Below are 56,973 nucleotides of genomic sequence, written 5' to 3'. Positions count from 1 at the left end.
TCTGCCATGCGGCCACAGGATCGATACGCGCCAGTCGACGCGTTGCGATTGTCATGCCTGCCAACAGCGCAAGTAAGGCAGTCAAGCCGATGGCACCACCGTCCAGAGCGGCGTTGAGATATTGATTATGAACGTGTCCCAACTGGCGTACATCACTCAATTTGGCCAACTCTTCTTCGGAGCCTCCATCCCCTGCATGCTGGATGCGCCGCATACGTTCAACACTGCCTATGCCTATCCAAGGGGATTGCTTGATACCTGTCCAAGCCAGATCCCACAGATAAAGGCGTGCACCGCCGGAGGTATTGTAATTTTCAGTACTCTGAAATTCTTGAATGTTTTGTGCCGCTTGACGCATGCGGAGGACATCACCCGGTCCCCACCAGGCGCCAGCCAGCAACACAGCCACAGCACAGAAAAGTCCTAGCAAGGTGCGATGAAATCTCGTGTGGGAAGCGTGTGTTTTCTTATGCCAGAACCATGCGTATACCAGGCCACACCATGGGATTACCAAAAAAGCGCCGCGCGATTGCGACAGTAGTACCGCAGCTATGCCACATGCTGTGCCGAAAAACCAGATCCATCGTCGAGTGGCAGATTCTTTTTTTGACAAGGCCATTGGCAGCAGTAGGCAAGCATTGAAACTTACGGCTACTGCCCATGGAATGGCATTGCTGGCTAAAGATCCACGAACATCTACACCACGCATCCACCAGAATGCCGACCACAAGAAAGCCAGAATGCTTGCAGCCGCAACAGCGTGTGTCATGCCTATCCGTATTGGTATCGAGATGGCGTTGCGGCGAATCAGGAATAAGGCGGCCGCTGCGGGGAACAATAAACGGAATTGCGGATTGAGGATGTCACCATCCTCTGCCCAGATAAAGACACAAAGACTGGCAAGCAGCAACGCAACCCCGCAACCAATCAGCCACGCAGACGCGGCGGCAGATGTCATCTTGTTGGTATGGGTGTTGCGTAGATTGAATGGACCTTTGAATCCCCAGATGCATAGACCAAGCCAGGCTGCCCCCAGGGTTTTTGTGTGCAATGAACCCAGGGCCAATAGCGTCCCCAACAAGCAAAGGCCGGCGGTTCGTGTCATGTTTTTTCTACGTAGACGGGAAGCGCTGATTTCTACGGATTGAACTGGTTCAACGGGCGACATCGGAACTCAGGCTGTCGTAATCATATTTGAGCGCTACATAGCGGAAAAATCCTTCAAGCGCGACGAAAAAACAATGGAGAAATCCGGGGCCGCCGCAGAGAAATCCAAGTTGAACAATATACAACCGCAAGAATAATGAAAGCCCTGATGCCGCGCCGCGCAGTATGCCGCCACGCTTTCCTTTTTCGGCGCGCTTGGCTGCACCGAGCATGGAATATTGCAGGAGTTTTTCGAGACTGCCGCGCACGGTTTCCCGAGAGTAGTGCAATAACTTTCCATCCAATATGACGCGTGGTGTGGGCTCATTCGTCAATATGGCCTGTTCGTGCACAATGCCTACATACTCTAGCAACATGTCGCGGCGAAACAGGCGTTCCAGTGTGGCCTGAGATCGAAAATATTTTAATTCCCGGTTGAAAGCGACCTGTAGCCAACGAATTTTCCAGACGGCGCGGGCTCCCGAATGCACGGCTGCCTGCAATGCTGTCCGCAGCTCGGGGGTGATGACTTCGTCTGCGTCAAGAAAGAAAATATAGTCGCTCTTGGCGTGAGCAAGCAGGCGATTGCGTTGTACGCCGAAACCTTGCCAGTCGGGATAGTTAAAAACCTCTGCGCCCGCCGCTTGCGCAAGCTCGCGAGTGTTATCAGTGCTACCGCTATCGACGACGATCAATTGATCGGCAAATGCAGCACTCTGCAGGCAGCCACTGATGCGGCGCGCCTCATTTTTTGTCAATACAGCAATGGTCAGTGTGGGCAATGCTGGTGCGGTGCTGGACGTCGAGATTGCTTGCTGATTTTCAGCCAAGGTTAAGGGGGATGGTGCCGCTTTGTTTATCATTCTGTCCCTCTAAATCCGTTTTTTATTTCCGGTGTCGCATTTTAATGCGTTTGGCTACTAATTAACATTGCCTGAAGCAGGCGCGTTGTATCGGTTTGGTGTTGGGTACCTGAGCTTTAATTGCAATAATTGCACGTTGTATTTTAACTTCTGCTCGACTGCATGCCAATTTCCCTCGCGTGGAGGAGATATCAAACAATTGATGCGCATGGCGTCACAGTCAGTTTGACGGCGACGGGCGACTTGTTTATTCTTACGCCATGGCGCCGATTTGACATCAGCTTGCGGGCGCATAATAAATACGGCTAAAGCGTGCTCGCAATCGAGTTTCGAATTTAGCCCGCCAAGCTGACCGCTTTTCGGGCTTTTTGTTTTTTGGAATACCAGAGAAAACCAGCGCTGTACGGTGTCGTATTTCAGCGCCGCATTTAAGCAATTTCTCGTGAATAGATAACATGACCTCTCTCGGAATCGTTGCACCGCAATCCATGTTTTTCTCGACGCCGCTGCCTTTGCAGAGCGGCGCGAAACTTTGCGACTACACGCTGGTGTATGAAACCTATGGCACCTTGAATGCAGATCATTCGAATGCGGTGCTGGTTTGTCACGCGCTGAATGCATCGCATCACGTTGCTGGTCATTACAGCGAAGATGCCAGCACCAAGGGCTGGTGGGACAATATGGTCGGCCCCGGCAAGGCGCTGGATACCAATAAGTACTTCGTCATTGGCGTCAACAATCTTGGTTCCTGTTTTGGCTCGACCGGGCCTATGCACGTCAATCCGGCGACCGGCAAACCGTATGGTGCGCATTTCCCCGTCGTTACCGTTGAAGACTGGGTACAGTCGCAAGCGCGTCTGGCCGATGCTTTGGGCATTCAGCAATTCGCTGCGGTGATGGGTGGCTCGCTCGGTGGTATGCAGGCGCTGGCGTGGAGCATTTTGTTTCCTGAACGCTTGCGTCATTGCGTCGTAATTGCATCGACGCCAAAACTGACGGCGCAAAACATTGCATTCGACGATGTGGCGCGTCAGGCGATTTTGACTGACCCGGATTATCACGGCGGCGATTTTTACGAACATGGCGTGGTACCCAAGAATGGCTTGCGCGTAGCGCGCATGCTGGGCCACATCACGTATTTATCAGACGACGACATGGCGGTGAAGTTCGGGCGCGATTTGCGCTCGGGCGCGTATCAATTCGGCTTTGGCATCGACTTTGAAATCGAATCGTATCTGCGCTATCAGGGCGACAAGTTCTCTGAATACTTTGATGCGAATACATATTTGCTGATTACCAAGGCGCTCGATTATTTTGATCCGGCAAAAGACTTTGGCGGCGATCTAACCAAGACTTTGTCGAATACACGTGCAGAATTCTTGCTGGTGTCTTTCTCTACCGATTGGCGCTTTGCGCCTGAGCGCAGCCATGAAATGGTGCAGGCGCTGGTCAACAACAAACGTACGGTCACCTATGCAGAAATCGATGCGCCGCATGGACACGATGCTTTCCTGCTTGACGATCAGCGTTACATGAATGTGGTGCGTGCGTATTTTGCGCGCGCTTATAAGGAAATCGATGGCGGTAGTTTGAAGGCAGGAGCAAGCGCATGAACTTTGAACAATTAAGCGTGCTGCGTCCTGACCTCGCTTTCATCGCGCATTGGATAGGTAACGGTACGCAAGTACTCGATCTGGGTTGCGGCGACGGCGTCATGCTCGACTATCTGCAAACTGACAAGCAATGCAGTGGTTATGGCATTGAAATCGACGACGATAAAATTCCGGAATGTGTGCAACGCGGCGTATCTGTCATTCAGCGCGATCTGGAAGCGGGCTTGGCAATCTTTGCCGACAATGCATTCGATACGGTGCTGTGTTTATCTGCGCTGCAGATGATGAAAAATGTAGAAGGCGTGCTGCGCGATATTTCTCGCGTCGGTCACGATGCGATCGTGTCCTTCCCGAATTTTGCCTACTGGCCGCATCGTATTTCCTTGCTGCGCGGTCGCATGCCGGTATCGAAAAGTTTGCCGTATGAATGGTATGACACGCCGAACCTGCGTTGCGCGACGATCAAGGATTTTGAAGAGCTGGCGAATGAAGTCGGCCTGGAAGTGATCGAGTGTGTCGCTCTGCAGGATGGCCAGCCGGTATCCTTTTTGCCGAACTGGCGCGGCAGTCTGGCCGTATTCCGCCTGCGTAAAAAACAGGCAGTTTAATTTTCAGGTTGTACTGAAACTTGTTCTTTCTGAGCCGGCGTTTTATTCGCTCTGGCGGAAAACCAAAGCAATATGATCACCGGCACACCCAGCAGCGCAGTAGCAGTGAAAAAATTACTGTAGCCGTAAGCATCGACGTAGGTGCCGGAATATCCCGCCAAAAATTTTGGCAGCAGCAACATCATCGAACTCAACAACGCATACTGCGTCGCCGAATAATTGACGTTGGTCAGGCTGGATAAATAAGCGATAAACGCTGCGCTGGCGATGCCGCTTGCAAGGTTGTCTCCAGAAATCACCAAGACCAGCATCGTCACATCGTGACCATGCCCCGCCAGCCATGCAAACAGCAGATTGCTGGCCGAGCTCAAGATTGCCCCCAGAGTCAGGATGCGCATCATGCCGAAACGCATCGAGAGTGCGCCACCGATAAATGCGCCAACCAGGGTCATGATGACGCCAAAGATTTTGGTGATCGCCGCCACTTCATCCTTGCTGTAACCCATATCGACGTAGAACGGATTGGCCATGATGCCCATCACCACGTCGCTGATGCGGTAGGTCGCGATCAACGCCAGGATCAATACTGCCTGCCAGCGATAACGCAGGATGAAATCGCGGAATGGGCCAACCACGACATCATCCAGCCATGCAGCCACATTTTTGGCTGGAGGCAATTCACGTCGTATCGGCTCTTTGGAAATAAGTACCGTCAATACGCCCAGCAGCATCGAGGCGGCCATCACCAGATAGGCAGCGTGCCAGGCACCGGCCTGGTAAGTGCCGCCATCCACTACTTCGGCGCGCGCGGCTATCCACAAGACGCCCGCACCGGCCCAGATCATTGCCAGCCGATAGCCGGTTTGATAACCGGCAGCGAGCGCAGCCTGCCGATCGATGTCGGCCGATTCGATACGGAAAGCATCCAGTGCAATATCTTGCGTGGCTGAGCCGAAGGCGACCGCGAGCGCGCACCATACGACAGGTTGCAAGGCGATGTGAGGGTCGTTGAGTGCCATGCCGAGCAAGCCGGCGATGATCGCGCTTTGGGATAGCAATAGCCAGCTGCGGCGACGTCCCAGCCAACGTGTCAAAAATGGAATGGGCATGCGATCGACCAAGGGCGCCCATGCCCATTTGAAGGCATAAGCCAGACCGACCCAGCTCAAGTAACCGATCGTGCTGCGATCTATGCCCGCTTCGCGCAACCAGAAACTGAGCGTGCCCAGCACCAACATGAGTGGCAGACCAGCAGAGAATCCCAGAAACAGCATGCGTACGGTAGCGGGTTCACGGTAGACCTTGAGCGTATCTGACCATGAATGCCGTGGCACGTCGCTATTGCGGAAAATCATTCTGCTTACCTTGTTGAGTGGGCTGGCCGACGGATAGTCGGCAGGGACAGATGCTGACACAAGAGCGCGCATGCGGCAAGCCGCAGCATGGTGTCAAAGCAAGAAGTGGATTGAGATGAAGGTGATGCAAAGAATTACGGTGATGGACGACATCCATCAGCGTACAGCAGAAGTGAGTGAACTTACGCGCTTACTTGCGCGCCTTGGCCAAAACGTCGAGCAAGGTTGCTGCCAGTTCTTCCGCCTTGAATTTGGCGGTATACGCATCGGCCCCCACACTTTTGACATGCACTTCATTTGTTGCACCGGATAAGGAGGAGTGAATGACGACCGGAATTTTATTGAAACGGGTATCGCCCTTGATTTTCTTGGTCAGCGTAAAGCCATCCATCTCGGGCATTTCCAGATCGGTCAGAACCAACGCCACCTTGTCGACTGCGCTCTTGCCTTCCTTGCTGGCGGCATCGCTGAATGCATCCAGCATCTTCCAGGCTTCGAGGCCGGTTTTCGCCATGACGAAAGGCAGACCCATCGCATCCAGGCAGCCACTGATCAACATGCGTGCCGAAGCTGAATCATCCGCAGCTAAAATTACTGCACCCGGTGGCAGGGTGACCGAATTGTCTATCTTGTCAGTATCGATGTCCGCAATATTGGACGGCATGACGTTGCGCAGGATTTGCTCCACATCCAATACCTGCGCCAAACGCGTGTTGTTCAAATCAGCATCCAGTTGCGCGATGCTGGTGATGGTGCCACCGCCGGCAGCAGCGCCTTCTGCTGCGCGTACCTGACTCCAGTTCAGGCGGACGATTTCATCTACCTCTTCCACCGCAAACGCTTGTGTCGTGCGCGCAAATTCGGTCACCATCAGGATGTTCAAACCGGTAGCTGGCGTGCACCCAAGTGCAGCCGGCAAATTGATTACGGGGATGAGCTGGCCCCGAATATTCGCCATGCCCATAATGTGTGGAGGAGAGTTGGCAATCGAATTTACCGTCGGCATCGCCATCAATTCGCGCAGTTTGAATACATTGATACCATACACTTCGCTGGTTTCTGAATGAGGAGAAATGCCGAGACGAAAAAGCATTAATTCAAATTTATTGTTCGAGGTCAGACCGGAGCGTTCATCAATCTCCTTTTGTGTCGTATCCATCATGTCTCCAGTATTTTATGAGTCCACGATTTTTATCGTGGTGTCTTGTTCGTCAGTTTGACTGTCGAAAGGAAATCTTGGCACCAGTGTGAACGCATTCTGCGCCTAAATCGGTTAAATGAAGGTTAAATTTTCTTTCATATGCGTTGCGGTTTATGATGGACGCCTTCAAGCTGTATTTTTCATACACACTCTTAATCATTTCGCATTACCGTGAGCCGCTTTTATGTTGATCATTACCATTAAACAAGGCAAGGAAAAAAGCCTGCTCGAACGCCAGCCCTGGATTTATGCGTCGGCGGTCGAGCGCGTCGATGGCAAACCGGCGGAACGCATGAAGTCAGGCGCGACTGCACTGGTTCATTCATCGTCGGGAAAATTCCTGGCGCGCGCTGCGCATGCGCCCAAGTCGCAGATACGCGCCCGCGTCTGGAGTTTCGATCAAAACGAACCTATCGATCACGCCTTGATCAAGCGTCGCGTCAAAACTGCCGTGCACAAGCGCATTGATGCCGCTAAAGGTAAAAGAATAGGTGCCGCCAAACGCCTGCCTTTGATCATCGGCGATGAAGACGAACTATCGGGTTTGCTGGTGGATTGGTACGGCGATCAAAATGGTTTTTTGATTTGCGAATTCCAGTCGGCTGGTGTCGATGCGTGGAAAGTCGCGATTGTGCAATCGCTGATGGCAGAAACCGGTTGCCCGAATGTGTATGAACGCGCCGATGAATTGATACGCAAAGGCGAAGGCTTGCCAGTGAATTACGGTGTGCTCGCCGGCGACGAACCGCCGGATGAAATGATATTGACCGAAAACGGCGTGCGCTACGCGCTCGATCTGAAAACCGGCGACAAGAAATTTTTTAAATAAGATTTTCAAATAATGCCGACATCAAGCGATTTCTGGCCGCATTCCGGCTTCACTATGGCGCAACGCGATGCCGACGGTCGTCTTGTACTGACTGATGATTTGTTGCGCGCATGGTGGCACAGACCTGAAGTGGCACCGGTTGCCGAATCCTGTGCGCATGAATTGGCTTTGCATGCAGCGTTGCTGAGTGCGCCGCGTCGCGCCGTAAGCGAGGCAGAGCTTGCGAAATTTGAAGATGCTGATGCACGCGAGAACTATCGAGTGTTGCTGGCATGGCGAGATAGGCTGCTTGCGGCAACTTCGCTGGAAGCGGCCTATCTCGATATTTTCCGCGCCGGCACTGTGACTGTGCCGCCGGTTTTCATCGACCAGTTGGCGCAGATCATTGTGCACGGCATGTTGGAAGGCACGGAAGAAGCATTGCAGGTACGCGCCGCCGAATTGTTTTTCCGCCCGCAAAAAGTGGCGATAGAAGAAAGTGCCGTCATGCTGGCCGATGCTGCAACGGTGGATCTGCATGCCAGCGGCAGCAACTATGGCGATATCGGCAGATTGCTGATCGAAGCCAATACCAAACCGCGCCGTGTCGAACTCGATGTCATCGATCAGGAAAACGCCCAGACTTATTGGGCGCGCAATGAACGTCACGATACTGTCGTCAGTTTTGCTTACGGCCGCGCTGCCTTGACTGCATTTTGTCGCGTCATTGAAAAATGGATAACTCATTTCTACGGTGTCGCGGTAGTGGTGAGACCATTGCGTGCCATCGAAGCCAAGCACTGGGCGTGGCATATCGGTCTGGATGCAGAAGCGACTGGCATACTCAATGATCTATATGCCGGCGTCGAGCTGGACGAAGCGCGCAATCGTCGCATCCTCTCCCTCTTTCAACTTGATTTCGTCGATCCGTCGGTAGTGCGGCCCGATGTCGCCGGCCGTCCGGTTTATCTTGCGTGTGCGATGAACACATCAGATGTGCTGCGTATCAAACCGCAAAATCTATTATTGAATTTACCGTTGGCATCGATTTCCTGAATCCATTTTGGAAAACCGTGAACGTATCCATTACCCTCTTCCTGACGCAGTAGCGGCCAGCGGCAATCGCTATGACCGCATGGAATGGGCGGGCGCGTTTGGCGATCTGGGAACCTTGATCCCGTTCATTGCTGCCTACATCGGCGTGCTGAAGATGGACCCGTTCGGCGTACTGTTTGCTTTTGGGATGGCGATGCTGGTGGCGGGTTTGTATTACCAGACGCCGATTCCTGTGCAACCGATGAAAGCGATAGGCGCCGTCGCCGCATTGCAGGCGGTACAAACGGCCATCGTTACTCCCGCCGCAGTCTATAGCGCAGCGCTGGTGACTGGCTGTGCGTGGTTGTTTCTCGGCTTGACCGGACTGGCTTCGCGCCTGGCGAAGATGGTGCCGCCGACAGTGGTGATTGGTATTGTATTCGGGCTGGGTTTCGGCTTCATGCTGCAAGGCATAAAGATGATGCAAAGCGATTGGCTGATTGCCGTCATCGCCGGTATCGGCACCCTGCTGTTGATGGGGAATAAAAAAATCCCGGCCATGTTTGTGTTGCTGGCATTTGGCGTACTGGTCGGCGTGCTGCAAAATCCAGCACTGCTGGATGCCTTGTCAAAAACCGACATCGCTTTTCATGCGCCTACGTTTGCATTGGGCGCACTATCCTGGAATCAGTTTTTTGTAGGCGCAGTATTGCTGGCGCTGCCGCAATTGCCACTGACATTAGGCAATGCAGTGATCGCCATCAAGGAAGAAAACAATCGCCTGTTTCCGCAACGCGCAGTGACGGAAGGTGGCATATCGATTTCCACCGGCATCATGAATTTGTTCAGTGCTTCTGTGGGTGGCGTGCCTATGTGCCATGGTGCCGGCGGCATGGCTGGGCATATTGCCTTCGGCGCAAGAACCGGTGGCTCTGTGGTGATTCTCGGTGGCGTACTACTGGTGCTGGCTTTTTTCTTCAGCGATTCCGTCGACCTGCTGTTCAAGATTTTTCCGGCTGCCGTGCTTGGCGTGATTCTGTTTTTAAGCGGTGCGCAACTGGCGCTTGGTTGCAGCGCTTTCCCGACTGATCGTGGTGCGCGCGCAGTCGTGTTATTGACTGCCGCACTTTGCATGTGGAATGTAGGCGCAGGATTTGTCGCCGGCATCGTATTGCACCACGTGCATCAGCGCGGCTGGTTGAAAATGTAGTTTCTACTCCAGCCAGCGCGCGCGACTGGCTGCGATGGCAATGGCAATCGCCATCACGCCTATCAATCCGACCGCAACTTGCATGCCCCAACCTTGCGCCAGAAAACCTACCACTGGTGGCCCGATCAAGCCACCGCTGTAACTGAAGGTCGCGACTGCTGCCAATGCAGTTGAGCCATGTCGGCCGGCTGCGCTGAAAACAAATGGAAACACCGCGGCAAACCCGGCGCCGGCGAAAGCAAAACCGATAATCGTCAACGGAATATTCAACGCTGCAATGGCGACGAAGATGCCAAATGCGGCAAACAATGCGCCGCTTGCGACGACACGCCGTGCGCCGAATCTATCTTTCAAGCGATCGCACACCATGCGTGCCAACAACATCAATGCAGCAAAGCCGGCGTAGGCCAAAGGTGCGACACCATCGTGCGCGCCCATTTCATCTTTCATGAAGACACCGCTCCAGTCGGCAATCGACCCTTCCGCCACCGCACCGCAAAAACCGATGATGCCGAGTGCGACCAAAGGGCCGTGCGCGACAGCGAACATCGCCTTGCTTTCTGCATGCACGATCTGGTCCGGCGGCAGCGCTTGATAAGCGATATACAAAGGCAACAACAAGAGAAGCGACGCAATGCTGAAATGCATCAGTGGTGTAATGGCGAATCCCGCCATCGCACTGCCAAGCAGTGCGCCGCATACTGCGCCCAAGCTGAACCATGCGTGCAACAAAGACATGGTCGAGCGCCCCGCCGCTTTTTCATGGGCGGTGCCGATTGCATTGATGGCAACGTCAAAACAACCTGATGCAGCACCCAGGGCAATCGCAACGATGGCTAGCCACACCATGCTGGGCGCGAGCGCCAGACTCGGCAAGACAAGGATCAATCCCAATCCCGAATACCATGCTGCGCGGCGTCCGCCGAATTTGTTCACCATCCACGCTGCGAGTGGAAACGATCCGACTGCGCCAAAGCCGCCACCCAGCAATACGATGCCCAGTTGCGAAGGGCTCAATTGCAGCGCATCACGTATCGCCGGAATGCGCGCCGCCCACGATGCATAGATCACGCCGAGCAAAATGAAAAGAAACGGTGTGGCGATGGAGTGGAAGCGGGCTAAACGTGATGTGAGTGGCAACGGATATTCGGTAGACATGGAATTAGGTGCTTATGCGGCGAACTGGCTGAAGGCTGAATTGTAGAGGCTTAGCAGTCCCTGCGCCCGGTAGACTTTAGGCCGCAAGTAAAAATGAAACATGCGGCAGCCAATACAACAAAGCGGAGCTCAGGCTCCGCTTTGTTGTATTGGCTGGGCTACCCAAATGCTTTGCAAAAATTTGAGTAATCTAGATTGATTGTTTTTTAGTTAAAGTCATCTGCGTCGGTTCGGCGGTCAGGTAACCAACTGCTGCGCCGAATCTATCGTTGTAGTTGGCCTTGATCAATGGATCGAGTTGATCTTTCACCTTGCTGTGCAATTTTCCACTCCAGTCGCCCGCATGCTGGAAGTTGCTCATGATGTAAGTCCAGCCATTGATTTCGTCGACAGCATGCAAGCCGGTTGCTTCTGCGCCGGCTGGCATGGACATGATGCGCGACAGTTTTTTCGTGTCGACGTTGTACGCCCATAAAAAATTATTCACGTGCGTACTACTGTCTTCGCCTATGAATAGCGTGCGCATTTTTTCCGAGAATTTCAGGTTGTCGGGATTCGCAATTTTTTCCGGATTGGCGAGGTTGCCCAATGCATCCGCCGGCGTGTCTTCGCCTACCAGCAAGGCCTTGGTTTTGATCGGTACCCATTCGCTCTTGATCGTTATGCCGCTCGTATCTTTTTGATCGCCATCCAGATTGTGTGCGAATACGCCGCCAGCCACGATGGCCTTGTTGATCGTGATGCCGGTCGATGCGCGCCATGCGGGATCGTTTTTGACCATCGAGTTCTGGATATTCTGCAGCGCGGAGTATGCGATCTTATCCTTGATGTTGACGGTCGTGCCTTCCATCTTGGTGAAACCCATGCTGGCACCGACCAGGTTGGCGTAGCGATGTGTTTCGAGAAAGGCTGCGGCTTTTTCCATGCCCGGTTTCAGTTTGACCCAGTTGGCAACGCCATCGGCAAAAATCTTGGTATAGCTGGCATCGAGCGGATCGGTCTTCACGCTGCTCATGATGTCGGACGGCTTCAAGGTGTCGGCCAGTTTCTCGATTTCAGTGCTGGTGGCATGTCCCAGTTTGATCCAGCTTAGCGTTGCACCCAATGCGTATGGATCGACGGAAAAACCTGCGCCGACTTTGGCGACATACAAGGTACCTGCCGACAAATCTTTTTCTCTATCCGCGACAAACATGAAGAAGCCGCCATTGGTGTAATCGTCGCCCATCAACACGGTGCGATTGTCCGGCATCACTTGTATCAACTCGTGCGAGATGCGACCCAGACAATAGTGCTTCTTGATCGTGCCGCTACCATCCGGATTAACCGTTACTTCCGGCAGATGGCCGTAGTGATAGGGATTGGCTTTGTTTTCATCGCCGAACAGATTCTTGCTGTATTTTTTGAAGAGAGTGTTTTCAGCGATGAACTGCGCATCCGGTTCGTATTCTTCGCTGGACAGATGTGTGTTCCACGGCGACAGGCTGGCACCGCAGGTAATCCACAAGCCGTGAGCACTCGACGTATCGACGTTGTGATATTTAACCAGGCTGAGTTTGCCAGTCTGTTGATTCTGATCCAGCGTCAGCACGGCAATTGGGGATGGCAAAGTGCCGTAGGCATTGTTCTTGTCGCTTGCTGCACCCAGCTGATCGCGAGTCAGGTATTCAAACTGGACGACGGCGAACACGGCTTTGCCCTTGATGCCGGTCACGCTTGGATTTGGCAGCGACAATAGTGACGTGCCATCGGGTGCATCCGAAAAGAATTGACGTTCTTTGCCGGCGACCGATTTATCGATAATGGGTTTGTTGTGAATGTCGAAGTAGCCGCCACTCAGGATAGTGCCACCTTTGCCATCCGGTACTTGTTCGCCGGTAATGAAGAATGGTTGATACGCGAGTTTGTATCGTTGCGTGGAGTTGTCACCGTAATGAACATTGAGCGTTGCGCCGACTGCCGTGGTCGCCATCGCAGCGGCATTTGCCAGCGTAGGTGCTGCCATCGATGTGAAGCTGGTGGAAACGTATTCTGCCGATTGCGATTTGGTGGTGATGACGCCGCAAGCAGCAAGCAAGGCAGATGAGGCGCCCAGTGGCAGTAGCGGCGCGCTGGCAAGAAATTTCAGGGTTTGGCGACGAAAAAGCGAAGTTTGATCGGACATGTTTTTTCCAGGGTAAGGTGAGTTGCGAGGCGCGTGTGGCCGCAAGCCTGAAATGGAATTTGTCGTGCGATCCCCGCGTTGTAGGGAGTATAAAAACGCTTTGTGACAGCTTCGTGAAAAGGTCTTGAAGGGAACTGACCAAGCAGGACTCCCGCTCGGTCAGCCGCCTGATTTATTTCCAGTCGTAATCAACCGTCAGTGGCGCATGGTCGCTGAAGCGTTCGTCCTTGTAGATGGACGTAGTCTTCGCCGTGGCTGCCAGATTGCGCGTCGCGATTTGATAATCGATGCGCCAGCCTACGTTCTTGGCCCATGCCTGACCGCGATTGCTCCACCATGTATAGCATTCCTCCGTCGTCGTCGGATGCAGGTGGCGATAGGCATCAACCAGTTCCACCTCATCGAGCACACGCGTCAGCCACGCACGTTCTTCAGGCAGGAAGCCGGAATTTTTCTTGTTGCCTTTGTAGTTTTTCAGATCGATTTCATTGTGTGCAATATTCCAGTCGCCGCAGATGACGAACTCGCGACCGAGTGCCCTCAATGCCAGCAAGTGCGGCAGAAATACGTCCATGAAACGGAACTTCGCCAGTTGACGTTCTTCGCTGGATGAGCCGGACGGACAGTAGACGGAAATTACACTCAGATTGCCGAAGTCGCATTGCACATAGCGGCCTTCCGCATCGAATTCGCTGCAGCCAAAGCCGATCTGCACATTGTCCGGTTTGGTTTTGCAATATACGCCGGCGCCGGAATAACCTTTTTTCTCGGCGTAGTGGAAATAGCCGAAGTAACCTTCCGGCGTCAAAAACTCCGGCGTCATGTCCGCTTCCTGCGCTTTCAGTTCCTGCACGCAGATAAAATCCGCATCGTGTTTTGCGATCCACGGAAAGAAGCCTTTTTTTGCGGCTGAGCGTATGCCATTCAAATTGGCGGAGATAATTTTTAACATGGCAGTCGTTTAAAAAATGAGGCGCTCAGGATAACCGATTCAATGCACTTGGTCTTTAGGCGCCGGGCATGCCCTTTGCATTTACCGGCATGTGCATCCGATAACGATTTAAAATGTGGCCTTGGTCGCGCAAATAGCGACAATTTTCGTCACTTTTACCCGTTATGGAGTTGCTTTGAACAATTTACGGCAAGAATTCATCAAGTTTTCGGTTGATACCGGCGTATTGCGTTTCGGCGAATTCGTTACCAAGGCCGGTCGCACCTCGCCTTATTTTTTTAATGCCGGACTGTTTAATCAGGGTGGCACGCTGGCGCGTCTGGCAGAGTTTTATGCGCAGACCCTGATCGATTCGGGTGTCGAATTCGACATGCTGTTTGGCCCTGCGTACAAAGGCATCACGCTCGCTTCGGCGACCGCAGTGGCGCTGGCGAACAAGGGCCGCGATGTGTCGTTTGCGTTTAATCGCAAGGAAGCCAAGGATCACGGCGAAGGCGGCACCATGGTCGGTGCCAAGTTGCAAGGGCGTGTGGTGATTATCGATGACGTGATTTCTGCCGGTACCTCGGTGCGCGAATCGGTAGACATGATCCGTGCGGCAGGTGCAACGCCATGTGCAGTATTGATTGCGCTGGACCGGATGGAACGCTCGGGCGCAGACGATGCCTTGTCCGCCCATTCGGCGGTGCAGGAAGTCAGTAAGACCTACGACATGCCGGTGGTATCAATCGGTAATTTGTCGGATTTGTTTGAATACCTGTCGAATGCGGGAGCCGATTCCGAACAGGCGCAGTACAAGGATGCAGTCGCTGCTTATCGCAAAAGGTACGGCGTGACCTAACAGCCGTTGTTTTATTCTGGGGAGTGAAATGAAAGGTGCAGTCAAGACACTGGTTTTTCTCTCAATATTCATCGCGTCGGGTGCGCACGCAGCCATATACATGTGCAAGGACGCATCCGGCCGTACTCTCACTTCCGACAGACCTATTCCGGAGTGCGCAGATCGCGCAATCCGCGAATACGGCAATAACGGCGCAGTAAAAAGAGATATTTCCGCGCCGCTCACTGCAGAGCAAAAACGCGAAAAACAGCAGCAGGACGACAAGAAAAAAGCCGAACTGGTCGCTGCTGATGAACAGAAAAAATCAGACCGCGCCCTATCTGCACGCTATCGCAGCGAAGAAGACATCACGGCCGCACGCAAACGCGACACCAGCGTCATCAGCGATCAGATCGCCCAGCAAAAGAAAGCCTTGTCGAGCGCAGATAGAGACTGGAAAGAAGCGCAAGCAGCAGTCGAAGCGCAAAAGAAAAAAGGCGTGGTTCCAGCGGGTTTGCAATACAAACTGGATCGAGCCGACCAAAACGTGCGTGATCTGAAGGTCAGAATCAGCGATAGCGAAATCGAATTGGCGCAAGTCCATGCCAAATACGATTTGACGCTGCAACGTTATCGCGAAATTATAACGGCATCTGCTCGATAACCTTGGCTAGAAAGTACGCAGGAGATTTTTAGCGGTCGGGAACTGTCTAGGCGGTATATAAATGTTTCCATTTGAATGGCTTGGAAAATTTTAAAAACTGCTCTGTTCCCCCTTTTTTTCGTTGCATAAAAAAGCGCGCTCATTTTACGGAGCGCGCTTTTTGTTTTTGCCTTACTTAATCAAGCCGTCAGTTTTTTCTTCAGCAATTCAGTGAGCTGCGCAGGATTGGCCTTCCCTTTACTGGCCTTCATCGCCTGCCCCATCAGAGCATTAATGGCCTGTTCCTTGCCGGCGCGGAATTCTTCCACCGATTTGGCGTTCGCTGCCAATACGTCATCGACGATTTTCTCCAGTGCACCGCTATCGGAAATTTGCTTCAAGCCTTTCGATTCGATCACTTCGTCGGCTAAGGTTGCGCTGTCTGATTTGGCGTCCCACATCGCGCTGAATACTTCTTTCGCCAGTTTGTTGGAGATGGTGCCATCGGCGATGCGTTGCAATAGCAAGGCGAGTTGCGCTGCGCTGACTGGGGACGCGGTGATCTCGATGCCTTCGCGATTGAGTGTCGATGCGACGTCGCCCATCAACCAGTTTGCAGCCGGCTTGGCTTGTTCCTTGCCTGTGATTGCGGTGACGGCTTCAAAGTAATTTGCCATCGCTTTTGATTGCGTCAATATCGCTGCGTCATATTCCGACAAGCTGTAATCGCGCACAAAACGCTCGCGCATTGCACCTGGCAGTTCCGGCATCGCAGCTTGTACGCGTGCTATCCATGCTGCGCTGACGACGAGTGGCGGCAAATCCGGATCGGGGAAATAGCGGTAATCGTGCGCGTTTTCCTTGCTGCGCATTTCGCGCGTTTCTTTTTTATCCGGATCGTATAGACGAGTCGCTTGTACAACGCGGCCGCCGTCTTCTATCAATTCGATCTGGCGGCGCACTTCATAATTGATTGCGTCTTCCATGAAGCGGAAGGAGTTCAGATTCTTGATCTCGCAACGTGTGCCGTATTCTTTTTGTCCGACCGGACGTACCGAGACGTTGGCGTCGCAGCGGAATGAGCCTTCCTGCATATTGCCGTCGCAGATGCCTATCCAGGTCACCAGCGTGTGCAGCGCCTTGGCGTAGGCAACCGCTTCTGCGGCGCTACGCATATCCGGTTCGGTGACGATTTCCAGCAGGGGTGTGCCGGCGCGATTCAAGTCGATGCCGGTCATGCCGTGGTAATCCTCATGCAGCGATTTGCCGGCATCTTCTTCCAGATGCGCGCGCGTCAATTGCACGGAACGAATCTCGGTTTTGCCGTCGACTTCCATTGCGAAAGAGATGCGGCCGCCTTGCACGATTGGCAAATCCATCTGGCTGATCTGGTAACCCTTGGGCAGATCGGGATAGAAATAATTTTTACGTGCAAACACCGAGTGCGGCGCAATCGTTGCACCTATTGCGAGACCAAACTGGATGGCACGTTCGACCGCGCCACGATTCATTACCGGCAATGAGCCGGGCAAGGCCAGATCAACCGGCGAGGTTTGCGTGTTTGGCGCTGCGCCGAATTGCGTCGGTGAGCCGCTGAAAATTTTTGTCTGAGTCGTCAACTGCGTATGCGTTTCCAGACCGATTACGACTTCCCACTGCATGATATTTCCTTGTTCGCGTTGTGCGTGTTTGACTGATGTGACGATTGCTTACTCGGTCGGCTGGCGCAGATGCCAGTCGGTCGCTTGCTGATATTGATGCGCAACGTTCAGCAATTTTGCTTCGGCAAAATAATTGCCTATGATTTGCAGGCCAACCGGACGCTTCGCATTTTTTTCGCCTTGCCCGAAGCCGCAGGGAATCGACATGCCGGGCAAGCCTGCGAGGCTGGTCGACAGCGTAAAAATATCAGCCAGATAGTTTGCGATTGGATCATCGGCCTTGTCGCCCAGATCCCACGCGACGGTCGGCGCAACCGGCCCCATGATGACGTCGCATTGCGTGAATGCTTGCTGGAAATCCTGCGCAATCAAGCGGCGTATTTTTTGCGCCTGCAGGTAGTAAGCGTCGTAATAACCATGCGACAGCACATAGGCGCCAACCAGGATGCGGCGTTTGACTTCATCGCCAAAACCTTGCGCGCGCGTCTTGCAATACATGTCGGATAAGTCCGTGTAGTCCTTGGCGCGGAAACCGTAACGTACACCGTCGAAACGACTCAGATTGGACGATGCTTCAGCCGGTGCAATCACGTAATAAGTTGGAATCGACAGTTCGGTTTTCGGCAATGAAATATCGACCAAGGTGGCGCCCAGCTTTTCATATTCTTTCAGCGCAGTACGTACGGCTTGTTCTACATCGGCAGATAAACCAGCGCCGAAATATTCGCGCGGGATACCGATTTTCAAACCTTGCAAGCTGAGGTTCAAGTCGCGGGTGAAATCTTCCTTCTCGCGTTCTATGCTGGTCGAATCGCGTTCATCGAAACCGACCATTGCATTCAATAACAGGCCGCAATCTTCGGCGGTTTTTGCAATCGGGCCGCCTTGATCGAGGGAAGATGCAAATGCAATCATGCCGAAGCGCGACACGCGGCCATAAGTTGGTTTGATGCCGGTCACGCCACACAAGGCTGCCGGTTGGCGGATCGAGCCGCCGGTGTCTGTCGCGGTAGATGCGGGTGTCAGGCGTGCGGCGATTGCTGCAGCTGAGCCGCCGGACGAACCGCCTGGAATCGCGATCTTGTCCCATGGATTCTTGACTGCGCCGAAATAGGAATTTTCATTCGATGAACCCATCGCGAATTCATCGCAATTCAGTTTGCCCAGTGTGACCATGCCGGCTTGATTGAAGTTTTCCACCACGGTTGCGTCGAAGGGGCTGACGTAATTTTCCAGCATCTTCGAGCCGGCGGTCGAGCGCCAGCCGCGCGTAACGAAAATATCCTTGTGCGCAATCGGTACGCCTGTCAGTACAGTCGTGTCGCCGCTGGCAATACGTTGGTCTGCGGCCGCTGCCTGTTGTAGAGTCAGTGCTTCATCCACATGCAGAAATGAATTCAAATCGCTGGCCTTGATACGATCCAGGAATAGTTTCGACAATTCGGTCGCCGAGACTTTTTTAGTCTGCAGCAGGACGGATAATTCTTTGATGGTTTTGGTATGCATGATCAATGTCGGTATTCGGTTGCGGAATAAGGTCTGTTCCGATTGCGCGTTGCTGCCTTTGCTGCAAAAGCCGCGCTAAAACTTATTCGATGACTTGCGGCACCAGATACAAGCCGTCTTGCGTGGCTGGTGCAACTTGCTGGTAATCGTCGCGACGATTCGGCTCGCTGACTTTGTCTTCGCGCAGGCGCAGCGACAGATCCGGCAGCAACATGGCGATCGGATGATTCAGCGGTTCTACGCCTGTCGTATCCACGGCAGTCAATTGTTCAACCAGTGCGAAGATGCCATTTAACTTATCCAGCGTTTGTTCGGATTGCGCCTCGGTGAGGTCGATTTGCGCGAGCATTGATAGACGTTTGACATCGGAAAGAGCTAGAGACATGGTTGGGTCGCGGTCTGGCCGCTGTTTAATGTTAAAGGAATCAGAAAAGAATCGAGGCGTGCAAAAGGCTTCTTGTGCCAGCAAATGCTTGGCAAAATGTATCGTTCCGCTTACATTTTTGGCGTTTTGGACGACTAATTTAATGTAAATTATAAGGTAGAATATCGGGTTAATGCCTTGCTGGCGCCGATATTGGGCTGCCGCGGTAATAAATTTGGCTCTTTGCACACGTAATTACTCTCGTAGTTAATTTCTTATTTACCTTATTAGGCGCACCAGCGCTGCGCACCGGGACAATTCATGTTTGGATATTTACGTAGTTATTTTTCGAATGACCTGGCAATTGACTTGGGTACCGCCAATACTCTGATTTATGTTCGTGGCCTGGGCATAGTACTGGACGAACCTTCGGTGGTCGCAATTCGCCAGCAAGGCGGCCCGAACGGCAAGAAAACCATCATGGCCGTCGGTAAGGAAGCCAAGCAGATGCTGGGTAAAGTGCCGGGCAATATCGAGGCGATCCGTCCGATGAAAGACGGCGTGATCGCCGACTTCACCGTCACCGAGCAAATGCTCAAGCAGTTCATCCGCATGGTGCACGACACCAAACTCTTCAAGCCTTCCCCTCGCATTATCATTTGCGTTCCTTGCGGTTCTACCCAGGTTGAGCGTCGTGCGATTCGCGAATCGGCATTGGGCGCTGGTGCAGCGCAGGTTTATCTGATTGAAGAGCCGATGGCTGCGGCGATCGGTGCCGGCTTGCCGGTATCGGATGCAACGGGTTCGATGGTGGTCGATATCGGTGGCGGTACAACTGAAGTCGGCATCATCTCGCTGGGCGGTATGGTCTATAAAGGCTCGATCCGCGTTGGCGGCGACAAGTTCGACGAAGCGATCGTCAACTACATCCGCCGCAACTACGGCATGCTGATTGGCGAACAAACTGCTGAAGCGATCAAGAAGGAAATCGGTTCGGCTTTCCCTGGCTCCGAAGTGCGCGAAATGGAAGTCAAAGGCCGCAATTTGTCCGAAGGCATTCCACGTTCGTTCACGATTTCCAGCAACGAAATTCTCGAAGCGCTGACCGATCCGCTGAACAACATCGTTTCTGCAGTTAAAAACGCGCTGGAACAAACGCCGCCTGAACTCGGTGCCGACATTGCCGAAAAAGGCATGATGCTGACCGGTGGTGGCGCATTGCTGCGCGATCTGGATCGTCTGATGATGGAAGAAACCGGTTTGCCTGTGATCGTCGCCGAAGATCCACTGACCTGTGTGGTGCGCGGTTCCGGCATGGCGCTGGAGCGTATGGATAAATTGGGTTCGATTTTCTCTTACGAATAATTCGAGCACACGGTTTTATCTTTGGCGGGCTGACATGCACACTGTCATGAAAGCACAATTTTTTGTAACGCAAGCTGCGGCTGCAGGACGCAATGTCCTGACAGCGCAGCCTGTACAGATGGTCTTCGGCAGGTTCGCCAACAAGTATTAAATGGAATACAGCCCGCCACCACTCTTCAAACAAGGTGCCTCGGCACGCGCAAAGATGGTGTTCTTCGCCCTGATTGCATTGGTGCTATTGGGTGTCGATTCGCACATGCGCTCGCTTGCTGTAGTGCGCCAGGTGATTTCCACCGCCTTGTACCCGCTACAGGTCGTTGCGCTCGCGCCGCGCGATGTTCTTTATTCCATCGGCGATTATTTCACTTCACTTTCCGATATCAAATCGGAAAACGAAAAACTCAAACTGCAGCAAACCGCCAACGCGCGGACTTTGCAGCAAGGTCAGCAACTGCTGGCTGAAAATGCTCAATTGCGTCATTTGCTCGGGACCAGCGAACGTTTGCCGGTGAAGTCGGTGATGGGCGAAATTCTGTATGACACGCGTGATGCATTCACCCGCAAGATCGTGCTGGATCGCGGCCTTCAACACGGTGTGGCGCCGGGCCAGCCGGTGATTGATCACATCGGTGTGGTGGGTCAGGTCACACGCGTTTTTCCATTTACGTCCGAAGTCACTTTGTTGACGGACAAGAATCAGGCGATTCCGGTGCAAGTCGTGCGTAATGGCTTGCGCAGCGTGGCCTATGGCCGTGGTCAATCGAATGTACTCGATCTGCGCTTCATGCCGACCAATGCGGATATTCAAAAAGGCGATGTATTGGTGACGTCTGGTATTGATGGCATTTATCCGCCTGGCCTTGCCGTTGCGACGGTGTCGCTGGTAGAAAACAAATCGACAGATTCATTCGCGCGCATCGTGTGCCAGCCTTCCGCAGGGCTCGATCGCAATCGTCAATTGCTGATTCTATTGACCGCGAACAAAGCCGAACCACGTCCGGCAGACGATACAAAAGACAAGAACGCAAAAATGACCGGCATCTTGCGGCATGCTGCAAGCCGCACCAACGGTACGTCGGGCAAAGGTATTGTTGAATCTCCGCCCGCGCCTGCATCTGCCTCACAGCCAGCGACATCCACACGATGAATCATCAGCCACATTACATTCTGTTGCCGGCCAGTCCGCTTTTTATAGCGGTGAGTTTGATCGCGGCATTTTTGTTGAACCTGCTGCCATGGGGGCAATGGATAGGCATTCCCGATTTTGTTGCGTTGATTCTGGTGTTCTGGAGCATGCATCAGCCGCGCAAGGTAGGTATCGGCGTCGCGTTTTTCATGGGGCTGCTGATGGATGTGCATGATGCAGCGGTGCTCGGTGAGAACGCATTGGCGTACACGCTGCTGTCTTACTTCGCCATCATGATTCATAGGCGTGTACTGTGGTTCCCAGCCGGCACACAAGCATTGCATGTGTTCGTATTGTTGCTGGGGGCGCAGATCGTGGAGCTGATTGTCCGCTTGATTGTGGGTGGCAGATTTCCGGGTTGGTTGTATTTTGCAGAGAGCATAGTTTCTGCTTTACTCTGGCCTATTGTGGCGTGGATCTTACTCGCGCCGCAGCGCCGGGCGATCAATCGCGACGACACGCGGCCGCTTTGATGTGCCATCACCGACAGCCGGTATTGACGCCGAATGACTGAATTAAAAAATACCGAACGCGAATTACATCTCTTCCGCCTGCGCCTGTCTGTGGCGGGCGTGATGGTGTTTGTTTTGTTCGGCTGCCTGCTGGCGCGCTTCATCTGGTTGCAGGTATACAAACACAACGATTATGTAGCGCAGGCTGAAGAAAATCGGATTTCCGTCGTGCCTGTCGTGCCAAATCGCGGTCTGATCCTGGATAGAAACGGTGTGGTGCTGGCGCGTAATTACTCTGCCTATACGCTGGAAATCACTCCTTCAAAAATCGACGGCGATCTTGAAACGCTGATTGATGAATTGGCGACACTGGTCGATATTCAACCGAAAGATCGCAAGCGTTTCAAGAAGCTGCAGGAAGAATCACGCAATCTGGCCAGTTCACCGATACGCGTGCGCTTGACCGATGAAGAAGTCGCACGATTTTCTGCGCAACGTTATCGCTTCCCCGGCGTTGAGATTCAGGCGCGCCTGTTTCGCCAGTATCCACTCGGCTCGGTTGCCTCGCATGTAATCGGTTACATCGGCCGCATCAATACGCGTGAAGCGAAAGAAATCGACGCTAGTGACGACGCGACCAACTATCGTGGCACCGAACACATCGGCAAAGAAGGTCTGGAAAAAAACTACGAAGATAAATTGCACGGACGTACAGGTTACGAAGAAGTGGAAGTGTCCGCTGGTGGACGCCCAATCCGGACCTTGTCACGCACTGCAGCGACGCCCGGCGACAATCTGATTCTATCTATCGATATTGAATTGCAGAAAGTGGTCGAACAGGCTTTCGGCGATAGGCGCGGCGCCTTGATTGCAATCGAACCTTCGACCGGCGATGTGCTGGCGTATGTATCGATGCCGACCTTCGACCCAAATCTGTTTGTTGAAGGTATCGATCAGCAGAACTGGGACTTGTTGAATAATTCGCCGGATCATCCGCTGTTGAATCGTCCGTTGTCGGGGGCCTATCCGCCGGGTTCGACTTATAAACCATTCATGGCATTAGCCGCTTTGGAGTTGGGTAGGCGCAAACCGTCGGATGCGATTGCCGATCCGGGTTTCTTCTGGTTCGGTAATCACAAATTCCGCGACGATAAAGAAGGCGGGCATGGCATGGTCGATATGTACAAATCGATAGTGCAATCTTGCGATACTTATTACTACATGCTGGCCAACGATCTTGGCGTCGACACGATACATGATTTCATGAAGCCGTTCGGCTTCGGCCAGAAGACCGGTATCGATCTGAAGTTTGAACGCACCGGCGTGTTGCCATCCACCGCATGGAAGGCTGCTGCATACAAAAAACCGGAACAAAAAAGATGGTATGCCGGCGAAACCATTTCCATCGGTATTGGTCAAGGTTATAACTCGTTTACACCGTTACAGATGGCACATGCGACCGCAACACTGGCGAATAATGGCATTGTCATGAAGCCGCATCTGGTGCGGGAAATTGAAAACGGCGTGACACGTCAACGTACATTGACGGTGCCGAAAGAAAGTTATCGCATTCCCTTGAAGCAGGAAAACATCGATGTCATCAAGCGCGCACTGGTCGGTGTCAACAAGGAAGGTACCGGTGCACGTGTGTTTTCCAAAGCAGAGTATGTGTCTGCCGGCAAGACCGGTACTGCGCAAGTGATCGCGATCAAAAAAGGTGAGAAATACGATGCGAGCAAAATCTCGGACAGACACCACGATCACGCTTTGTACACGGCATTTGCACCGGCTGACAATCCACGTATAGCGATCGCCCTCATCGTCGAGAACGGCGGTTTCGGGGGCGCTGCTGCTGCGCCGATTGCCAAGGTGGCGATGGATTTTTATTTGCTGGGCAAGCGTCCTGACATGAAGGCACCAGTCAAAGTTGCGCCTATTCCAGAAGATGAACTCACAGATTAAATCCATGACGCCATCGATACGATTTCTACACATGTATGCATTGTTGCGATTGGAGCGTGCATGAACAAGCGTTCTCCATGGCAAATCTTGCAGCCTTACGTGCAGGTATTCGATGGCCCCTTGATCCTGATTGTCGGTTTGATTCTGGCGCTCGGAACGGTGACACTTTATTCTGCCGGCATCGATTTTCCTGGCCGGGTTGAAGATCATATTCGCAACATCATGATCGCCTTCATGGTGATGTGGATTGCTGCAATGATTCCGCCGCAGACGTTGATGCGCTTTGCGGTGCCGCTGTACATCGTTGGCGTGAGCTTGCTGGTCGGCGTGGCGATGTTTGGCTTGATCAGGAATGGCGCAAGACGCTGGATCAATGTCGGCATGATTATTCAGCCGTCCGAAATCATGAAGATCGCAATGCCGATGATGCTGGCGTGGTTTTTTCAAAAACGTGAAGGCATGACGCGCTGGCGTGAGTTTCTGGTTGCTGGCTTGTTGCTGGTTGCGCCTGTAGGTCTGATCATGCGTCAGCCGGATCTGGGTACTTCATTGCTGGTATTGGCGGCCGGGTTTTATGTGATCTTCTTTGCCGGCCTGTCATGGAAAGTCATTGTGGCGGCCGTGATAACCATGCTGGCCAGCCTGCCGGTTGTATGGTCGATGATGCATGACTATCAAAGAGGCAGGGTGTTGACCTTGATTGACCCAACCACAGATCCGCTAGGCAAGGGCTTCCATATTATCCAGTCGACGATTGCGATCGGTTCCGGTGGCATCACCGGCAAAGGATGGTTGAATGGCACCCAGGCACATCTGGAATTCATTCCCGAACGCACTACCGATTTTATCTTTGCGGTATTCTCGGAAGAATTTGGCTTGATCGGCAACAGCATTTTGTTATTGCTGTATTTGCTCCTGATCGGACGCAGCATGATCATCGCGGCCAATGCACCGACATTGTTCAGCCGTCTATTGGCCGGCGCGATCACGATGATTTTCTTCACATACGCATTCGTGAACATGGGAATGGTCAGCGGCATTCTGCCGGTGGTCGGCGTGCCTTTGCCATTCGTCAGTTATGGCGGCACTGCATTCGTCACGCTCGGTTTGGGCGTGGGTATTTTGATGAGCATACAGCGCCATAGAAAATTGATGCAAAGCTGATTTCGCCGCTTCACTGCTTGTGATGGGCAGGCAACCTTCATTAGGAGCAAGCAATGCAATGGAATTTTTCAACATCGCGCATTCTGGTCTTGCTGCCGATTCTGGCACTGGCCGCCTGCAGCAGCGTACCGCTCGACACTTCTTCATCCGGCAAGTCGCCTGCGGCACGTTCGGGCAGCGCAGCACATCCAAATCTGCCGCCTGCCGGTTCCGGTCGCGGCGGTTACTACAAGGATGATGGTCCGGGCGATGTGACGCCGGAAGGTTTGCTGGATACGCCGGATGCAGAGCCGCGCATCGAGCCGTATTCAAAAAGTGGCAATAAACCCTACGTTGTATTCGGCAAGCAGTATGTGCCGATTACCGATGCGCGACCCTTCAAACAGAAAGGACGCGGCAGCTGGTATGGCAAAAAATTCCACGGTCAGAAAACCTCATCCGGCGAACTCTACGATATGTACAAAATGTCGGCCGCGCATCCGACCTTGCCGATACCTTCGTACGCACGCGTGACTAATTTAAGCAACGGCAAACAAGTAATCGTGCGCGTCAATGATCGCGGGCCTTTCCATTCGAGTCGCGTGATCGATCTGTCGTACACCGCAGCGTTGAAACTGGGTTATATCGGGCATGGCAGTGCAGATCTGCAAGTTGAACGATTGTTGCCGGCTGATATAGAGCAGATCCTGGCGAACAAAGGGAATGCATCTACATCTACCGTGGCGATGGAGGTAGTTGCGATGCCGATGACCGAATCCACGCAGTTGGCGCCAGCGGCGATACAGCCGGTTACATTTGTTTCGAATGGGAGTACCTCGTCCAGCTCTGCTGCAACGCCAGTAGCGAGTGGTTTTTACCTGCAATTCGGTGCGTATTCGCAAGCCGTCAATGCGGAAAGTGTACGCACGCGTTTGGTACAAGATGCAGGCGGCGTCCTGCCGCAATTGACTGTCGAACCGTCGAATAATTTATTCCGTTTGTACAGCGGTCCGTTCGCTACCCGTGAAGCGGCTGCTGCTGCGGCTGCGCAAGTGCACGGTATGGCGGGCGCCAAACCGTTTGTGGTGCAGCGTTAATTTTAGTGAGATTCGCTGTCGGCTTTCATTTGCAAAGCACGATCATACAAGGCATTTTTCTTTTGTCCGGTGATATGCGCGGCGAGTGTCGCAGCCTGTTTTACTGAACACTCCTGCAACAGGATTTTCAGAATACGCTCGGCCTCGATCTCGTCCTGGTCACCAGCGGCAGGTGCGCCTTCCAGCAGTACGACAAACTCGCCTTTTTGCCGATTGGCTTCCGCATTGATCCATGCATTGGCTTCGGCCAATGTGCAGCGATGGATTTCTTCAAACATCTTGGTTAATTCTCGTGCGAATACGACATGACGCGTAGCCTCGAACGTGCTGGTCAATGCTTCCACGGTTTCGACTATGCGATGCGGTGCTTCGTAAAACACCATGGTTGCCGTGACGCTCTTCAGCTTGAATAAAAATGTTTCGCGCTGTTTGGCTTTGGCAGGCAAAAAGCCGACAAAATAAAATTGATCATTCAGCAAGCCGCTGGCCGACAATGCGGCCACGGCAGCAGATGCGCCCGGCAAGGGCGCCACGCGCAAACCGGCATTACGCACCGCATCGACTATGCGCGCGCCCGGGTCGGAGACTGCAGGCGTACCAGCATCGGATACCAGTGCAATGCGTTCGCCAGCCTGCAAACGACGGATCAACGTTTCTGCCACTTCACGCTCATTGTGCTGATGTGCCGCGATGAGTTTTTTTGACAAGCCGTAGCGGGTCAAAAGGTGACCGGTATTCCGCGTGTCTTCGCAAGCAACGGCATCGACTATCGATAAAGTGTGCAAAGCGCGCAACGATATGTCACCTGCATTCCCGATCGGTGTAGCCACCACATATAATGTCGCCGAAGGATAGATTTGCCGCTCGACGTCGCGTAATACTTCATGCAATAAATTCGGTAATGCATCATGCAGGGTGTCTTGCATAAGCGGCAAGGTCGTGGATGCGCTGTCGATTGGTTCGGTCATTGGGAGAATCGGATGTTGGGAAATTTAGCGAGAATGTTTGTGCTGGCTGCGGCCATCAGCGGATTGTGCGCGCCTGTACAGGCAAATACAACTGCTGTTATCGGCGGTGCTGTCAGCGCTGCCAGCAGTCTACCCGGCATTCAGACCCAGCGCTCGGTACTCGATAAGCTGCAACTCGCTCAAACCGATCTGGCTTTGCCGCGCGATGAAAATGATGATTTGAATAACGGCCCGATTCTCGAGGCGGTGGAAATGCCGGTCGTTGTTACCCGTCTACAGCCTGTGCGGATTGCACTGTTGTTGCCGCGTCGTTCGGAATCGCTGGCGCAAGTAGCTGACGCAGTTCGCTCCGGTTTCATGGCAGCTTACCAATATGAGCCGGCCAACATTACCGTCAATCTGGTGGAAACCGGCGATTCAGCACAAGACGTGCTGTCCGCGTATCTGGATGCCGCGATGCGCAATGACATTGTGGTCGGGCCGCTGACGCGTAGCGGTGCTACCGCGATTGCGCAAAACGGCAATGTCACCAAGCCGACGATTGCATTGGCCCAACTGGATGCGGCAGATGGCGCTGATATGCGCGTGCCGACGAATATGCTGGTGATGGGTTTGTCGATAGAAGATGAGGCGCGTCAGGTCGCCGATTGGCTGGGTGCGCGCAAGACCGGGCTTAAGGCATTTGCGATTTCCACGAATGCATCGTGGCAGCGTCGTGCTGTTAAAGCATTTGCGACGGAATGGCGACATCTCGGCTTGACATCAGAAACGATGGAGCTTGGCATGAGCAGCGGTTTTATTAACGCGGCTGCACTGGTGCAATTGAAAAAACGCATGCAGGCTGAAAAGCCGGCCCTGATTTTTGTTGCACTCGATGCTGCACAAACCATACAACTACGGCTGGCTATTGGTGGTGATGTGCCTTTGGTCGGTACTTCGCAATTGAATCCTCTGGCACTGGCCGATTGGGCGGGTGCCGATAAGTTGCTGGATCTGGAAGGTGTGCGTCTGCTCGACATGCCGTGGCAATTGCAATCGGATCATGCGGCCGTAATGGCTTATCCGCATCTGGCGAAAAGCGGCGAACAACGCATCAGTCCGGATATCGAACGTTTGTATGCGCTCGGCATCGATGCCTATCGCGTCGCACACAATATCGCGCTCAAGCAAAACGAATTCAATCTGGATGGCGTGACCGGCAAACTGGCAATTCGTTTCGGTCAGGGCGCGCCGCATTTTGATCGTGTCATGCAACCGGCGATATATCGCGACGGCAACGTGCAACCGCTGGAAACGCCCTGATACGCTGATGCACATCCCTGCCTTCCTCAGCCGTCCCCGCACTGCGAAGCAGATCAGCGGACAAATCGGCGAGGACGATGCGCTCGCTTATTTGCAGCAACAGGGGTTGACCCTGGTGGAACGTAATTTTCGCTGCAAGGGTGGTGAAATTGATCTGGTGATGCAAGCTAAAGACACATTGATTTTTGTCGAAGTCAGAAAGCGCGCCGACAAAGATCATGGTGGTGCCGCCGCCAGCGTCACGCCGGCCAAGCAAAAGCGCCTGATCATCGCCGCTCACATTTTTCTGCAGCGCTACAAGATGCCGCCGGCCTGCCGCTTCGATGTCATTGCGATCGACGGTACCGAGATGAGCTGGCTAAAGAACGCAATCGAAACCTGAATCCTCCTGTGCCACGCGACTCATCGCGATGGACTGCTCTATAATCCACGACACCATGATTAATCAACGCATACTCAGCCACTTCCATGAAAGTGCCGAGCTGAAAATTCAAGCCGCCTCCCTGTTGGCGCGTCCAATCGAACAGGCTGTGGAACTAATGTTCAGCGCCCTGTCTAACGGGAACAAGATTCTGGCGTGCGGCAATGGCGGTTCTGCTGCCGATTGCCAGCATTTTTCGGCGCAACTGGTTGGGCGATTCGAAAGAGAACGTTTGCCATTGCCAGTGATTGCGTTGACTACCGACACCTCTATCCTGACCGCCATCGGCAACGATTACAGCTATCAGGAAATTTTCAGCAAACAGGTGCAGGCCTTTGGACAGTCCGGCGATGTCTTGCTTGCATTGTCGACGTCCGGTAATTCTGCCAATGTGATTGCCGCTATCGAAGCAGCGCTGGAACGCGATATGCGGGTGGTGGTGATGACCGGTAAAGGTGGTGGCGCGATGGCGAAACTGATTACCGACGCAGATGTACATATCTGCGTCCCGCACGACCGCACTGCACGGATACAGGAAGTGCATTTATTAACGATACATTGTTTGTGCGACGGCATAGACGTCGCATTATTTGGAGGAGATGAAAATGATTGATTTGAATCGTGGTTTGAAAGTTGTACGACGTCCGATGGCTGTCGCGTTGATTTGTGGTGCCGTGCTGGTCAGCCTGCAGGGTTGCGTCGGCATTATGGTAGGCGGTGCCGTAGTCGGCACGCTGGCTGCTACCGACAGACGTACGCTGGGCGCGCAAACCGAAGACAAGGCAATTCTTGTCAAGGGCGAATCGCGGATTCCTAAAGTAGTAGGTGAAAGCGGCCACGTCAATGTGACGAGCTTCAATCGCAAGATTTTGCTGACCGGCGAAGTGCCGAATGAAGCGGCCAAAGCTGCCGCCGAACAGGAAGCTGCAGCGATTGAAGGTGTGCAATCGGTGGTCAATGAACTGATCGTCGCTGGTGCGTCCAGCTTTACCTCGCGCTCCAATGATGCCGTGATCACCGGCAAGGTGAAGGCCTCATTTGTCGATGAAAAAAATCTGTCTGCCAATTCGATCAAGGTTGTAACCGAGCGCGGTGTGGTTTATCTGATGGGCCGTGTGACACAGGGCGAAGCCAATCTGGCAGCCGAGATTACGCGTGGTGTCAGTGGTGTGGCCAAGGTCGTCAAGGTGTTTGAATACATCACCGACGAGGAATATCGTATGTTGAGCACAACACCGGATACCACTCAGAATGCCGCACCGAAGAAATAGCGATTAAATAATATTGCCGTTTAACAAGCGGCAGTTTTGGAGTGATATATTGAGGCCGCGCGACAGTTTGTCGTGCGGCTTTTTCATTGGGAGCAACCATGACAGCAGTGCTCGTTTTACTGGCCATCATCGCAGTCGTCGTATTCTGGGGCGTAGGCGTATACAACCGCATCATCGCCTTGCGCAATTACTTCGAGAACGCGTTTTCTCAAATCGACGTGCAACTCAAGCGTCGCTACGATCTGATTCCAAATCTGGTCGAAACCGCCAAAGCCTATATGGCGCACGAACGCGAGACATTGGAAGCGGTCATTTCGGCACGCAATCATGCAGTCGATGCGAACAATAAAGTCTCGGGTCATCTTGCAGATGCAAGCGCATTCAAGCAGATGGTCGCCGCTGACGACGCACTGAGTGCATCACTGGGCAAACTCTTCGCCTTGTCGGAAGCTTATCCCGACCTGAAGGCAAATCAAACCATGATGCAGTTGAGCGAAGAACTCAGCAGCACAGAAAATCGCATCTCCTTTGCGCGTCAGGGTTACAACGATAGCGTGATGTCATACAACGTTGCGATCCAGCAGTTTCCCGGTTCGGTAATTGCCAATTCCTTCGGTTTCAAAGCGGCAGAATTGCTGGAGGCTACAGAAACGCCGGAAGAACGCAAGGCGATCAAAGTCGTGTTCTGATTGTTGAACACATCAAGCTTGCCGCCGTCGGAAAGCGTGAGTCGTATGCGCTTGATCTTTGTGGTTGTGCGTAATGCGTGCGCACTAGAATCCCGCACGGCGCAATGAATTTCTTCGAACAGCAGGAGCATGCAAGACGGCAGACCAGAATGCTGGTGCGGCTGTTCGCGCTCGCGGTGCTGGCGATTGTGCTCGCAGTCAATTTTGTCATGGCATTGCTGTGGATACTGATACAGGGCCAGCCCTGGTCAGGTGCGCATCACTACCCTCACGGATTTTTTCTTACCAATACCGTTGTCACCGTCATTCTGATTTGCGGTGGAACCTTGATTGAGACGTTCAATCTCCGTGATGGCGGCGATGCCGTGGCACGCATGGCTGGCGGTCGCATGGTTGCACTCAATACGAGTGACATACATGAACGACGTCTTCTCAACGTCGTGGAAGAAATGGCACTTGCATCCGGCATTGCCTGTCCCAGGGTTTATCTGCTGGACAAGGAAGAATCGATCAATGCATTCGCCGCAGGATACAACCCGAATGAAGCGGTAGTTGCGGTCACACGCGGCACATTGACACGTCTTACGCGGGATGAATTGCAAGGCGTGGTCGGCCATGAATTCAGCCATATCCTGAATGGCGACATGCGCCTGAATCTCAAGTTGCTCGGAGTGTTATTCGGTATAGAGATGGTTGGTGATTTTGGCCGGAAGACCATGGAATTTGTCTTGTACAGCTCTGATGACAGCGTTACGGTCAGAAAAATTACTGTGTTTCACATAGCGGCGCTTGCGTTTGGCGTCACGTTTTTTGTAATTGGATATATAGGACTTTTTTTCGGTCGTTTAATCAAATCCGCCGTTTCACGCCAGCGAGAATTTCTCGCCGATGCCAGTGCAGTTCAATTCACGCGAAATCCGGATGGCCTCGGTAATGCCTTGCGCAAGATAGGCGGGCTGAGTCGCAAAAGTTTTTCGGGTGCCTACATCGAGCATCGAAATGCAGAGCAGCTTTCTCATTTGTTTTTAAGTGCGGTGCGACCTAATTTAATGGCGGGCCTCTTTGCAACGCATCCACCATTGCGTGAACGCCTGCGGCGTATTTATGGCCGTGATGTTGCTTTGCTGGATGCACAGGAAATGCCGGCGGAAGATGTCGTCTTCCCTGTGCCGACTGGTTCTTTGCCGGACATTGCTTATGCCGCCAGTTCGTTGGCCGAGATGAAATCAGACCTGCTTGCAAGCACTGATGCAATTGCCGCGACGGCCGCACAAGCTTACGGCGGCGCACTCGCTAAAATCAGATTGTGTCCGGAGATAGATCAGGCAGTGCATGATCCTTACGCTGCGCCTTTACTGGTTTACGCCTTATTGCTTGGTCCTGAGCGGGAACAAAGTCCGCAGCGGCAATGCTTGTCTGAATATCTGCCGCAGCAAGCAGCAAAAGTTGCACAATTTGCTGCAGCGATCGCGCGCTTGCCCGCCGATGCACGCCTACCCCTGCTTGATTTGATGATGCCGGCGTTGCGGCAATTACCGATTACGGCTCGGGATGCGATGCTGGCCCAGGTCCAGCGAATGATCGCCAGCGATCAGCGTGTGAGTCTGAATGAATTCGTTTTGCAAACGGTACTGGTGCGTCGCCTTGCTGTGCAGGCAAACCGTGCGGTACGCGTTAAATATTCTGCAGTGACTGAGTTGAAGCCGGAATGCCATGTCTTGTTTTCTCTAGTGGCGCATGTGGCCGCACCACTGTTGCAGCAGTCTGCGCAGTCATTGTTCATACGCGCGGCAGATTTCTCTCCGGCTCTCTTTTTGGTGAAAACGGATTTAATCGAAATCGCCGCATTAAGTTACGGCAGGATAAAGACCGCATTGGATAAAGCCAATCAGTTGGCGCCTTTGGCTAATCCGGCATTGATCAAATCCTTGCTGGCGATCGCCGGCGAGCAATCGCCCTTGCCACTACCGCTGGCCGATTTGTTGCGTGCGATTTGTGCTGCGATTGAAGCGCCGATGCCTGCTGCAGTGGCCGCTGTCTATACCGCTTCAGGTTGGCCGGATGCATCCTTGTCATAAAACCGATGGAATGCACTTACATTTTCCGACTAAACGCTGGGAGTCGGACCTGACTATAATGGGCGCAGCTTCATAGGTATAACTACAGGCTTATCTGCCCCGGATTGTCGATTATGCAAACATCAGTTCCCGCAAGTCCCAAACGTCGCTGGCTCAAGCTGGCGGCATTGCTCATAGTCGCAGTGTTGGTGGTAGTTGGTTATCTATCGGTATCGCAGAAAGAAACGATACCTGATGTCACCTTCGTCAATCTGCAAGGCAAGAAAATCACTACACAGGATTTGCGCGGCAAGGTCGTGATGATCAATTTCTGGGCGACCTCGTGCACGACTTGCGTCAAAGAGATGCCGGAGATGATAGAGACGTTCAAGAAATATCATGCGCAAGGTCTGGAATTTGTCGCCGTCGCGATGGCTTACGATCCGCCAAATTATGTGTTGAATTTTGTCGAGACGCGCAAACTGCCATTTACCGTGGTGCTCGATACGCAAGGTGGGCTGGCAAAATCTTTTGGTGATATCCAATTGACGCCAACCACATTGGTGATCGACAAGGATGGTCACATCATCAAGAAATATGTGGGTGAACCTGATTTCCCGGCCTTGCATCAATTGCTGAAAAAAGAGTTGGCAGCCTGAGTTGATTGCCTAATTGATGCAGACGGTGCTACTAACTTCCTGTGCGGGATTTCTTCCCGCCACTCACGCGCTCAATGTTCGCCAGATCGCACCAGCTTTGTACTTCAGTGAAATTATTTTCGCTTAACAAGTCGCGTACAGCCTCAGCCTGATCGTAACCATGCTCCATCAATAGCCAGCCATCGGCAGACAGATAGCGCGCAGCCTGCTGGCTGATGATGCGCAAGGCTGATAAACCATCTGCGTGATCGGTGAGCGCATCTATCGGCTCAAAGCGCAAATCGCCTTCCGATAAATGGCGATCGCCGGCGACGATATAAGGTGGGTTGGAAACGATCAAATCAAACTGCTGTTCAGCGATTGCGACGAACCAGTCGCTACGCAAGAACTCAACATCAACCTGATTATTTTTTGCATTGCCTTGTGCGACCAGCAAGGCATTTTCGCTCACATCCAGCGCGGTAACGTGCGCGTCGCGCCGTGTGTGTGCAATCGCAATCGCAATCGCGCCCGAGCCGGTACCCATGTCCAGCACGCGACCATGTAACGGCAAATGCTGCAAGGCCAATTCAACCAGTAATTCGGTATCCGGTCGCGGAATCAACACTGCAGGATCGACTTGAAATGTCAGACCGAAGAATTCGCGTTCGCCCAGCAGGTAAGCCATGGGCTCGCCTGCAATGCGACGTTGAAACAAGGTATTGAGCTGTTCTGCTTCAGCGGTATTTAATGCGCGCTCTGATTGCGTAATCAGCTGCACGCGCGTCAACTGCGTGACGTGACCAATCAGCATGCGTGCTTCCAGTTGTTCTACCGGCGCGCTACGCATGATGCTCGCAATCGTATCGCCGGCCAGGATGCTCATCATGCGCGCAAGTAGTTTAATACGATGTGTACGAAGACTTTTTCTGGAACGCAGTGCGCAACAGGAATATCGCAATCACGACGAACCATACCAGCGCCCATTGCGGCAAAGACAGGCCCAGGATAGGTGCGTATTCAGTCGTGCACAAACCATCTGCCTGGAACAGGAATGGCAAGAGCTTGGCGGTAGGGATCGTATTCAACGACGTTTCCAGAGGATCGATGCCGCAAGATACGGTTGGATGTGCCTTGATATAAATGTGCCAGCCAGCGACGCCGGCTCCTGCCAGAGATACCAATGCAGCCAGCGCGGCACCGATTTTGGCGGTAGCTTCTTTGCGGAATGCCGCAATCAGGCAGATGATGGCGATGGCAGCAAAGGCGTAACGCTGGATCACGCAGAGCGGACATGGCTGCATATTTTCGACATGCTGCAGATAGAGTGCCACGGCTAACAATGCCAGCGATACGAAGGCGACTGCGAGTAAAACGGGTTTGGATTTTTTCATGGTCTTTTCTTGGAGAAACAGTGCACGGTATGAGTGGTGGCTATCGAATAAGGTTCAGCAGAATTGTGCATCAACTGGCGTCGCCTAGCGCTGCCAGCAAATCGGCTTGATGTTCTGCCGCCAGTGCATTGGTCAACTCGGCCAGGTCGCCATCCATGATGAAATCCAGCTTGTATAAAGTCAGATTAATGCGGTGATCGGTCATGCGGCCTTGCGGGAAATTATACGTGCGTATGCGTTCGCTGCGATCGCCCGAGCCGATCAGCGATTTGCGCGTTGCTGCCTCCTTCGATTGCTGTTCGCGCAACTGCACATCCTTGATGCGCGCCGCCAATACCTTCAATGCCGACGCCTTGTTCTTGTGCTGGCTGCGATCATCCTGGCATTCAACCACGATGCCGGTCGGTAGATGTGTGATGCGCACTGCCGAATCGGTTTTGTTGATGTGCTGACCACCGGCGCCGGATGCGCGATAGGTATCGATGCGCAAGTCGGCCGGATTGATGTTGACGTCTTCAACCTCGTCGGCTTCAGGCATGACGGCGACGGTGCAGGCCGACGTGTGTATGCGGCCCTGGGTTTCTGTTGCCGGCACGCGTTGTACGCGATGGCCACCGGATTCGAATTTCAATTTTGAATACGCGCCGTTGCCAACCACACGCACGATCACTTCCTTGTAACCGCCGACTTCGGATGCAGACTCGGACACCATTTCTATCTGCCAGCGATTGCGTTCGGCGAAGCGCGTGTACATGCGCAGCAGGTCGCCAGCAAATAATGCGGATTCATCGCCACCGGTGCCGGCGCGAATTTCCAGAAAGATATTGCGTTCATCATTAGGATCTTTCGGTAACAGCATTTTTTGCAGATCGATTTCCAGCTGCTCCATGCGTGCCTTCGCCGCCGCCATTTCTTCCTGCGCAAAATCCTTCATGTCAGGATCGGACAGCATGCTCTGCGCATCCTTGATGTCGTTATCGGCTTGCGTGTAATTACCGTACAGCGCGACCAGAGGACCTAGCTCTGCATGTTCGCGCGTCAGCTTGCGGTAATTGTCCATATTGGAGGTGACATCTTCCTGCATCAGCAGCACATTCACTTCAGCCAGGCGCTCGGTCAATTGATCGAGCTTGCTGAGCATGGATGGTTTCATCATGGTTTGTTCTTGTATGCGAGGGTTGATTCGGTGGTTTGCGGCAGCTTTGTAAACTGGCGGCAAACAAGATTTTGTATAAGTCTGCAGCAGCGTGCAGAGATCGCGTAAGAGCGTCGCTAGCGCTTGGTACGGAAGAGTTGCGGCAGCAAGGCGGCGAGGCGGGCGCGCTCGTCGCCTTGTGCATTGTTGAGTGCCTGTTGCGGACCATGCAGGAATTTTGCAGTCAAGCCTTTTGACAGCGCTTCTAATACGGCATCGATGTCTTCGCCCTTGGCCAGCAATTTGCGCGCACGTTCCAGTTCTATCATGCGCATGGTTTCGCTGGATTCATGCAGGTCTTGAATGACAGGAACAACGGCGCGCGCGTCCATCCAGTGCATGAAAGATTGCACGCGTGTTTCAATAATTGCTTCTGCCTGTGCTACCGCAGCCTGGCGATTTTCCACGCCGGTTTGCACAAAGTTGCCGAGATCGTCGACGGTGTACAGGAAGACGTCGTCAAGGCGGCCGATCTCTGGTTCGATATCGCGTGGTACCGCCAGATCGACCATGAACATCGGCTTGTGGCGGCGTGCCTTGATCGCGCGCTCCACCATGCCGAGGCCGATGATAGGTAGCGATGATGCCGTCGATGAAATAACGATGTCGTAAGTTGCCAGTTGGTCCGGCAAGTCAGCGAGGCGAATCGCGCGACCGTTGAAACGATGGGCGAGTGCTTCACCGCGTTCCAGCGTACGGTTGGCGATGGTCAGTGATCGTGGATTTTGCGCAGCGAAGTGTGTGGCGCACAACTCGATCATTTCGCCGGCACCGATGAACAATATATTTTGTTCGGATAGTTTGTCGAAGATGCGTTGCGACAAACGTACCGAAGCCGCTGCCATCGACACGCTGTGTGCGCCGATTTCCGTCGTGCTGCGTACTTCTTTTGCAACGGCGAAAGTGCGCTGAAACATTTGATGCAAATAAGTGCCGAGTCCGCCTGCCGCTTCTGCATGGCGCACGGCGTCTTTCATCTGGCCGAGAATTTGCGGTTCGCCTAACACCATCGAATCCAAACCAGATGCAACACGAAATGCGTGACGCACGGCATTGTCTTGCGGCAGTGCGTACAGGAAGGGACGTAATTCAGAATAAGGCAGCTTGTGATATTCGGCGAGGAAGTGCGCCGTCAGATCGATCGCTTCATTCACGCCGCCGGGCAAGTGGCTGGCGGCATACAACTCGGTGCGGTTGCAGGTCGAAAGTATCGCTGCTTCATCGGAAATGTTTTGCTGGTCGCTGCGGCCATACCACCCTCGCGCGGAAGCCACCGCTTGACCGAGTTGGTCAGCAGGAAAGGCTACCTTTTCGCGCAGAGAAACAGGCGCGGTAGTGTGGTTGAGGCCGACGGCCAGCAGTTGCATTTATGGCACCAACGTTCGAGTTGAGTCGATGCATATTATAGCCTGTTGCACTATGGTACGAAGCTCTTGCCCTTAGGCATGCAAGGAGGTGTTTTGGGCGCGCTTAAATACTGAGGCAGAGCGGCAGGCTGAGTGTAAATGTTGTGCCCTTGCCTGCCACGCTGACGAAGCGAATTTCGCCCAGATGGCGCTCGATGACGGTTTTTACAAATACCAATCCCAGGCCGACGCCGTCGTGACGTGGCTGGTTAGGCAAATCGACACGCTGGAAACGCTGAAACAGTTTGCCTTGATCGGCATCGGCAATGCCATAGCCATGATCGCAAATACTGCACATGACGCGTATTTGTTCGCCGTCCTGTTCCGACCATAGCGCGCAGAGGATGCTGGTGTGATCGGGGCTGTAGTTGATCGCATTCGACATCAAATTGCTTAATGCGCGTGTCAGCAAGGTACGGTCGGCACGGACTGAATATTCGCCTTCTGCAATATCGACCTTCAGATCAATGTGTCGACTTTTTGCCAGCGACCACATTTCATCGGAGGCATCAAATAACAGATCCTGGAAGTCGACTTCTTCCAGGCGATATTCCTCCGATTCCGCACGCGCCAACTGCACAAAATTATCTGCCAGGCCGAGTGTCTTGCGGCAGGCTTTTTCAATACGGGCAAAGAGTTCCTGCTGTGGCAATTCGGAAGAGCTTTCATGCTGCAATTCGAGCAAGGCCAGAATCGATGCTTGCGGTGCGCGCATGTCGTGCGACAAAAAGCGCAGGGTTTCATCACGGCTGCGCTCGATCGCACGTATCGTTGAGATGTCGAGAATGCTGACGATCCAGCCTGTCAGTAGATTCGTGGCCGAATAACACGGGCCGCTTTTAACCAGTAGATCGCGCCCCGCATGATCTTGCGCAGAGACGCCGTTGAGCAAGGCCTGAGCATGGTTCAGATCGAGCAGATGCGGCCAGTCAAAAGAAAGATTGATGGCCTGATCGACAGGGACCGGCATTTTGAGTTGCGCCAGTAATTCAATCACCGAGACGCCGCGCACATTGTCACGTCCCAGGCTCCAGTAATAATCATTTGCATGTCGGTTGGCCAGCAAGATGAGGCCATCGATGGACGTGACGAGCGTGGCATCCGGCAGATTGTCCAGATTGTCAGAAACGAACTGGCGTAAATCACGCACCCGGCGTGCTGCATTTTTCATCGCCGAGATGCGCTGCTCCAGTACATCGGTGACAGCTTCGGATGATGGTGCAGTTTTTTCTTCCGGCAGTAAATGCGGCTCCTTGTCGAGGCGGGTAAATTCCTGCCCCAGATAGTTGATGGCGGCTTCCAATCGTCGCCAGCTCCATAAAGGATAAGAGATCACGATGGCAATGATGGCGATCGATGGTGGCAGCCAGATGTTCATGAAGCGCAAGCCGATATAGCTGGTTAAAACCGTAATCAATAACCACATGCCTGCAGCGAACAAGGCGCGGCGCGGCGATAGCAGTAAATAACCAAGCATCGCCATGAATACCGGGATGACAGAAAACAGGATCGCCTCCAATGGAGTGGCGATATGGATGCTTTTCCCCTGCATCAGATTGTTGAGTATTTGCGCATGGATTTCGATTCCTGGCATTGCCCCTGTATTGCCGGCAACCGGCGTCGGATACGAATCTGTCATGCCGGGTGCGGTGGCGCCTATCAGCACGTATTTATCGGTAAAGAATTCGGCCGGGACTTCGCCGCGCAACACCGCAACATACGGGATTGACTGGATATGACCAACGTTGCCGGCAAACGGTATATACATCTGGTCGGCCCGTTGCCAACTATCGAGGCCGGCAACATTGGTTTGCACAGCGCTTTTTGGAAGCGTCGGTGCGGTCTGTTCTGATTCGCCGATAGTCAGTAGCGCAGCCGAGAAATTTTGCCACCATTGACCGCCCTGGCCTTCACGTAAAAATACACTGCGAACCACGCCGTCGTTATCGTGCGTCAGATTGATGTGGCCGAGTGCGCTGGCTGCCGCAGCAAGTTCTGGTGTCGGCAAATTTGCAGTCAGACCATGTCCTGCATTCGTGATGGTTACAGGTAAAACAGTGCGGCCATTTTGCTTCAATGCCGCTGCCAGTTTTTGGTCGCCGGAGGATGTGCCATCTGTTCGCGACGGCTCTGGTTCCGACAAAATTACATCGAATCCGATTGCGCGTGGCTGGGCTTGGTTCAGTTTGTTGATCAAGTCTGCATGAACTGCGCGCGTCCATGGCCAGCGACCGAGTTGCGCCAGACTATAGTCATCGATCGCCACAATGATGATGTCGTCCGGTGTAGGTTTGTCGACCGTGGACAAGAACAAGTCATAGCGCGATTGATCCAGCCGACTCAGACCATTTTGCCAACTGACAGTCGCCGCAATCGCAGTCAGGATGAAGAGCAATACCAGCCACTCACGCAGCGCAAGACGCTGCCTGAGTGGAGAAAGCCAACGAGGTCTCATCAAGTGTGTGTGCTGAACAGCTTAGCGGGGTGTACTGCGCGAGATTTCTTTCGGACGCAAAGGATGTCCGTCATTGATGATCCATTGATCCGTCACAATCAGGGTTTGTGCAAACGAGAACGGATTGCTGCTGCCATTCGCATTGACGCTTTGCACGCGGGCGAAGTAAGTGCCGAACGACGGACGAGGAAGTTTGATTTCATTGCCGGTAACGCTGGTGGTAAAGAGCAGCCAGCTGAATTCCATATCGCGCGCAACTTGCACGTTGTACTTTTGGTTGGCGGAGCCCGGCCAGCGCAATACCAATTCCTTGAAGTCGCCATCGACGACTGACGGTGCCGCCTGCGTCGGCAGTGCCTGGAAAGATTCGCGATTTCTGATGTTGGCAGCCATGGTGCGTGGCATGCCTTCCAGGCCGAATTTATCGATCGCGGCAATTCGCACAAAATAATTGCCTTCCTGAATATTGTTGATCACGACTTCATTGGTATTGCTGTTGGCTTCCGCCAGCAGGTTCAGAAGTTCGCCATCCTGTGCGATTTGCACGTGGTAGGCGCGCGCGTCGGTGATTGGTTCTATGTTGAATTTCACAGCTTCATCTTGTCGATATGGTGTGCCGGTCAATTGTGGCGGCGGCAGCAAATCGATTGCCGGCCCAATGACATCGCGCGTGATGAGATTGCCTTTGGCCAGCGGCAGCATGCGTGTTTCCGGTGCTTGTAGTGAGCCTACTGCGACGCGGCCTTCCAGGACTTCAGTCGTGACTTTTTGATTGTTAATGCTGACGCGGAAATATGTGCCACGTACACCGGCAACTGACAATGGCGTATGGACTTCGAAGCGCCCTCGATTGACATCCAGTGGCGACACGCGTGACACGACACGGCCACGCATCAATTTGACTTCGGTGCGCGGGCTGGCGGTGTACAAGGATTTGCGCAGTTTGGTTATCAGTACGCTGCTATTGGACGGCACAGAAACGCGTGATTCATCGATTAGCGAAATGGTCAGGAAGCTGTTGGCTTCTGTCGTGATGCGCATGCCTTCGGTGATGCGGCTGCCGATGTTCAGGATAGTCGAACTGCCATCTGCCGCAGTTGCGGTGATGGAGCCGTTACGTGCAGTCACGATGGCTTCGCTAGGTTCGTCGGGTAACAATTCGGCAGGGATGAGGATCGCGGTGCCGATAGGGATATTGCTATCTTTATTGATTTTGTTGGCTTGGCCAATTGCGACCCAGTTGCCGCTTTTACTCGTCAGACGCTGTGCGATGGAGATCAGGGTATCGCCTGATTGCGCGTAATAGGTGATGCCGGATACATTGACCTTGATGCTGCCCGGCGTTTGAGCGGCAACGGGCACACTGACGAACAGGAACGATCCTATTGTCAGCGCAGCGACCAGCATCAATTTTTGAAGGGGAATGCGCATGTCATCTCTCCGCGCAAACCTTGTGCGCTAGCTTAACCAGTCATTTGTTCCAGGCGATAGCCGTAGCTATAAACCGGAGCCAGTCGAAAACCATGTTCTGGACGCAATTGTAGCTTGCTCCGGACTCTGGATACATGAGTGTCCATGGTTCGCGATGGAATTTCTACATCCCTGGCCCATACCGCTTCCAAAATGTAGGCGCGCGACAACGGACGTCCCAGATTGCGGAAGAACAGCAAAGCCAGATCAAATTCTTTTTGCGTTACTTCAACCGGTGTACCCGACACGGTCAAGCGTCCGGTACGTGCTTCAAATATAAAATTGCCGAACTGGATCTGCTCGATCGGATTCTGACTTGGATAGGCGCGGCGCAGCAAGGCTTGCACGCGTGCCAGCAATTCGCCACGGCGAATCGGCTTGATCATATAGTCGTCGGCGCCTGCGGCCAAACCAGCCACGATGTCGTCTTCGCCAGAGCGGCTGGTCATGAACAGGACCGGCAAATTGGCTGGCAGCTTTTCGCGCGCCCAGCGCAACACATCGGCACCACTAAGGTCTGGTACCTGCCAGTCAATAATCAGCATGTCGAAACTTTCTCGACGCAGTTGATTCAACAATTCTTTGCCACTTTGAAACGGGTGGGAGAAGTGACCAGCAGCATTGAGAACCTGACAGACTAAATCGGTCTGGCTACGGTCATCATCGAGTACGGCAATTCGCATATTTTTGGCGCTTCAGGAGCAAGTTGTATTTTGTTTCTCTAATTTAACAAAGTATTCTCATGCTGGGTCTTCAACCGTTCTGATGTGACAATATTTCACAAAATCCGAGGCGGAATACCTGTTGTTTATGGTTTTTTTGCCTCATGTCAGTCTTTTTCTGACAACTGTGGCCGATTAAATGTACTCCCGCAAATTGCTGGATTCAACAAAATATCTCACGTCAGCTTCCATTTTTAGTTCTATAGCCGGCCTGATTTGATCGGTGGTTGGTCAGCGAGTCTGCGCTACGCGATTTTTTCTGATGAGTTGCGAGCTTCCATATGAATATCAAGCACGTCACAGAGTTATTTAAAATGCATTGATTGTTGCGGGATACTTTCTATACTGAAAGTGCAAGAACCGAGAAGGTTGGAACTGACCGGAGGCAATCATGAAAGTACATCTCTTTGATTCCTGGCATCTCCCGCATTTCAAACATTCCAAAGATGATTTAAGAGAGGCTGAGTTTGACATCCTGACGCTGTTGGCGTTTTCGATCGGCGTCCCACTGCTTATTTTGGGAGGTTTATCGCTTATGGAGATACTGTTTGGCTGGAGTTTGCTTTAAATCTGAATTTCGCTTGAATGACGTCTCATGACGCAATAACGTGTTTGCACACGTTTGTTTTATATGAATGACCGCTGGTAGCGCGTAGCTACTGAATCAATAAAAACGGACAAGGCACCCAATATGCCTTGTCCGTTTTTTTAATGGCTTTAGCTGAAGTAAAAGCCGGAAGTGTGTTTACTTATTTTTTGGACAGGCAGGTTTTCATGAACTTTTTGCGTTCATCGCCCTTCATCGCTGTAGCGTCGTTATTGCAAGCCTTCATTTTGTCGCGTTGAGCCTGTTGTGCCGGGCTTACTTTGGCGTCATCACCACTCAGGCATGATTTCATGAATGCTTTACGCTCATCGCCTTTTTTGCCTGTAGCGTCTTTATTGCAGTGGGCCATTTTTTCTTGCTGAGCCTGTTGTGCCGGGCTTGGCGTTTTGGCCGGCGCAGGATCTGCAGCAAAGGCACAGGTAGCAAAGGCGCTGGAAACAAGAAGTGTTAAAAGTTTGTTCATTGGAACCTCTCAAGAATGGGTAATTGAAAAACACTTTTTTAAGTATTGATACCACTACTACCGTACTGCCGTAATTACAACGACCAGAGACTCCGTTCAGTTGACATCCATTGCATCAACCTTGTCGGAAGACGCCCGTAAAACCTAGCTTCTTCCGGCAACAACCCTAAGCAAAGAATTTGCCTTTCAACATGCTTAGTCCTTGCTGTAACAACTCATTTTGCGGAACCTGTCCATTTGGTGTGAGCTGGTCGATAATTTGCGGCAGAAGCTGGGCCAGGCCGACTGATGCATGTTCAGGTTCCACGCCGGCCTGTTGCGCAATTTGCTGGATATTGTCTGCGCCCAGGGCATCCATGATCTGATCCCCCGAGACTGCCTGATTTTCCCCTGTGCCTATCCAGGATGCAACCTGGTCGCCCAATCCGCCGCCCTGCAGTTGCTGCAAAAGTGCTGGAAGGCCGCCGGCATTATTGATCAGGCCCATTACACCGCCCAGCAAATCACCTTGTGCGACCGGATCCTGTTTTTGCGCGCCCAGAGAACCCATTACCTGTCCTGCCAGTTGATCGAGTAATCCCATCATAACCTCCAAAAAAGGCCATACATGGTGCCGTATCGGCACGATACAGGATGGCTGCAACAATCCTGTATCGATCATACTAAGTCAAAATGATGTCTTGTTGATTACTTGATTTCTTGGATGCTGGACGATGAATGGAATACGAAGAAAGAGAGAATAATTTGACGCGCAAAAAATGATGACGCTTGTGAATGCACGAATGTGACAGATTTTGCGGGAGGTGTTCAGATGTAGAAATGCGGGTTGGCAGACCAGCTGCTAACCCGCATTGAATTTGGTGGCCCGGGGCGGAATCGAACCACCGACACAAGGATTTTCAATCCTCTGCTCTACCGACTGAGCTACCAGGCCAAGGCGCGCAAGTATAGCAAAACTATTGGAATATGCAAGCACTACATTCAATTTGAATTGATCGCAGCCGCTATAATGTTCTCACTCAAGCAAGTTCTTGCAGTGTTTTATCTTCTTTTTCACAGGTTCGGCTTTATGCATATACAAAGCGACGTTTGTATTATCGGCGATGGTGCCATTGGCAAAGTGGCTGCGCTTGGGTTTGCGCAAGCGGGATTGAAAGTTGCCTTACTTAGTCCACTCAGCCCGCTTTCCGCATCCTCCAATAAAGCAGCGCAGCCACCAACTTCTGTCGCGGAAGCCTGGGATGTGCGGGTCTATGCCGTCAATCATGTCGCGCATAATTTATTGTCCTCTGTAAAAGTATGGGAGGCGCTGGATACTGGGCGTATCGCACCTGTCGATTCCATGATGGTGAATGGCGATGCTGCCGGTGAATTGGCATTTGATGCATATGGTGCGCGCGTCGGCACTTTGGCCTGGATCGTGGAAGACCGTAATTTGAATCAGGCACTGGATGCTGCACTGAAGTTTGCGTCAAACGTAAGAGCCGTCAATGGTCGCGCAGTCGATTTGAAAATAAGCGATCAGGCTGCTAGCGTGCAGTTGGAAAACGGCGACACGCTAAGCGCCGAGTTGGTGATTGGTGCGGATGGCGGGCAATCCTGGGTGCGCTCGCAATGTAATATCGATTTCGATTACCGTCCTTATGGCCAGCGCGCGATTGTCAGTAATTTCGCATGCGAAAAACCGCATCACGGCGCTGCACATCAATGGTTCTCGGTAGCGGAAGGCGTCATCGCCTTGCTGCCTTTGCCTGGCAATCAAGTGTCGCTGGTATGGTCGGCGCCGGATGCCTTGGCCGATACTCTGTCGCAGGAATCGCTAACGCAACTGGCCGCACGCCTGAGTGCCTTGGCCGCTACTGAACTCGGCACACTGACGCCTTTGCAGCCGGAAGTAGTGAAATCATTTCCCTTGTCCTTGATACGCCCGCACGCGATTACAGCAGCACGCGTCGCCTTGATCGGCGATGCCGCGCATGTGGTGCATCCGCTGGCTGGACATGGAATGAATCTGGGCTTTGCCGATGTTGCCGGTTTGATCAAAGCAGTCGTTGAGCGCGAAGAGCATCGCGATTGCGGCGACGCACGCGTGCTGGCGCGTTACGCGCGTTCGCGCAAGGAAGATATACTGCTGATGCAATTTGCGACCGATGGTTTGGCACGCTTGTTTGGCACGGCATTCGAACCTTTGCGCATAGCCCGCAATTTGGGATTGAACTTGGTGAACAAGTTGCCGGTCTTAAAAAGGCGTTTGATCGGTCATGCGATGGGCAGCAAGAATCAGTAATAAGAGCGCGCAGTATTTTGTTGGCAGGTTGAATCAACTTCTGCTCAAAAATTTAATCGGAAATTAACAATGAAAATGATCAAGACTGCGTTTGCAGTATTGCTGGGTTTGACTTTTGCTTCTGCATTTGCGGAAACGGCGCAAGAAGCGGCTGTAAGGAAAGCGATTGAGCCACGGCTCGGTGATGAAGCAAAAGTAATGTCTGTGACTAAAACGCCGTATTCCGGCTTGTTTGAAGTGCAAGTGAACGACGACATTATTTATACCGATGCGAAGGCGCAGTATTTATTCGTCGGTCGCGTGGTGGATACCAAAACTTATCAGGATTACACCAAGGCGCGCCTGGATGCAATCAACAAGGTCGCGTTCAGCGATTTGCCGCTGGAAGCTGCGATGAAACAGGTCAAGGGCAATGGCAAGCGCGTGATTGCCGTGTTTGAAGATCCGAATTGCGGCTATTGCAAACAATTCCGCAAGACGCTGGAAGAAATCAACGATATTACTGTCTACACTTTCATGTACAACATTCTGTCGCCGGATTCGATTACTCGTTCGCGCAACATCTGGTGTTCTGCGAACCGCAACAAAGCCTGGGACGAATGGATGTTGAACGGTAAAAATCCTGCTATTGCATCTGACAATTGCGTTGCGCCGCACGAAAAAGTATTGGCACTCGGGCGCAGCATGAGAGTAACCGGTACGCCGACTATCATCTTCGCCGATGGCTCGCGTATCCCGGGTGCGATCGATGCCAAGGCACTGGAAGCCAAACTTTCATCAACCAGGTAATACGATCTTCTCGATGATTTGAACGGTCACGCTTGCGTGGCCGTTTTTATTTGTGTGTCCAGTTGGTGAGTTTTGCTTGCGATCACAAGCCGCATGTATGCGCGTGCGGACGTATGCAGCTAAACTAGCGCTATCGCATTCCTTCCACGGCAGAGCATGAACAACGCAATTTACTACACCATCATTCCCAAGGATCTGGCAGCACATCTGTATACAGTCACAGTGACGGTCAATCAACCAGATGAAATTGGCCAATGCTTCTCTTTGCCGGCGTGGATACCTGGCAGTTACATGATTCGCGAATTTGCCAAAAACATCGTGCAAATCAGCGCTGAATCCGACGGTAAAAAAGTCGGGCTGAGCAAGCTCGATAAACACACTTGGATCGCGGATGAATGCATCGGACCATTGACGGTAAGTTACGAAGTGTATGCATGGGATTTGTCGGTGCGCACTGCGCATCTGGATCAGACGCATGGCTTTTTCAATGGCACCAGCGTTTTTCTACGCGTACAGGATCGTGAGGAAAGTGTACACATCGTCGATATTCAAAAACCGCAAGGCGAGGACCATGAGAAATGGCGAGTCGCCACCGCGATGCGGCAATTAGACGCCAAACGGTATGGCTTCGGCACTTACATCGCATCGAATTACGATGAGCTGATCGATCATCCAGTTGAGCTGGGAACCTTTGCCTTGGCGACGTTCAAGGCGCATGGCGTGCAACATGACGTGGTGTTTACAGGCAAGGTGCCGAATTTCGATTTGCCACGTCTGACGGCGGATTTGAAAAAAATATGCGAAACGCAAATTGCATTCTTTGAACCCAAGAGCAAACGCGCGCCGGTAGATCGCTATGTTTTCATGACGATGGTAGTAGGTGATGGCTACGGCGGTCTCGAACATCGCGCATCAACCGCACTGATTTGCTCGCGTGCCGACCTTCCGGTCAAAGGACAGCAGGAAATGAGTGATGGTTATCGCACCTTTCTTGGTTTGTGCAGCCATGAATATTTCCATACGTGGAACGTCAAGCGCATCAAGCCTGCTGCGTTTGTTCCGTATGATCTGGCGACCGAAAATTACACGCCACTGCTGTGGTTGTTTGAAGGCTTCACCAGTTATTACGACGATCTGATGCTGGTGCGTAGCGGTGTGATCGACGAGTCGGCTTATCTGAAGCTGGTTGCTAAAACCGTTAACAGCGTCTTGCGCGGCAGCGGTCGCCACAAACAAAGCGTGGCCGAATCCAGCTTCGACGCGTGGAGCAAATATTATAGACAGGATGAAAGCGCGACCAATTCCATCGTCAGCTATTACACCAAAGGTTCGCTGGTCGGCCTTGCGCTCGATCTGACGATACGCGCGGAAACCAAGGGCAAGAAATCGCTGGACGATGTAATGCTCGCCTTGTGGCAGCAATATGGTCGAGATTTTTATCAGGGCGGCTCAGAAGGACGCGGTGTGACGGAAAACGAAGTCGATGATTTGTTCGATAGCGTTACCGGGTTGAAGTTGAAGCGCGTGCTGGATCGCTGGGTACGCGGCACGGACGACTTACCTCTGTCGAAATTGCTGACGCCATTCGGCATCGCGTTTGCCGATGAGCGCAAAAATGGCAAGCCGGGTTTGGGTTGGCGCACTGTGCGGGATGGTAACGATTGCAAGGTGGCGAACGTGTATGAGAGTGGCACCGCACACAAAGCCGGTGTGTCGGCTGGCGATGTGTTGGTCGCGATTGATGGCTTGCGTGTGACAGGAACGAATCTGGATGGCGTGCTTGGTCGTTATCGCGTCGGCGATGCGATAGCCCTGCACGTATTCCGTCGCGATGAATTATTGAATCTGAAGGCGAAAGTGCAGGTATCCGATGCTCCTAACGTGACGCTGACGGCTGAAGCGAAGCCGACTGCCGCAGTTCGACTGCGCGATGCATGGCTTAAATAAGGGCTGTTTGAAAAAACAGAATAGACATTGAAGCTGCGATAGCGCTCGCTACCGCAGCTTTATGTTTTAGTTGAAGAGGCGACTCAGTTCCACACCTGGTTCAGGTGCGCGCATGAATGCTTCGCCGACCAGGAATGCGTGTACATCGGCATCGCGCATTTTTTTCACATCATCCGGCGTAACGATCGCGGATTCGGTAATCACCAGCTTGTCTGGCGAAATGCGCGGCAATAAATCCAGTGTGGTTTGCAAGGATGTTTCAAACGTACGCAAATTGCGATTGTTCACACCCAGCAAAGTAGTTTTCAAACGCAGAGCCGCGGTGAGTTCTTCCGCGTTGTGCACTTCCACCAGCACGTTCATGCCGAGCTCATGCGCGCATGCTTCCAGTTCTGCCATCAAACCGTGATCCAGGCCCGCAACGATCAACAGAATGCAATCTGCAGCCCATGAGCGCGCTTCATAAAGTTGATATGGATCGATGATGAAATCCTTGCGCAATACCGGCAAGGCACACGCAGCACGCGCCTGTTTCAAATAATCGGGCGCGCCCTGGAAAAATTGCACATCCGTCAGCACCGACAAGCAAGCCGCGCCATATTGTTCATAGCTGATAGCGATTTCCGCAGGATGGAAATCAGGACGAATCACGCCTTTCGATGGCGAGGCTTTTTTGATTTCGGCAATGATGCCCGCATTACCGCCAGCAATTTTCTGACGCAGTGAATTCTCAAAACCGCGTATGGCTGCGCGCGCTTCTTTATCTGTTTCGACCTCGCTACGCAAACTTGCCAGGCTGCGATATTTTTTCGCGGCAGCGACTTCGTCGGCTTTGACGGCCAGGATTTTATTCAGAATGTCGGACATGGCGATTCAACTCAAATAGTGGTGCAGATAATGCGCGCAATTTCGCAAGCATGCGATCGCGTCAGGCTTTGCCTAGCGCTTGCGTGACCTTAACAAATTGTTCCAGCTTGGCACGTGCCGCACCCGAAGCAATCGCTTCGCGTGCTTGTTTCAATCCATCCGCGATAGAACTGGCGACGCCGGCTGCGTACAATGCGGTGCCTGCGTTCAATGCGACGATATCGCGTGCGGCGCCATTGACGTTATCCAGCGCTTCAAAAATTTTCACTTTCGATTCCAGCGAATCGGCAACTTTCAGATTACGACTGGCAATCATCTGCAAGCCGAAATCTTCCGGATGGATTTCATACTCGCGGATTTCGCCGTTGATCAATTCGCCAACTAGGGTTGCTGCACCCAGCGATACTTCGTCCATATTATCGCGACCCCAGACCACGATTGCATGCTGTGCCCCCAGGCGCTGCAGTACGCGGACTTGAATGCCAACCAGGTCAGGATGGAAGACGCCCATCAAGATATTCGGCGCACCAGCGGGATTGGTTAAAGGCCCGAGAATATTGAAGATCGTGCGTACGCCGAGTTCCTTGCGCACCGGTGCAGCATGTTTCATCGCAGCGTGGTGATTCGGCGCGAACATGAAGCCTATGCCGGTTTGCGCTATCGATTCAGCGACCAGCTCCGGCTTCAGATTGATGTTTGCGCCCAGCGATTCCAGTACATCGGCACTACCTGACGAGGACGACACGCTACGACCGCCGTGCTTGGCAATGCGCGCACCTGCAGCTGCGGCAACAAACATCGATGCGGTAGAAATATTGAAGGTGTTAGCGCCATCGCCACCCGTGCCGACGATGTCGAGCAGATTGGTGGTGTCGGCCAATGGTACTTTGGTGGAAAATTCACGCATGACCTGCGCGGCGGCAGCGATCTCGCCTATGCTTTCTTTCTTCACACGCAAGCCCATCGTCAGCGCCGCAATCATCACAGGCGACATTTCGCCGCGCATGATTTTGCGGAACAGGTGCAGCATCTCATCGTGGAAAATTTCACGATGATCGATGCAGCGCATAAGGGCTTCTTGATCAGTAATCGGCATGACGAGACTTTCTGTATTCAAATGGCGACCAGCATTATCCATTTAGCGGACGAGGAAGTTTTTCAACAGTGCGTGGCCGTGTTCGGACAGGATGGATTCAGGATGGAATTGCACACCTTGGATATCAAAGTCCTTGTGACGCACGCCCATGATCTCGCCATCGTCTGTCCATGCCGTCACCTCCAGGCAAGCCGGCAATGAAGAACGTTCGATCGCCAGCGAGTGGTAACGAGTGATTGTGTACGGGCTAGGCAAATCCTTGAACACGCCGATGCCGGTATGCGTAATCTGCGAAGTCTTGCCATGCATGACTTGCTGCGCGCGCACGACTTTGCCGCCGAAGGCTGCACCTATCGCCTGATGACCGAGGCACACGCCGAGGATGGGTAGCTTGCCTGCAAATTGCTGCAATACAGGTATTGATACGCCAGCTTCGTGCGGTGTGCAAGGGCCGGGCGAAATGCAGATGCGTTCCGGTTTCAACGCTGCGATTTGTTCCAGCGTGATTTCATCATTGCGCACGGTGACGACTTCTTCACCGAGTTCACCGAAATACTGCACCAGGTTGTAGGTAAAGGAGTCGTAGTTATCGATCATCAGTAACATTTAAATCTCCCCATCCAAACCATCTTGCACTTGTTCCGCTGCGCGTAATACTGCGCGGGCCTTGTTTTCAGTTTCCTGCCATTCCATCTCGGGTACCGAGTCGGCAACGATGCCCGCTGCGGCCTGCACGTACAACATGCCATCCTTGATGACGCCGGTGCGGATCGCGATTGCCAGATCCATTTCGCCGCCAAAGGATAGATAGCCGCATGCGCCGCCGTAAATGCCGCGTTTGGTCGGTTCTAGTTCGTCGATGATTTCCATCGCGCGCACTTTCGGTGCGCCGGACAAGGTGCCAGCCGGGAAAGTCGCTTTCAACACGTCGAGATTCGACAAGCCGTCTTTCAACGTGCCTTCGACATTCGAGACAATGTGCTGCACGTGTGAATACTTTTCGATCACCAGTTTGTCGGTGACGAGTACGCTGCCGATTTCTGCGATGCGACCAATATCATTGCGCGCGAGATCGATCAGCATCACGTGTTCTGCGATTTCTTTTGGATCTGCCAGCAATTCTTTTGCGAGGATTGCGTCTTTTTCTGGCGTGTCGCCACGTGGACGCGTACCAGCCAAAGGACGTATTGTGATTTTCTTTTTACCGCTTGCCACGGTTTCGTTGCGGACCAGAATTTCCGGCGATGCACCTACGATTTGCATATCGCCGAAATTGTAGAAATACATATACGGCGATGGATTGAGCGAGCGCAATGCGCGATACAGCGTCAGCGGCGCATCGACATAGGGCTTCTTGATACGCTGGCCGATTTGCACTTGCATCAGATCGCCGGCCATCACGTATTCCTTGGCTTTGGCGACGGCGGCCAGATAATCTTGTTTGTCGAATTCGCGGATTGTGTTGGTGCGTACCGATGCGCTGGTGATCGGTGCTTCGACGGCGCGATGCAATTTGGCGCGCAAATCTTTCAGACGCTGGCGACCATTTAAATACGCATCCGGCTGCGTCGGATCGACATATACGATCAGATAAAGCTTGCCCGACAAATTGTCGATGACGGCCAATTCTTCTGTCAGCAGCAACTGGATTTCCGGCAGGCCGAGATCATCTTTTGGTGTGCTATGCGCGAGCCGGCTTTCTACATGACGCACTGTGTCGTAGCCGAAGTAGCCGGCGAGGCCGCCGCAAAAGCGTGGCATGCCTGGCAAGATCGCGACTTTATAGCGCGCCTGGAACTCCGCGATGAACTCAAGCGGATTGCCTTCGAAGGTTTCCACGATGGCGCCGTTGCGCACGACTTCAACACGCGTGCCGAAGCTGCGCATCAAGGTGTTGGCAGGCAGGCCTATGAAGGAATAGCGGCCAAAGCGTTCGCCACCGACGACGGACTCCAGCAAAAAGGTATTTTTGCCGCCATCCTGGGTTTGCGCCAGTTTGAGATAGAGTGAAAGTGGTGTTTCCAGATCGGCGAATGCTTCGGCGACCAGTGGAATGCGGTTATAGCCTTGCGTGGCCAGCGATTTGAATTCGAGTTCAGTCATGGGTTCTCTCCGGACCGCTATTGTAGACGAGCGGTTTGGTACTTTAATAAGTAGTTCAAAAAACGTTGCTGATCGCGCGGGAGTGCAGGGAATGCAAAACGTGCGGACGATCAACGGCAAGTGGCGCTCAGCGCCAGATTTGCCAGCCTCGCCATAGCCAGGCCTCATGCGCGCCTGGTGTTGTGAGTCGTTTTTTGTCGAGAGACATGATGATTTATGTTGGTGAAATAAGATGTGCCGCGTCTAGCAGCGTAGAAACTATACCATCGCTATCGACGTCTTGTATAGCCTGCCCGTGGTTGTAGCCGTAAGGCACATTGAGAACTTTGCAACCCGCCGCGCGTGCTGCCTGCGAGTCGTTGATGGAGTCGCCGATTGCCACGACTTGCGATGGATGCAGTCCAAAATCTTTGCAGACTTGCAGCAACTGCATAGGATCGGGTTTCTTTTTCTCGAAAGAATCGCCGCCGTAAACGATTTCAAAATAATCGCGCAAGCCGGTTTTTTCCATCAACGGCAAGGTGAAGGCCATCGGCTTGTTGGTGACGCAGGCCATGCGCAAGCCTTGGTCCCGCATGGCTTGCAAGCCTTCGTGCACGCCTGGGTAAGCGGTCGCGAATTCGCCATTGACGTCGAAATAATGTTTTTCGAACAGGGCGAGTGCCTCCTTGAAGCGCAACTCGACTTCGCTGGCGGAAAAATCCACGCCTATGCTTTTGCGCACCAGATTTTCTGCGCCCTTGCCGACGAAGCTGATCGCAGTCTCTAGCGTGAGCGGTCCCAGACCCAGGTCGGCGCGCATCCGATTGATCGTGATGTGCAAATCCTGAGCGGTATGCAACATGGTGCCATCGAGATCGACGATGACACCGCGTATACCATGCAACACTTGATTTTCAACTACGCTGGAAGACAAATTTAGACCTTCACCAGTTCGCTGCGCATCGCATCGATGACGGCTTTGTAGTCTGGCTTGCCGAAAATGGCAGAGCCGGCGACAAAGGTATCTGCGCCAGCGCGTGCAGCTTCGGCGATATTGTCGACTTTGATGCCGCCATCGACTTCCAGCATGATGTCGCGGCCGGATTCATCGATCAATTTGCGTACGGACGCGATTTTTTTCAGTGTGTGCGGAATGAAGGATTGGCCGCCGAAGCCGGGATTGACCGACATCAGCAGAATGATGTCGAGCTTGTCCATCACGTGTTCCAGATAATGCAAAGGCGTGGCGGGATTGAAGACCAGACCGGCTTTGCAACCGTTGTCGCGTATCAGTTGTAGCGTGCGGTCGACGTGATCGGAGGCTTCCGGATGGAAGGTGATGATGTTGGCGCCAGCCTTGGCGAAATCGGGGACAATGCGATCCACAGGCTTGACCATCAGGTGCACATCGATAGGCACTTGCACGTGTGGGCGTATCGCTTCGCATACCAAGGGGCCTATGGTCAGGTTTGGAACGTAATGGTTATCCATCACGTCGAAGTGGATGATATCGGCGCCGGCGGTGACGACGTTGCGTACTTCTTCCCCAAGACGGGCGAAATCGGCGGACAGAATGCTGGGAGCGATGCGATAGTTGGCCATGGTCGTAAATTTGTAAATGAAGCGGCTATTTTACCCCGTGGCTCTCAGGCTGCGTTCCGCAAGATGATCGGACGAATGCGATTTTCATGTCTTCGGTTCGCGACTGCTATATATAGTGAGTGATACAGAGTGCGTGTACGCGCTATCATGCGCATACATATATATCTTGAAGTGAAAACGCGGCAAAGCATGCGCGGCATTAGAGGAAACACATGGCATCCTACGAATTTACCGTCAGCGTCACCACGCAATATCTAGAGGAACAATCTGATCCTGATCATTCGCATTACGTGTTCGCTTACGCAATAACGATTAAAAATACCGGCTTGGTCGCGGCGCAGCTTATTTCTCGGCATTGGGTCATTACGGATGCCAATAACCATGTTGAAGAAGTGCGTGGTCTGGGCGTGGTCGGCAATCAGCCTTTGTTGCAGCCGGGTGAACAATATGAATACACCAGCGGCATGTCGATGGCGACGCCGCAGGGTTCAATGACGGGTGAGTATTTTTGCGTGGCTGAGGATGGCGAGCAGTTTGCGGCCAAAATTCCTGAATTTGTTTTGTCCTTGCCGCGCACTTTGCATTAATTCTCTGGTCTATTCAGTCTTGTCGTCTTTTGGTGGTGTTGATTTTTTCGCCGGTGCTTGAGTTGGTTTCTTCTGCCCCGAGAACATCGTCCACCATACGATAAAGATCAACAAGAACAACGCGATTCCCGCTTCAACAAATAATAGCCACATTGCCAATTGCTCCCATGTCATTTATTCGCCTTAGTTTACTCGCATCCATTCTGTTTGCCCTTGTTTCATGCTCTACGGTGCGGCCACCGCAGCAGCCGGTCGTCGTGGAGCCATCGGTTCCAGTGACCCCAGGCAAGCCGACTATTCCGTCGGGCGATTTACCCAGTCTGCCGCGGACCGAGATCAATCCGGCACTGCGTCCGGTGACATTTGCGGTTTTGCCGGGATGGAAGAATGACGATCAGCGCGAGGCCTTGCCTGCATTTTTGTCTTCCTGCGCAGTGATGATTCGCCGTCCGGACTGGAAAGCTGCATGCGCCGCCGCGGCGAATCTCGACGGCAACGATGAAAATGCAGTACGACAGTTCTTTGAAAATTACTTCCAGCCATATCGCGTATCGAATCCGGATGGCTCCTTCTATGGCACGGTAACCGGTTATTACGAACCTCTGCTGCAAGGTTCGCGCAAACGTGGTGGCAAGTATCAAACACCTCTGCATCGTGCGCCCGATGACATCCTGACCATCGACCTGGTGAGTGTTTTCCCCGAGCTGAAAGGTCAGCGCGTACGCGGCCGTTTGCTGGGCAATAAAGTTGTCGCCTATCCTTCTCGCGCGGAGCTGGGCCAGTCAAATGCGTTGATCGGTAAAGAAATTGTGTGGGTGGATGATCCTATCGATGCATTTTTCCTGCAGGTGCAAGGTTCTGGACGCGTGCAATTGGACGATGGCAAAGAGCAGGTGCGGATTGCGTATGCAGATCAAAACGGTCATCCATATAAGTCGATAGGTCGCTATCTAATAGATAAAGGCGAGTTGACGCTGGATCAGGCATCCGCGCAAGGCATCAAGGCATGGTTGAAAGCCAATCCCAAGCGCCAGCAGGAATTGCTGAACGCAAATCCCAGCTATGTCTTTTTCAAGGAAGAAAAAGTCATAGATCCCAACGTAGGTCCAAAAGGTGCGCAGGGCGTGCCGTTAACGCCGCAGCGTTCGATTGCAGTCGATCCGCAATTCATACCGCTGGGCGCGCCAGTCTTCTTGGTTGCGACGTTGCCGGCGAGTAAAACCCCATTGCGTCGCCTCGTGATGGCGCAAGATACCGGTAGTGCCATCAAGAATCCGGTGCGCGCTGATTACTTCTGGGGTTTTGGTGCGGAAGCTGGTGAACAAGCTGGCCGCATGAAGCAGCGCGGCGAGATGTGGGTGTTGTTGCCGAAATGATGTCTTCTTAATAGTGCGCGTAGGTTTTAAAGGAGCTATTCATGCAATACGAAAATATCCTCGTTGAGATTCACGGCAAGGTCGGGTTGATCACTCTCAATCGGCCCGCCGCATTGAATGCGCTCAACGACAAGTTGATGGACGAGTTGGGTTTGGCCCTGCAATCGTTCGATGGCGACGACGACATCGGCTGCATGATTATTACTGGTAGCGAGAAAGCCTTCGCGGCTGGCGCTGATATCGGTGCAATGGCGACATACTCTTATATGGATGTATATAAAGGCGATTACATCACACGCAACTGGGAGCAGATTCGCAGCGTGCGCAAGCCGGTCATCGCAGCAGTAGCTGGTTATGCGTTGGGCGGCGGCTGCGAACTCGCGATGATGTGCGACTTCATTATTGCGGCCGATACGGCGAAGTTCGGTCAGCCTGAAATCAAGCTGGGTATTATTCCTGGCGCTGGCGGCACGCAACGTTTGCCACGTTCGGTGTCGAAATCCAAGGCGATGGATATGTGTTTGACGGCGCGCATGATGGATGCAGCAGAAGCCGAGCGCGCTGGCTTGGTATCGCGTGTAGTTGCTGCGGACAAGTTACTAGAAGAAGCATTGGCTGCAGCAACCGTCATCGCGAATATGTCGCTGCCTATGGTCATGATGATCAAGGAATCCATCAATCGTGCCTATGAAACAACGTTGGCTGAAGGCGTACAGTTCGAGCGCCGACTCTTTCATAGCACCTTCGCAACAGAAGATCAGAAAGAAGGAATGCGTGCGTTTGTAGAGAAGCGCGCAGCGAAATTCAAGAACGTTTAAGGCCTGCGCAAAAAGTAATTTCAAAAGAATTAAAGTATTTTCTCAAAAGGGGTTGCCAAGGCATTGGGTGCTTGCTATAGTTCGGCTCCCGTCGCAGAACAAGCAGCGAAACGCAGAGTGTAGCGAGCTGAATTGGGTGTGATGGGGGT

At 52.9% G+C, this 56,973-nt stretch carries 54 protein-coding genes and 1 tRNA gene (1 of these 55 only partly in view); 27 read left to right on the top strand and 28 right to left on the bottom strand.

The annotated features are described in order from the left end of the window. Positions 1-1,105 carry the 5' portion of an O-antigen ligase family protein gene (locus Hfont_RS00265; RefSeq protein ID WP_112991615.1) on the bottom strand. It extends 137 nt beyond the left edge of the window, so only the first 1,105 of its 1,242 coding nucleotides appear in the window; its start codon is at positions 1,103-1,105; its stop codon lies off the left edge, out of view. Between the two features lie 49 nt (positions 1,106-1,154). Next, the gene (locus Hfont_RS00260; RefSeq protein WP_112990268.1) at positions 1,155-2,009 is read right to left on the bottom strand and encodes a glycosyltransferase family 2 protein; all 855 of its coding nucleotides are present in this window, start codon (positions 2,007-2,009) and stop codon (positions 1,155-1,157) included. A 455-nt stretch (positions 2,010-2,464) separates the two neighbouring features. Between Hfont_RS00260 and metX the strand changes: the two genes are divergently transcribed. Together metX and metW are read left to right on the top strand one after the other, a co-directional pair. Further along, on the top strand, positions 2,465-3,622 hold the full coding sequence (metX, locus tag Hfont_RS00255; RefSeq protein ID WP_112990267.1) for a homoserine O-succinyltransferase MetX: 1,158 nt from the start codon (positions 2,465-2,467) through the stop codon (positions 3,620-3,622). Further along, on the top strand, positions 3,619-4,230 hold the full coding sequence (gene metW / locus Hfont_RS00250) for a methionine biosynthesis protein MetW (RefSeq protein WP_112990266.1): 612 nt from the start codon (positions 3,619-3,621) through the stop codon (positions 4,228-4,230). The genes metX and metW overlap by 4 nt, the downstream gene beginning before the upstream one ends. On the opposite strand, the gene Hfont_RS00245 is transcribed toward metW, so the two are convergent. Both Hfont_RS00245 and Hfont_RS00240 read right to left on the bottom strand, forming a co-directional pair. Then, positions 4,227-5,585, bottom strand: coding sequence for an AmpG family muropeptide MFS transporter (locus Hfont_RS00245; RefSeq protein WP_112990265.1), 1,359 nt, complete (start codon positions 5,583-5,585; stop codon positions 4,227-4,229). The two genes, metW and Hfont_RS00245, sit on opposite strands and share 4 nt — an antisense overlap. Positions 5,586-5,775: 190 nt before the next feature. Continuing rightward, a complete protein-coding gene (locus Hfont_RS00240) occupies positions 5,776-6,744 on the bottom strand; it encodes a chemotaxis protein (RefSeq protein ID WP_112990264.1) in 969 nt (322 codons plus the stop codon). A gap of 226 nt (positions 6,745-6,970) precedes the next feature. On the opposite strand from Hfont_RS00240, the gene Hfont_RS00235 reads away from it, so the two are divergent. Genes Hfont_RS00235 through Hfont_RS00225 form a run of 3 tightly spaced genes read left to right on the top strand, consistent with a single transcriptional unit; the run spans position 6,971 to position 9,839 of the window. Next, on the top strand, positions 6,971-7,615 hold the full coding sequence (locus Hfont_RS00235; RefSeq protein ID WP_112990263.1) for a class I SAM-dependent rRNA methyltransferase: 645 nt from the start codon (positions 6,971-6,973) through the stop codon (positions 7,613-7,615). Positions 7,616-7,627: 12 nt separating this feature from the next. Next, positions 7,628-8,650, top strand: coding sequence for a DUF6352 family protein (locus Hfont_RS00230; protein WP_112990262.1), 1,023 nt, complete (start codon positions 7,628-7,630; stop codon positions 8,648-8,650). Positions 8,651-8,657: 7 nt separating this feature from the next. Beyond that, the gene (locus tag Hfont_RS00225) at positions 8,658-9,839 is read left to right on the top strand and encodes a putative sulfate/molybdate transporter (RefSeq protein ID WP_241522966.1); all 1,182 of its coding nucleotides are present in this window, start codon (positions 8,658-8,660) and stop codon (positions 9,837-9,839) included. A 3-nt stretch (positions 9,840-9,842) separates the two neighbouring features. Here the strand turns inward: Hfont_RS00225 and Hfont_RS00220 are convergent, their stop codons facing one another. The 3 genes from Hfont_RS00220 to Hfont_RS00210 all read right to left on the bottom strand — a co-directional run bounded on the left by Hfont_RS00220 (position 9,843) and on the right by Hfont_RS00210 (position 14,113). Further along, positions 9,843-10,997, bottom strand: a complete 1,155-nt coding sequence (locus Hfont_RS00220; RefSeq protein WP_112990261.1) for an MFS transporter — start codon at positions 10,995-10,997, stop codon at positions 9,843-9,845. A 190-nt stretch (positions 10,998-11,187) separates the two neighbouring features. Next, positions 11,188-13,161 (bottom strand): PhoX family protein, encoded by a 1,974-nt coding sequence (locus Hfont_RS00215; protein ID WP_112990260.1) that lies wholly within the window; start codon positions 13,159-13,161, stop codon positions 11,188-11,190. A 172-nt stretch (positions 13,162-13,333) separates the two neighbouring features. Continuing rightward, positions 13,334-14,113 (bottom strand): exodeoxyribonuclease III, encoded by a 780-nt coding sequence (locus Hfont_RS00210; RefSeq protein WP_112990259.1) that lies wholly within the window; start codon positions 14,111-14,113, stop codon positions 13,334-13,336. A 175-nt stretch (positions 14,114-14,288) separates the two neighbouring features. Here Hfont_RS00210 and pyrE point away from each other — a divergent pair, with 175 nt between their 5' ends. Both pyrE and Hfont_RS00200 read left to right on the top strand, forming a co-directional pair. Next, positions 14,289-14,954 (top strand): orotate phosphoribosyltransferase, encoded by a 666-nt coding sequence (gene pyrE, locus Hfont_RS00205; protein ID WP_112991613.1) that lies wholly within the window; start codon positions 14,289-14,291, stop codon positions 14,952-14,954. Between the two features lie 28 nt (positions 14,955-14,982). Next, positions 14,983-15,597: a DUF4124 domain-containing protein gene (locus tag Hfont_RS00200; RefSeq protein WP_112990258.1), complete on the top strand. Its 615-nt coding sequence runs from the start codon at positions 14,983-14,985 to the stop codon at positions 15,595-15,597. A 179-nt stretch (positions 15,598-15,776) separates the two neighbouring features. On the opposite strand, the gene gatB is transcribed toward Hfont_RS00200, so the two are convergent. The 3 genes from gatB to gatC all read right to left on the bottom strand — a co-directional run bounded on the left by gatB (position 15,777) and on the right by gatC (position 19,128). Then, positions 15,777-17,240 carry an Asp-tRNA(Asn)/Glu-tRNA(Gln) amidotransferase subunit GatB gene (gene gatB / locus Hfont_RS00195; protein WP_277740069.1) on the bottom strand — a complete coding sequence of 488 codons (1,464 nt, stop codon included), beginning with the start codon at positions 17,238-17,240 and terminating at the stop codon, positions 15,777-15,779. 45 nt (positions 17,241-17,285) lie between these two features. Further along, complete coding sequence (gene gatA, locus Hfont_RS00190; RefSeq protein ID WP_112990256.1) at positions 17,286-18,743, bottom strand: Asp-tRNA(Asn)/Glu-tRNA(Gln) amidotransferase subunit GatA; 1,458 nt, start codon at positions 18,741-18,743, stop codon at positions 17,286-17,288. Between the two features lie 82 nt (positions 18,744-18,825). After that, entirely contained in the window at positions 18,826-19,128 is a 303-nt protein-coding gene (gene gatC, locus Hfont_RS00185; protein WP_112990255.1) for an Asp-tRNA(Asn)/Glu-tRNA(Gln) amidotransferase subunit GatC, read from the bottom strand. Positions 19,129-19,428: 300 nt separating this feature from the next. Here gatC and Hfont_RS00180 point away from each other — a divergent pair, with 300 nt between their 5' ends. From Hfont_RS00180 to Hfont_RS00155, 6 genes are all read left to right on the top strand, one after another. Continuing rightward, the gene (locus tag Hfont_RS00180; RefSeq protein ID WP_112990254.1) at positions 19,429-20,472 is read left to right on the top strand and encodes a rod shape-determining protein; all 1,044 of its coding nucleotides are present in this window, start codon (positions 19,429-19,431) and stop codon (positions 20,470-20,472) included. 151 nt (positions 20,473-20,623) lie between these two features. Continuing rightward, complete coding sequence (gene mreC, locus Hfont_RS00175) at positions 20,624-21,619, top strand: rod shape-determining protein MreC (RefSeq protein ID WP_112990253.1); 996 nt, start codon at positions 20,624-20,626, stop codon at positions 21,617-21,619. Beyond that, positions 21,616-22,131: a rod shape-determining protein MreD gene (mreD, locus tag Hfont_RS00170; protein WP_112990252.1), complete on the top strand. Its 516-nt coding sequence runs from the start codon at positions 21,616-21,618 to the stop codon at positions 22,129-22,131. Before mreC ends, mreD begins: the two co-directional genes overlap by 4 nt. 33 nt (positions 22,132-22,164) lie before the next feature. Then, positions 22,165-24,072 (top strand): penicillin-binding protein 2, encoded by a 1,908-nt coding sequence (gene mrdA / locus Hfont_RS00165; protein WP_112990251.1) that lies wholly within the window; start codon positions 22,165-22,167, stop codon positions 24,070-24,072. A gap of 60 nt (positions 24,073-24,132) precedes the next feature. Next, the gene (gene rodA / locus Hfont_RS00160) at positions 24,133-25,236 is read left to right on the top strand and encodes a rod shape-determining protein RodA (RefSeq protein ID WP_112990250.1); all 1,104 of its coding nucleotides are present in this window, start codon (positions 24,133-24,135) and stop codon (positions 25,234-25,236) included. Between the two features lie 53 nt (positions 25,237-25,289). Continuing rightward, positions 25,290-26,312, top strand: a complete 1,023-nt coding sequence (locus Hfont_RS00155) for a septal ring lytic transglycosylase RlpA family protein (protein ID WP_112990249.1) — start codon at positions 25,290-25,292, stop codon at positions 26,310-26,312. A gap of 2 nt (positions 26,313-26,314) precedes the next feature. Here Hfont_RS00155 and rsmI read toward each other — a convergent pair whose 3' ends face one another. After that, positions 26,315-27,280 carry a 16S rRNA (cytidine(1402)-2'-O)-methyltransferase gene (gene rsmI, locus Hfont_RS00150; RefSeq protein ID WP_112990248.1) on the bottom strand — a complete coding sequence of 322 codons (966 nt, stop codon included), beginning with the start codon at positions 27,278-27,280 and terminating at the stop codon, positions 26,315-26,317. A 12-nt stretch (positions 27,281-27,292) separates the two neighbouring features. Here rsmI and Hfont_RS00145 point away from each other — a divergent pair, with 12 nt between their 5' ends. The 7 genes from Hfont_RS00145 (at position 27,293) to Hfont_RS00115 (ending at position 33,679) form a co-directional block, all read left to right on the top strand. Continuing rightward, positions 27,293-28,582 carry a penicillin-binding protein activator gene (locus tag Hfont_RS00145; RefSeq protein ID WP_112990247.1) on the top strand — a complete coding sequence of 430 codons (1,290 nt, stop codon included), beginning with the start codon at positions 27,293-27,295 and terminating at the stop codon, positions 28,580-28,582. Positions 28,583-28,589: 7 nt separating this feature from the next. Then, positions 28,590-28,964, top strand: coding sequence for a YraN family protein (locus tag Hfont_RS00140; protein ID WP_112990246.1), 375 nt, complete (start codon positions 28,590-28,592; stop codon positions 28,962-28,964). Between the two features lie 55 nt (positions 28,965-29,019). Beyond that, entirely contained in the window at positions 29,020-29,616 is a 597-nt protein-coding gene (locus Hfont_RS00135; protein WP_112990245.1) for a phosphoheptose isomerase, read from the top strand. After that, positions 29,609-30,274 carry a BON domain-containing protein gene (locus Hfont_RS00130; RefSeq protein ID WP_112990244.1) on the top strand — a complete coding sequence of 222 codons (666 nt, stop codon included), beginning with the start codon at positions 29,609-29,611 and terminating at the stop codon, positions 30,272-30,274. Before Hfont_RS00135 ends, Hfont_RS00130 begins: the two co-directional genes overlap by 8 nt. A 98-nt stretch (positions 30,275-30,372) precedes the next feature. Further along, positions 30,373-30,963, top strand: coding sequence for a LemA family protein (locus Hfont_RS00125; RefSeq protein WP_112990243.1), 591 nt, complete (start codon positions 30,373-30,375; stop codon positions 30,961-30,963). Positions 30,964-31,067: 104 nt separating this feature from the next. Then, on the top strand, positions 31,068-33,041 hold the full coding sequence (locus Hfont_RS00120; RefSeq protein ID WP_112990242.1) for a M48 family metallopeptidase: 1,974 nt from the start codon (positions 31,068-31,070) through the stop codon (positions 33,039-33,041). A 113-nt stretch (positions 33,042-33,154) separates the two neighbouring features. Further along, positions 33,155-33,679 (top strand): TlpA disulfide reductase family protein, encoded by a 525-nt coding sequence (locus Hfont_RS00115; RefSeq protein ID WP_112990241.1) that lies wholly within the window; start codon positions 33,155-33,157, stop codon positions 33,677-33,679. 31 nt (positions 33,680-33,710) lie between these two features. Here the strand turns inward: Hfont_RS00115 and prmC are convergent, their stop codons facing one another. The 7 genes from prmC to Hfont_RS00080 form a co-directional block, all read right to left on the bottom strand. After that, complete coding sequence (gene prmC / locus Hfont_RS00110) at positions 33,711-34,547, bottom strand: peptide chain release factor N(5)-glutamine methyltransferase (RefSeq protein WP_112990240.1); 837 nt, start codon at positions 34,545-34,547, stop codon at positions 33,711-33,713. A 13-nt stretch (positions 34,548-34,560) separates the two neighbouring features. Then, positions 34,561-35,052: a disulfide bond formation protein B gene (locus Hfont_RS00105; protein WP_112990239.1), complete on the bottom strand. Its 492-nt coding sequence runs from the start codon at positions 35,050-35,052 to the stop codon at positions 34,561-34,563. 70 nt (positions 35,053-35,122) lie between these two features. Beyond that, positions 35,123-36,205: a peptide chain release factor 1 gene (gene prfA / locus Hfont_RS00100; RefSeq protein WP_112991612.1), complete on the bottom strand. Its 1,083-nt coding sequence runs from the start codon at positions 36,203-36,205 to the stop codon at positions 35,123-35,125. A gap of 119 nt (positions 36,206-36,324) precedes the next feature. Next, positions 36,325-37,614, bottom strand: coding sequence for a glutamyl-tRNA reductase (gene hemA, locus Hfont_RS00095; protein ID WP_112990238.1), 1,290 nt, complete (start codon positions 37,612-37,614; stop codon positions 36,325-36,327). 103 nt (positions 37,615-37,717) lie between these two features. Continuing rightward, positions 37,718-40,108, bottom strand: a complete 2,391-nt coding sequence (locus tag Hfont_RS00090) for a CHASE2 domain-containing protein (protein WP_112990237.1) — start codon at positions 40,106-40,108, stop codon at positions 37,718-37,720. Between the two features lie 21 nt (positions 40,109-40,129). Next, positions 40,130-41,539 (bottom strand): FecR family protein, encoded by a 1,410-nt coding sequence (locus Hfont_RS00085; RefSeq protein WP_112990236.1) that lies wholly within the window; start codon positions 41,537-41,539, stop codon positions 40,130-40,132. Positions 41,540-41,571: 32 nt separating this feature from the next. Further along, entirely contained in the window at positions 41,572-42,261 is a 690-nt protein-coding gene (locus tag Hfont_RS00080) for a response regulator transcription factor (protein ID WP_112990235.1), read from the bottom strand. Between the two features lie 430 nt (positions 42,262-42,691). On the opposite strand from Hfont_RS00080, the gene Hfont_RS15015 reads away from it, so the two are divergent. After that, positions 42,692-42,868: a hypothetical protein gene (locus Hfont_RS15015; protein WP_162845847.1), complete on the top strand. Its 177-nt coding sequence runs from the start codon at positions 42,692-42,694 to the stop codon at positions 42,866-42,868. A 181-nt stretch (positions 42,869-43,049) separates the two neighbouring features. On the opposite strand, the gene Hfont_RS00075 is transcribed toward Hfont_RS15015, so the two are convergent. The 3 genes from Hfont_RS00075 to Hfont_RS00065 form a co-directional block, all read right to left on the bottom strand. Continuing rightward, positions 43,050-43,370 (bottom strand): PsiF family protein, encoded by a 321-nt coding sequence (locus tag Hfont_RS00075; RefSeq protein WP_112990234.1) that lies wholly within the window; start codon positions 43,368-43,370, stop codon positions 43,050-43,052. A gap of 166 nt (positions 43,371-43,536) precedes the next feature. Continuing rightward, positions 43,537-43,956 (bottom strand): YidB family protein, encoded by a 420-nt coding sequence (locus tag Hfont_RS00070; RefSeq protein WP_241522965.1) that lies wholly within the window; start codon positions 43,954-43,956, stop codon positions 43,537-43,539. A gap of 272 nt (positions 43,957-44,228) precedes the next feature. Beyond that, positions 44,229-44,304 (bottom strand) — tRNA-Phe (locus Hfont_RS00065). A 135-nt stretch (positions 44,305-44,439) separates the two neighbouring features. Here Hfont_RS00065 and Hfont_RS00060 point away from each other — a divergent pair. The 3 genes from Hfont_RS00060 to Hfont_RS00050 all read left to right on the top strand — a co-directional run bounded on the left by Hfont_RS00060 (position 44,440) and on the right by Hfont_RS00050 (position 48,393). Beyond that, positions 44,440-45,657: an FAD-dependent monooxygenase gene (locus Hfont_RS00060; RefSeq protein ID WP_162845846.1), complete on the top strand. Its 1,218-nt coding sequence runs from the start codon at positions 44,440-44,442 to the stop codon at positions 45,655-45,657. A gap of 69 nt (positions 45,658-45,726) precedes the next feature. Beyond that, a complete protein-coding gene (locus Hfont_RS00055; RefSeq protein WP_112990232.1) occupies positions 45,727-46,446 on the top strand; it encodes a DsbC family protein in 720 nt (239 codons plus the stop codon). 156 nt (positions 46,447-46,602) lie between these two features. Next, the gene (locus tag Hfont_RS00050) at positions 46,603-48,393 is read left to right on the top strand and encodes a M61 family metallopeptidase (RefSeq protein WP_112990231.1); all 1,791 of its coding nucleotides are present in this window, start codon (positions 46,603-46,605) and stop codon (positions 48,391-48,393) included. 66 nt (positions 48,394-48,459) lie between these two features. On the opposite strand, the gene trpC is transcribed toward Hfont_RS00050, so the two are convergent. The 6 genes from trpC to rpe all read right to left on the bottom strand — a co-directional run bounded on the left by trpC (position 48,460) and on the right by rpe (position 54,043). Continuing rightward, positions 48,460-49,260, bottom strand: a complete 801-nt coding sequence (trpC, locus tag Hfont_RS00045) for an indole-3-glycerol phosphate synthase TrpC (protein WP_112990230.1) — start codon at positions 49,258-49,260, stop codon at positions 48,460-48,462. Between the two features lie 61 nt (positions 49,261-49,321). After that, positions 49,322-50,356: an anthranilate phosphoribosyltransferase gene (trpD, locus tag Hfont_RS00040; RefSeq protein WP_112991610.1), complete on the bottom strand. Its 1,035-nt coding sequence runs from the start codon at positions 50,354-50,356 to the stop codon at positions 49,322-49,324. 42 nt (positions 50,357-50,398) lie between these two features. Next, a complete protein-coding gene (locus Hfont_RS00035) occupies positions 50,399-50,962 on the bottom strand; it encodes an aminodeoxychorismate/anthranilate synthase component II (protein WP_112990229.1) in 564 nt (187 codons plus the stop codon). Next, positions 50,963-52,459, bottom strand: a complete 1,497-nt coding sequence (gene trpE, locus Hfont_RS00030; protein WP_112990228.1) for an anthranilate synthase component I — start codon at positions 52,457-52,459, stop codon at positions 50,963-50,965. A gap of 214 nt (positions 52,460-52,673) precedes the next feature. Beyond that, positions 52,674-53,303 carry a phosphoglycolate phosphatase gene (gene gph / locus Hfont_RS00025; protein WP_241523031.1) on the bottom strand — a complete coding sequence of 210 codons (630 nt, stop codon included), beginning with the start codon at positions 53,301-53,303 and terminating at the stop codon, positions 52,674-52,676. A gap of 74 nt (positions 53,304-53,377) precedes the next feature. Further along, complete coding sequence (rpe, locus tag Hfont_RS00020; protein ID WP_112990227.1) at positions 53,378-54,043, bottom strand: ribulose-phosphate 3-epimerase; 666 nt, start codon at positions 54,041-54,043, stop codon at positions 53,378-53,380. 212 nt (positions 54,044-54,255) lie between these two features. Here rpe and apaG point away from each other — a divergent pair, with 212 nt between their 5' ends. Then, positions 54,256-54,630, top strand: coding sequence for a Co2+/Mg2+ efflux protein ApaG (gene apaG, locus Hfont_RS00015; protein WP_112990226.1), 375 nt, complete (start codon positions 54,256-54,258; stop codon positions 54,628-54,630). A gap of 9 nt (positions 54,631-54,639) precedes the next feature. Here the strand turns inward: apaG and Hfont_RS15010 are convergent, their stop codons facing one another. Next, on the bottom strand, positions 54,640-54,804 hold the full coding sequence (locus tag Hfont_RS15010; RefSeq protein WP_162845845.1) for a hypothetical protein: 165 nt from the start codon (positions 54,802-54,804) through the stop codon (positions 54,640-54,642). Here Hfont_RS15010 and mltA point away from each other — a divergent pair. Next, positions 54,798-56,006 carry a murein transglycosylase A gene (gene mltA, locus Hfont_RS00010; RefSeq protein ID WP_112990225.1) on the top strand — a complete coding sequence of 403 codons (1,209 nt, stop codon included), beginning with the start codon at positions 54,798-54,800 and terminating at the stop codon, positions 56,004-56,006. The two genes, Hfont_RS15010 and mltA, sit on opposite strands and share 7 nt — an antisense overlap. A 41-nt stretch (positions 56,007-56,047) precedes the next feature. Continuing rightward, complete coding sequence (locus Hfont_RS00005) at positions 56,048-56,824, top strand: enoyl-CoA hydratase (RefSeq protein WP_112990224.1); 777 nt, start codon at positions 56,048-56,050, stop codon at positions 56,822-56,824. The last annotated feature ends 149 nt before the right edge of the window (positions 56,825-56,973 follow it).

Source organism: Herminiimonas fonticola (genome assembly GCF_003293745.1).
GTDB lineage: Bacteria > Pseudomonadota > Gammaproteobacteria > Burkholderiales > Burkholderiaceae_D > Oxalicibacterium > Oxalicibacterium fonticola.
This window is presented reverse-complemented; position numbering and strand designations above follow the sequence as displayed.

Excerpts from the sequence above, each read along its gene's own strand:
- Hfont_RS00260 (WP_112990268.1), bottom strand. The coding sequence starts at position 2,009 with ATGATAAACAAAGCGGCACCATCCCCCTTAACCTTGGCTGAAAATCAG.
- metX (WP_112990267.1), top strand. The coding sequence starts at position 2,465 with ATGACCTCTCTCGGAATCGTTGCACCGCAATCCATGTTTTTCTCGACG.
- metW (WP_112990266.1), top strand. The coding sequence starts at position 3,619 with ATGAACTTTGAACAATTAAGCGTGCTGCGTCCTGACCTCGCTTTCATC.
- Hfont_RS00245 (WP_112990265.1), bottom strand. The coding sequence starts at position 5,585 with ATGATTTTCCGCAATAGCGACGTGCCACGGCATTCATGGTCAGATACG.
- Hfont_RS00240 (WP_112990264.1), bottom strand. The coding sequence starts at position 6,744 with ATGGATACGACACAAAAGGAGATTGATGAACGCTCCGGTCTGACCTCG.
- Hfont_RS00235 (WP_112990263.1), top strand. The coding sequence starts at position 6,971 with ATGTTGATCATTACCATTAAACAAGGCAAGGAAAAAAGCCTGCTCGAA.
- Hfont_RS00230 (WP_112990262.1), top strand. The coding sequence starts at position 7,628 with ATGCCGACATCAAGCGATTTCTGGCCGCATTCCGGCTTCACTATGGCG.
- Hfont_RS00220 (WP_112990261.1), bottom strand. The coding sequence starts at position 10,997 with ATGTCTACCGAATATCCGTTGCCACTCACATCACGTTTAGCCCGCTTC.
- Hfont_RS00215 (WP_112990260.1), bottom strand. The coding sequence starts at position 13,161 with ATGTCCGATCAAACTTCGCTTTTTCGTCGCCAAACCCTGAAATTTCTT.
- Hfont_RS00210 (WP_112990259.1), bottom strand. The coding sequence starts at position 14,113 with ATGTTAAAAATTATCTCCGCCAATTTGAATGGCATACGCTCAGCCGCA.
- Hfont_RS00200 (WP_112990258.1), top strand. The coding sequence starts at position 14,983 with ATGAAAGGTGCAGTCAAGACACTGGTTTTTCTCTCAATATTCATCGCG.
- gatA (WP_112990256.1), bottom strand. The coding sequence starts at position 18,743 with ATGCATACCAAAACCATCAAAGAATTATCCGTCCTGCTGCAGACTAAA.
- gatC (WP_112990255.1), bottom strand. The coding sequence starts at position 19,128 with ATGTCTCTAGCTCTTTCCGATGTCAAACGTCTATCAATGCTCGCGCAA.
- Hfont_RS00180 (WP_112990254.1), top strand. The coding sequence starts at position 19,429 with ATGTTTGGATATTTACGTAGTTATTTTTCGAATGACCTGGCAATTGAC.
- mreC (WP_112990253.1), top strand. The coding sequence starts at position 20,624 with ATGGAATACAGCCCGCCACCACTCTTCAAACAAGGTGCCTCGGCACGC.
- mreD (WP_112990252.1), top strand. The coding sequence starts at position 21,616 with ATGAATCATCAGCCACATTACATTCTGTTGCCGGCCAGTCCGCTTTTT.
- mrdA (WP_112990251.1), top strand. The coding sequence starts at position 22,165 with ATGACTGAATTAAAAAATACCGAACGCGAATTACATCTCTTCCGCCTG.
- rodA (WP_112990250.1), top strand. The coding sequence starts at position 24,133 with ATGAACAAGCGTTCTCCATGGCAAATCTTGCAGCCTTACGTGCAGGTA.
- Hfont_RS00155 (WP_112990249.1), top strand. The coding sequence starts at position 25,290 with ATGCAATGGAATTTTTCAACATCGCGCATTCTGGTCTTGCTGCCGATT.
- rsmI (WP_112990248.1), bottom strand. The coding sequence starts at position 27,280 with ATGACCGAACCAATCGACAGCGCATCCACGACCTTGCCGCTTATGCAA.
- Hfont_RS00145 (WP_112990247.1), top strand. The coding sequence starts at position 27,293 with ATGTTGGGAAATTTAGCGAGAATGTTTGTGCTGGCTGCGGCCATCAGC.
- Hfont_RS00140 (WP_112990246.1), top strand. The coding sequence starts at position 28,590 with ATGCACATCCCTGCCTTCCTCAGCCGTCCCCGCACTGCGAAGCAGATC.
- Hfont_RS00135 (WP_112990245.1), top strand. The coding sequence starts at position 29,020 with ATGATTAATCAACGCATACTCAGCCACTTCCATGAAAGTGCCGAGCTG.
- Hfont_RS00130 (WP_112990244.1), top strand. The coding sequence starts at position 29,609 with ATGATTGATTTGAATCGTGGTTTGAAAGTTGTACGACGTCCGATGGCT.
- Hfont_RS00125 (WP_112990243.1), top strand. The coding sequence starts at position 30,373 with ATGACAGCAGTGCTCGTTTTACTGGCCATCATCGCAGTCGTCGTATTC.
- Hfont_RS00120 (WP_112990242.1), top strand. The coding sequence starts at position 31,068 with ATGAATTTCTTCGAACAGCAGGAGCATGCAAGACGGCAGACCAGAATG.
- Hfont_RS00115 (WP_112990241.1), top strand. The coding sequence starts at position 33,155 with ATGCAAACATCAGTTCCCGCAAGTCCCAAACGTCGCTGGCTCAAGCTG.
- prmC (WP_112990240.1), bottom strand. The coding sequence starts at position 34,547 with ATGATGAGCATCCTGGCCGGCGATACGATTGCGAGCATCATGCGTAGC.
- Hfont_RS00105 (WP_112990239.1), bottom strand. The coding sequence starts at position 35,052 with ATGAAAAAATCCAAACCCGTTTTACTCGCAGTCGCCTTCGTATCGCTG.
- prfA (WP_112991612.1), bottom strand. The coding sequence starts at position 36,205 with ATGAAACCATCCATGCTCAGCAAGCTCGATCAATTGACCGAGCGCCTG.
- hemA (WP_112990238.1), bottom strand. The coding sequence starts at position 37,614 with ATGCAACTGCTGGCCGTCGGCCTCAACCACACTACCGCGCCTGTTTCT.
- Hfont_RS00090 (WP_112990237.1), bottom strand. The coding sequence starts at position 40,108 with ATGAGACCTCGTTGGCTTTCTCCACTCAGGCAGCGTCTTGCGCTGCGT.
- Hfont_RS00085 (WP_112990236.1), bottom strand. The coding sequence starts at position 41,539 with ATGCGCATTCCCCTTCAAAAATTGATGCTGGTCGCTGCGCTGACAATA.
- Hfont_RS00080 (WP_112990235.1), bottom strand. The coding sequence starts at position 42,261 with ATGCGAATTGCCGTACTCGATGATGACCGTAGCCAGACCGATTTAGTC.
- Hfont_RS15015 (WP_162845847.1), top strand. The coding sequence starts at position 42,692 with ATGAAAGTACATCTCTTTGATTCCTGGCATCTCCCGCATTTCAAACAT.
- Hfont_RS00075 (WP_112990234.1), bottom strand. The coding sequence starts at position 43,370 with ATGAACAAACTTTTAACACTTCTTGTTTCCAGCGCCTTTGCTACCTGT.
- Hfont_RS00070 (WP_241522965.1), bottom strand. The coding sequence starts at position 43,956 with ATGATGGGATTACTCGATCAACTGGCAGGACAGGTAATGGGTTCTCTG.
- Hfont_RS00060 (WP_162845846.1), top strand. The coding sequence starts at position 44,440 with ATGCATATACAAAGCGACGTTTGTATTATCGGCGATGGTGCCATTGGC.
- Hfont_RS00055 (WP_112990232.1), top strand. The coding sequence starts at position 45,727 with ATGAAAATGATCAAGACTGCGTTTGCAGTATTGCTGGGTTTGACTTTT.
- Hfont_RS00050 (WP_112990231.1), top strand. The coding sequence starts at position 46,603 with ATGAACAACGCAATTTACTACACCATCATTCCCAAGGATCTGGCAGCA.
- trpC (WP_112990230.1), bottom strand. The coding sequence starts at position 49,260 with ATGTCCGACATTCTGAATAAAATCCTGGCCGTCAAAGCCGACGAAGTC.
- trpD (WP_112991610.1), bottom strand. The coding sequence starts at position 50,356 with ATGCCGATTACTGATCAAGAAGCCCTTATGCGCTGCATCGATCATCGT.
- Hfont_RS00035 (WP_112990229.1), bottom strand. The coding sequence starts at position 50,962 with ATGTTACTGATGATCGATAACTACGACTCCTTTACCTACAACCTGGTG.
- trpE (WP_112990228.1), bottom strand. The coding sequence starts at position 52,459 with ATGACTGAACTCGAATTCAAATCGCTGGCCACGCAAGGCTATAACCGC.
- gph (WP_241523031.1), bottom strand. The coding sequence starts at position 53,303 with ATGTTGCATACCGCTCAGGATTTGCACATCACGATCAATCGGATGCGC.
- rpe (WP_112990227.1), bottom strand. The coding sequence starts at position 54,043 with ATGGCCAACTATCGCATCGCTCCCAGCATTCTGTCCGCCGATTTCGCC.
- apaG (WP_112990226.1), top strand. The coding sequence starts at position 54,256 with ATGGCATCCTACGAATTTACCGTCAGCGTCACCACGCAATATCTAGAG.
- mltA (WP_112990225.1), top strand. The coding sequence starts at position 54,798 with ATGTCATTTATTCGCCTTAGTTTACTCGCATCCATTCTGTTTGCCCTT.
- Hfont_RS15010 (WP_162845845.1), bottom strand. The coding sequence starts at position 54,804 with ATGACATGGGAGCAATTGGCAATGTGGCTATTATTTGTTGAAGCGGGA.
- Hfont_RS00005 (WP_112990224.1), top strand. The coding sequence starts at position 56,048 with ATGCAATACGAAAATATCCTCGTTGAGATTCACGGCAAGGTCGGGTTG.